Origin of the sequence: Methylophilus sp. UBA6697, assembly GCF_002454655.1 — a bacterium.
In the GTDB taxonomy this organism is placed as follows: Bacteria; Pseudomonadota; Gammaproteobacteria; order Burkholderiales; family Methylophilaceae; genus Methylophilus.
Window position 1 is genome coordinate 1 of the sequence record NZ_DKJH01000032.1, and the last position, 57,671, is coordinate 57,671.

The window sequence follows — 57,671 nt, forward strand, 5'->3', positions numbered from 1 at the left end:
GGTGTCTTCCTCTTTGGTTACTTTCTGGGGGACAAGCACCAGAAAGTGACTCGCCATCAAGGCGAAAAAGTAAGTTACACGAGCCTGCAACAGTAAAAACTGAGAAGAATAATGCTTCTCCATAATCCTAAAATCAGCCACCCAAGCAATTCACGTATAATCCCCACCATGGCCTTCAAACACATCACTTCCCGCGATAATCCCGTTTTCAAACAGCTACGCAAACTGCTCGATCAGTCTCGCGAGCGCAGGAAAACAGCGTCAACACTGCTCGAGGGCGTGCATTTAATCGAGGCATACTGCCAGACCTATGGTGAGCCGCGTTTGCTGATTATCCCGGAAGGGCATAGTACGGTGGAGGCGACTGGTTTGATTCAGCAGTTGTCTGATGTGGATACCATGCTGCTGCCGACCTTGATGTTTGCTGAACTGGCGCCGGTGGCGTCTAGCAGTGGGGTGATGGCGCTGGTGGATATTCCTGAACCCGCGCTGCCTGAAAAGGTTGATTTTGCCTTATTGATTGAAGATATTCAGGATCCAGGTAATTTGGGCAGTATATTACGCACCGCAGCTGCGGCCGGGGTGCAGGTGGCTTACCTGAGCAAGGGCTGTACCGATGCCTGGTCGCCTAAGGCTTTACGCGGCGGGCAGGGTGCACAGTTTGTGTTGCCGGTGGTGGAAGGCGTGGATGCTGTTGAGGTGGTGCACAGTTTTGATGGCCACACGCTGGCGCTGACCATGCAGGGTGAGAGTCTGTATGAGCAAGCCTTGCGTGAGCGGGTGTTGTTTGCGGTGGGTAATGAAGGCGCGGGGATTTCTGCCGCCTTGCAATCCGCCGTTAACACCTGTATCACCATTCCGATGGCGCATCAGGGAACATTGGCGCTGGAATCACTGAATGCCGCAGCCGCGACTGCGGTGGCGCTGTTTGAGTGTCAGCGCCAACGCTTGCTGGGGGATTAACTGTTTTTAGTGCGTGACCTCGTGGTCATCGTCTTCGTCAAATAAGGCCAGCGCTTCCTGCTCGTCGACCACGTAGTGCTTGTTGCAGAAGTCACATTGAATCTGCACGCTGCCTTGTTCTTCAATGATACTGCGTACTTCGGCCATGCCCAGCATTTGCAGCATATTGGTGACGCTGGTTTGTGAGCAACTACAAAATGCTTGTACTTCACGGCCGCTGAACAAGCGCACATCTTCTTCTGCAAACAGGCGCTGCAGCAGAGTGACCGTGTCCAGGTCTAATAACTCCTGTTCGGTGACCGTGCCTGCCAGGTGCTGCACACGGTTCCAGCAATCGAGGTCACTTTCTTGTTGCTGCGGCAATTTTTGCAGTAGCAGGCCTGAGGCGCGCTCGCCATCTGAGGCCAACCATAAACGGGTATCGATTTGCTGCGAGCGCAACATGTAGTTCTCCAGCATGCTGGCGATATTGTCACCTTCTAGCGGCACAATACCTTGATAGGGTTCACCCTCTTCTGGCATCAGCGTAATCACTAATTGCCCTTGTTTGAGCCAGGCGGTCAAGTTGTCGCCATGCAGTTCGGCGCCGACTTTGGCCGTGGCACGGATATTCAGCCCTGAGGTACATTCCACCACCAGTAATTGCAGCGCGCCCTGGCTTTGCAATTGCAAAATCAGTTTGCCCTGCATTTTGAGCGTCGCAGTGAGCAGCACGCTGGCGGCAGTGAATTCGCCTATGGCTTTTTTCAGGGCGGGCGGTAATGACTGGTGCTCAAGCGCGGTCGACAGGCTTTGGTCAAGCTGCACACAGTTGCCACGCACGGCAGACTGCTCAAAAATAAACGGGTGTAATTGGTCTTGGTTACGATCTTGGTTCATGCCGGCATTTTACCATTTGCAGGCAAAACTGATTGTTAAGCGCTGGTAATTTTTGGCAACTGCCAGTGCGTTATCGCCCATTGCCATAGATTTGCCAGGGATAGTGAATGTGCATTTTCCGGCAAGGCTTGTTGCAGAAAGGTGAGTGCGGCGACCAGTGTGTCCACGAGATTGTCTTCAGGTAATGCCGTGGCCAATGTCTGTTTACTCAATTTTTGTCCGTCGGCATTTAATACCAATGGAAGATGGGCGTAGATTGGCGTGGGGTAGCCGAGCAATTGTTGCAGGTAAATTTGCCGCGTTGTGGAATTGAGTAAATCAGCGCCACGTACGACATGCGTCACGCCTTGCAAGGCGTCATCTATCACCACCGCCAATTGATAGCTAAACAGTCCATCAGCGCGCTTAACGACAAAATCACCAATGTCTCTCGCCATATGGTGTTGCTGGTGGCCCTGAATGAGGTCCTGAAAGCTGATGGTCTGGGCATCCGTTTGAATGCGCCAGGCCGCGGCCGCACCTGGTTTGGTTGGATGCTGCAAACAGGTGCCGGGATAAATGGCCCCTTCTATGCCGAGCAGCGTGCTGGAATCGGTAATCTCTTTGCGTGAGCAGGTGCAGGGATAGGCCAGGCTGCGCTGGCGCAGTTGCTGCAATGCCGTTTGGTAATATTCACTGCGTTGGCTTTGATAAACAATCTCGTCATCCCACACAAAGCCGTAGTGTTGCAGGGTATGAATAATCGCTTCACTGGCACCCGCCACGTGCCTGGTTTGATCAACGTCCTCAATGCGCAACAGCCATTGCCCGCCACGACTTTTAGCATCGCAATAGCTGGCAATCGCGGCCACTAGTGAACCAAAGTGCAGTGGTCCGGTGGGCGAGGGGGCAAAACGGCCAACCACCATGTTGATTACTGTGCAGCGTAGGGCGGAATATGCCAGGCCACCAGCTGTGCGCCGCGCAGTTGCAAATGGCAGGCCATGCGTTCTATACCCTGGCTGGAGACGTCAAAAGTATAAGTGCGCTGCAATTGCATGCGGCCATTGCCATCCCGGGCAAAGCTCACGCGCGAGCAGGCAACGGTTTCGTCTAAAAACTGCAAATGGCAACGCTCTGCCAGTTGACGTCCAATCTTTAAAGCCGCCTCGCGTTTGGCGACAGAGTCCATCCAAAACCATGCACCCGCAATTAAAATGGCTAATAAAGCCCATTCAGCCATTGTTGTTCTCCCGTAAAGCGATCATATGTTTCAGTGTATGATGTTTCAAGTTCATATTCCTATATCAGTGCAACCTGTCATGAGTTCAAGTCGCGAAGCAGACGCTATTCAAGCCTATTATAATTTATTGCATGGCAAGGGGGCGGATGCCGCCATTATGGCGCAGCGCGATGCCTTGCTGGCAGAGTTAAGCCCTTTGCTGGCAGATCAGGAGTGTACCAGCACGGCCTATCGCCAGGCGGTTGATGATTGCCTGAACGATAAACCGGCACAACGCTGGCCTGAGTTACTCACCATTATCCGTGAGTTTTACCCATTCTGGCGCGGGGATGTGAAAGCCGTGATGCAATATGCAGAGTCGGTTGGCTTTGAGTTGCACCCTATCGGCTGGCAGCCGGCCGTGATCGATTTACAGTCAGTCTGGCCAGCGTTGCAGTCTGAAAAATTTGAGACTTCAGAGCTGTGGGCGCTCAATGGCTATGTCAAAGCGCTCAAGTCCATGGAGCACAAGCAGGAAATGGATATTGAACTGCGCACGCGGATGGCGAAACTCATGTTGTTACGCCTGCGAGAAGCCCCTTTGTCTGAAAAGAATGCCTTTCGTATCACTGCTGATGCAACCTTACCGTTGTTTAACCTCAAAAATACCCGTCACCTGTTTTTAAATGCTGTGCGCGAGTTTTATTATTTTTGGGCGGCGCATCCTGATGCGGTTGAAATGCTCAAACAGTTGCAGCCACCAGAAATTATGTAAAATTGCACCAAAAATGTGCAATGCACTTTTGTCGGTTCTGTTTTGGTGCAATTTCGCGTAGTCCTCAAAGTAAGTGCCTTTAAAATCAATCACATAAAAATGGTCTGATATTTGCTTTAGCCATGCGCATTAAATTGGTGCGCATTTTAATAGTGCGTATTCAATATAAGGCGTGCCATCAGGCAAAACGCCAACTTTCACCACTATTAGTCGGAGAGCGAAATGGAAGCATTAGTGTCAGCGAATGACGTCTTGTTTGTATTGCTTGGAGCCATTATGGTGCTGGCAATGCATGCCGGATTTGCCTTTTTGGAGGTCGGCACTGTACGTCAAAAAAACCAGGTCAATGCCCTGGTCAAAATCATGGTGGATTTTTGTGTGTCTACCATCGCCTATTTTTTCATTGGTTACAGCATTGCCTATGGCATCAATTTTTTCAGCGGCGCCGATGTATTGGCCGCGAAAAGTGGCTATGACCTGGTTAAATTCTTTTTCCTGTTAACCTTTGCCGCGGCTATCCCGGCGATTGTCTCTGGCGGCATTGCCGAACGCGCCAAATTCAATCCGCAAATGGCCGCCACCTTTCTCATCGTCGGTTTTGTCTACCCGTTTTTTGAGGGCATCGCCTGGAATAACCACTTCGGCTTTCAAGACTGGTTAAAAGCCAGTTTTGGCGCAGGCTTTCATGACTTTGCCGGTTCAGTCGTGGTGCATGCCATGGGCGGCTGGATTGCACTGGCGGCGGTTATCCTGCTCGGTGCGCGTAATGGGCGCTATACCAAAGACGGCCGCTTGCATGCTTACCCACCATCAAACATCCCTTTTCTCGCTTTAGGTGCCTGGATACTTACGGTTGGCTGGTTTGGTTTTAACGTCATGTCTGCGCAGTCCATACAAAACATCTCAGGTCTGGTGGCCGTCAATTCGCTGATGGCCCTGGTTGGCGGCACGCTGGCCGCCCTGGTGCTAGGTAAAAATGACCCCGGTTTCGTACATAACGGACCTCTGGCGGGGTTGGTGGCCGTGTGTGCTGGCTCTGACGTGATGCATCCGCTAGGCGCATTAGTCACCGGCGCCGTTGCCGGCACATTGTTTGTGTGGGCATTTACCATGACTCAAAACCGCCTGAAGATTGATGATGTACTGGGTGTCTGGCCGCTGCACGGCCTATGCGGCGCCTGGGGCGGTTTGGCGGCCGGTATTTTTGGCTGTTCTGCTTTAGGCGGCATGGGCGGTGTCAGCTTTATCAGTCAACTTATCGGCACACTCACAGGCGTCGTCATTGCACTGGTCGGCGGTGCCATTGTGTATGGCCTGATCAAAAAAACGGTAGGTATTCGACTGGATGCCGAGTCGGAATTTGACGGCGCAGATTTGAGTATTCATAAGATTCCGTCAGTGTCGGGTGATTAACCTTTTATATGGTGTGACGACATAAATCGCTCAGTCTATGAGCATTTTTAAATAAAAAGGCCCTGAACCAATGTTCGGGGCCTTTTTGCTATCTGGTGTTTGCTTTAAGTTTAAATATCCTCCATGACCAAGCGTGCTGCGATGTTTTTTTGTAGCACTGCTTCATATCAGTCACCCGTTAAGTGGTGACTACACAGCAACATCCCCACTTCTACAACGCATGTTGATTTTAGATAAAACAAGGACTGTCGCGGTTGTCTGGCATATATATTGCGAATTAATCACTTGTCAATGAATGATTTGGCTGAGATGTTTTAACGATAAAGCATCCGTGGGCCAATTTGTCGTTGATTGACCTCAAAGAGAATGAAATTTCAGCATGTTTTAACTGTTAATTTACAAACAGTATGTTTGTACTGAGGCAAAAAATGCGCATGAATAAACATTACTTTTTTAAAAGAAATTTCAATTGCAAATCAAAACTAAATAATAAAGCGCAGGTGACATGGTGGACGACCAAGAATACGAAAAACTCAAAATAACGGCTTATCAAATTATCAAAGAGTCAAAAAATGTAGATCAAATCAAGCAGGCGTTAGCGTTTATCTTGCCAACAGCGCATCAGATGGCCATAGACGAAACAGCCAAGGTGTTGGGCTTTTCCAACAATTGGGTTTCACAGTTGCGCTCACGGTTTTTACATGGAAAACCCTTAAAACATGCATCTCGCGGCGGGCGGCATCATGTGGTGATGAGTGCTGAGAAAGAGGTTCAGTTTGTTACACGGTTTAGAGAAAAGTATCCATTAAACAATGAGATAGATGCGAAGGTTTTAAAACAAGAACTTGAGCAATACCTGACGAAAAAGATTTCAACGTCGTATGTGTATAGCTTTATACGACGTAATAAAGCCCTGTTGAAACCGGAAGAAAATTAATCATGCTTTTGAGACATTCTTTTTGATTTGTAAATCGTTTTAAAAAATGCTTGGCACGTGAATTGCCATCTCCCTTATCAAATTTAAGGCAATTGGAAAAATTGCAATCGTCGGTTTTATAAAACGTAATAAGGGAAGAGCATGTTAGTCAAGAAGAGGCGTTCAATCGCATTCAAGCAGTTAATTACCAGTGCAACCATTTTTAATTTTATCGCTACAAGCAGTGCATTCGCCGAGGTGCAAGAACCAGAAACCAATATTAATGAAGCCACAAGTAAGCAGTCAGTCGAATTAAATAGCGAGAGTATTGAAGAAGACAATACGAGTGCAGAATCAGATAGCGAGTTGGGCGCGGTGGTTGTGAAACGCAAAAAGATCAAAACCGTTTTACCAAAGCGACCTAGCTCGTCAGTCTACGGTACTGAAACAACCGTATTGGATACTACACGCTCTGTGTCTCAGATTTCAGCAGAACAACTGGAGCGAGACCCGATCAAAACCGCGGATGATTTGGTGAAGTATGCACCAGGGATCACCAGAAACGGTGGGCAGAATGTGTCTATTGCGCCGTTAATCCGCGGTCAAAACTCAGAAATATTCCAGGATGGCCAGCGTACTTACAATGTCCGTCATCCGTTCAACCTGAATGCATTTGAGTCGGTCGATATTGTCGCAGGGCCGCCTTCACAAGTATTTGGCCCTAGCTCGCGCAGTGGCGGTTATGCAAATTACATCAGCAAAAAACCTGATTTTGACAAGCAACGTAGCCAAATCAATGTTCAACTCGGTACTTTGATCCCCAGTGGTGATTCTTACTTTTCCGGCAAAGTGACATATGACACGACTGGTCCGATCAATGACAGGGTCGCTTACCGCGTCAGTATTACGCCACAACGATCGAATGATTATTACAAAAATGTCAGCAACGACTTTAATTCAGTCTATGGTGCTTTAGCTTTCAAGCCTACGGACAACGTCCGTATTGATTGGAACGCCAGTTACGATGACTATTATGACTTCAATGTGACGCATGGCTGGAACCGTGCGACACAAGATTTAATCGATAGCGGTAAGTATTATGCAGGCCGAGCCACACCGATTATTAGCAAGGTGGTGGGCGGGGTGACGCAATACTACTCACCCGTTTACGCCAATGGCAGCTATAACTCACAGGTCGTCGGCTGGCAGCAACGTACACGAAATGCGCAAGGCCAGTTTATCGCCGGGGCAGCAGTCGCCGCGCCATTCACGACCTCTGGGCAAGCAGGCACGGTACGCGGCTGGGTATATGATCCAACGCTTGCCGGTAATGGCCTTACTTCAGTCTCCAGAAATGACTTCTCAAACCCGGATGATGAAAACACCGCCAAACGTGGTACCTCACAATTAAAGATCGCCATAGACCTCAATCCGAACTGGTCTATTGTCAATAGTAGCTTCTTCCAGTATTCAAAAGACACCACCAACTCCATCGGGAGTTTCCTGGCGCAATTTGAAGACAAGATCTTTGATAACCGCTTTGAGTTGCGGGGAAAAACCAACTTCAACTTGTTTGGTTTAGACATCCAGGACAACAGCAATACCGGTTTTTCGATTCGTCATGAGCGCTTTAAAACACTGGCAGCGAATAACAGTTTTACCGTCGCACCTTATGACTTAACTGCACCACTGTCACTTAAAACACCAGCCGGTTTATATGGTTTGCCTGTGACGGGTGATTCTGGCTCCTGGATTGGTACGGCAGGTGTGCCTCAACTGTCTAGTTATTTTGGCTATTTGAACTTGCCAAGAATGTATCCGGCTGGTGATGGCTTGTATGCCGAAGTAGGGGGCTCTCCTGCCAGTGGTGGTGCGGTGTATACCGGTGAAGGCAGTTGGACCAGCAGCTCCTTTTTTACACAGCAAAATATCGCCATTAATCAGCGGGTCGGATTTAACTTAGGCTTAAACACTACCCATATTAATGCCAAGATCAAGAATCCTTTGGTGGTCGCGGCAGGGCAAGAACGTAGTGATGAACAAAACTTCTGGCTACCTAGCGTGCAAGCTTCTGCCTATTTCAAGCCGCTGGATAACACCACCATTTATTACACCTATGATCACTCCTATGCATTAAATACCGGTGGTTTTGCCGATGTGCTGACATGGGCGCCTTCTGGCAATACCCTGAATCCTTTGGCTTTTCACAGCTTAAGCGAGTTGCGTGAAGTTGGGATTAAGTCTGAGCCTATTCCTAACAAATTATTCATCTCGTTGGCCGGCTATCGCCAGACACGTGACCTGAGTCCGGATACCACAGGCAAAATGACTTACCTGGAAGTGAAAGGCTTGGAATCTGCCATACGTTTCCAGGCGACTGATCGTTTGAGTTCGGGTGCAAACCTATCAGTGATTAATGCCAAATATAGCAATATCTCCTACCCTTCAGGCTTCTTCTCGCCAGTCGGGTTTGTGGCTGACAATGCGACCGTGTTTGCCGATGGCAACTCGTTAACGAGAGCGACGGCCCCAGGCTCTATCACTGCGCCTGCCATTCCCAAATACTCTGTGAATGCATTTTTGGATTATCGCCTGCCTTCTGGCTTAGGCGCTGAGCTTGCAGGCTGGTGGACCAGTAGCTGGTATACCAATATTGCACGCACAGTCAAAGTGCCGAATGAATATAACCTGAATCTGACGGTATATTACCGCCAGCCTAAATGGGATGGTTCTATCCGCTTCTTGAATATCACCAATCAAAAGAATTATGTGACGGGTTTAACTGGCGGCACTTCCGAGTTTATTACCCCAACAGCCCCCTTCGCGATTCAGGCGACCTATGCATACCGTTTTTAAGGTTGCGCCAAGGTCAATATTGATTGTGAATGATTCATTAGTTTAGTAAGAGGAATACAAATGGCAGTCAAAATTTTATGGTATCTCACTGCTCCCGATGGTCCCGTGCCATGGGAGGCCGATGGTCGCTGGAACACTGGGTTCGAGCACTTACAGCAGTTGGCAAGCACCATTGATAAATTAGGGTTTTACGGGGCATTGCTTGCCACCGGGCAGGATGAGGTGCATACCTTAACGGCCTCGATGCTGGCGACCACCAAACGCATGAAGTTCGTCGCTGCTGTGCATCCTGGCCTGATCGCCCCCGCCAAACTGGCTCAAATTGCGCAGACCATAGATCGCTTCTCTGGTGGTCGCCTGATTTACAACGTCATTAATGGTAATGACAGTGTGTTGCCATCACTGGGTTTTCATATCAAACATGATGAACGCTACCAATTCAGTTATGAGTACTGGGATGCTTTCAGCAAAGTGTATGCGGGCGATAGTAGTGGCTATGACGGCAAATATATCAAAATTGCGCCCAAGCCATCGCCCTTGGTCACGCCTAACCGCGGCCAGCTCAGCCAGCACTTGCCTAGCATTCCGCTATGGGGAGCTGGCACCTCAGCACCAGGGGTAGAGCAGGCAGCCAAATTGCTGGATGTCTATCTCAGCTTTGCCGATAAACCGCCTGCCTTAGGCGAGAAATTTAAACGCGTAGGCGCTGAGGCAGAAAAACATGGCCGGAAACTCACTTTTGGTACCCGGTTGCAAATTATCGTACGCGAAACCGAAGAGGAGGCCTGGGAGTATGCACAGTATTTAGTCGACCGCACCTCAGTGCAATATGCAAAAGACTGCATCATCAGGCAGTTGCCGCCGGGCGAAACTTTTGAAACCTTCAAGAGTGACAATCCTCAGGTACAAAAAAATATTGAGGCGGTCAGGGCGGGTTATCTGCCAAAGGCCAAAGATTACGAAATCTATCCTAATGTGTGGACTGGGCCTGCCTTGCACGGCTTTAACATCGTTGCGCCGTTGTCGGGCACGACCCTCGTCGGCAGTGCAAAAAATGTGGCGGCCAGAATTAAAGAGTTTGAAGCGAATGGGACACACGCTTTTATCTTATCTGGTTGGCCATTGATCGAAGAGGCGCATCGTGTCGCCGATTTGTTGTTCCCGCTTTTAGATTTAGATCATGGCTTTGAGGTGCCGCTGTTATCACCGGTGCGTCGATCAAGCTACCCATTGCGAGGTGATCGCACTGGCGATGCTGAAGTGAACCAGCAGGAGGCAGCATAATGGCCAGCGAATTATCAAGAAGAGGTTTTTTGATTCAAGGCGCGGCATTGGGCGGCAGCTTACTCCTGGGGGGCGGCTTGCTTTCTGGTTGCCAGGACGATAAAGCGGCCACCGGCCACCGTGCATCTGTACAGTCCACCACCCCTCAATATGGTGGCAGGCTACGCATGGGCATTATTGATGGCAGCAAGGCCGGCGATTTAGATGCACACAAGCCGACCACGGCAAGTGCCATTATTCGTGGTTTCGCGCTCTACAGCAAGTTGTGGGAGTGGAGCGAGCACATGACACCGGATCTGGCTTTGGCCGAAGAGGTTGAAGTCAATGATGATGCGACATTGTGGACCATTCGTCTGAAAAAAGACCTGGAGTTTCATCACGGTAAAACCATCACGGCAGATGATTTGATTTTCTCAACCCGGCGGTTGTCTGACCCTGAGCTCGCCTCACCATACCTCGGTTATGTGAAATGGATTGACAGGGACAACCTGGTCAAGCTGGATGAGCGCACTGTGCAGATTCCAATCAGAGGGGGCACTGGCTTATTGTCATTGCCAGATGCTTGGGTGAACTTCGGCGGCATTGTCCCGGTTGACTATCATCCGGTGACCAATCCGGTGGGCGCCGGTCCCTTTAGGCTCAAAGAGTTTGTACCGGGACAGCGTTCTGTCTTTACGCGATTCGAGAATTTCTATAAGTCTGGACAGCCTTATCCGGATGAGTTGGAAATCATTGATTTTAAAGATGAATATGCACGTATTTCCGCACTATTAAGTGGCCAGATTGATATGGCCAATGGCGTGGCGCCTGAGCAAATAACAGCCTTGAAGCGTCATGAGGCGATTCAGGTCATTACCAATCAAACGCATGGCTTCCAATCCATAGACTTGAATCTCAGCCTGCCGCCATTTCAGGATGATCGTGTCCGCCAGGCATTTAGACTCATGATTGATCGCCAGGAAGTCATTGATCGTGCTCTTGCTGGTCAAGGGCGGATCGCCAATGACCTTTACGCGCCTTTAGATCCCACTTTTAATAGCGCGATCCCGCAGCGTCAATACGATCCAGAGCAGGCGCGGTCACTGATCAAGCAGGCGGGCTATGAAGGCTTAACGGTAGAGTTAACGGTGGGGCCGGGGCTCTCTGCGGTTGTGGGCGGTTCCCCGGTGGCACAAGTGTTTGCCGCGCAAGCGAAGAAAATCGGGGTCAATATTAAGGTGAATCAGGTCGATGCGGCTACTTTTGGCGGACCAAAGCGTGCAGATTGGCAGCTCAGTTGCAATAGCAAACTTGGCGGTAGTTTTCTGCACACCGCGGCCACCGTCGACAGCTTTCTTTCCAGCGCCAATAAAACACACTTTGCCGATGAACGGTTTGATGCGCTCTTCAGGCAGGCGATTTCCACCAAAGACCTTGAGAAGCGTACGCCATTGGTGCATGAAGCCCAGCAAATCCAGCATGAGAAAGGTGGGCTCATTATTTGGTCCTATGTGAATACGCTGGATTTGGCCGCTAAACATGTGGGCGGTCTGACGCCTGAACGCTCACATTTTCCCACCTGGCGTTTTGATAAGTTATGGCTGAATCAATCGGTGTAAATCACGCTATGCAAAATTTAGAGCTCAAAGATTTTTCATCTGTCACACCTGCGCGGATCTCGTTGCCTGCAAAAGCTGGCCCCATCGCCCTGGGGCTGGCTGAGGCAGCAGAACACACCGGCCCGCCGCCCAGCCATGTGCGCAAAAAAAGCATTGTTTCTGCCAACTTGTTAAAGTGGATCGTCAAGCGCACTCTTTCAAGCATTCTGGGTTTGTTTGCAATCTCCATCCTCGTATTCGTGGCCACACAGGCGCTCCCTTCTGACCCTGCGCGCGTCATTCTCGGGCCAGAAGCTTCTGAAGAGGCGATTCAAACACTGCATCATCAATTAGGGCTGGATCAATCGTTGGCTGCGCAATACGGCCACTGGATAAAACCAGCGCTGTTGGGCGATTTCGGCATTTCAATCGACTCCAAGATGCCTGTGGTCGACCTGATTGCAGGCAAGGTGAAAAATACCCTGATTTTATTAGGCCTCACGTTGCTGGTATTAATCCCGGCTGCATTCACGCTCGGTATCTATCTCGCCTTACATAAAGATGCCTTATTGGACCGCCTTACAATCTCGTTTCTTATCTTTGTGAAAGCCGTGCCCAGTTTTGCTATCGCTTATGGCCTGGTGATGTTGCTTTCAACCCTGGTGTTCAATCTGTTTCCGGCCGTTTCCTTAATTCAAGCCAATCAGCCCCTCTGGAGTCAGTTGCAGTTTATGGTGTTGCCTATGTTGACGCTGGTCTTATCCAGCCTGCCTTATCTGGTGCGCTTGATCAGAGGTTCTCTCATTGAAGTACTGCAGTCAGACTTTATTATTTCTGCTCATTTAAGAGGCCTCGATAAAAAACAGATCATCTGGAAATATGCCATTCCCAATGCAGTGATTCCTGCCATTCAAGCCATTGCCTTAATCTCTAGTGTGCTATTGGGAGGCGCGTTGGTCGTCGAGGTGGTGTTTGCCTACCCAGGCATTGGCAGTGCTTTAAATGCTGCGGTGGATATTCGGGATATTCCCGTGATCCAGGCTGTGGTTATATTTTTAGCCTCGGGCGTGATGGCCATCAATCTGCTGGCTGATGTGGTGACCGTGCTATTAACCCCCAAGCTCAGAACCGCTTGAGTTCATGACAATCGAGTCCTTTTAAGAGCCCCACCATGCGCGCAATCAAACAGTTTTTCGCCACCAGTAACAGTCAAATTAATTTGGGGCTGTTCCTCACTACATTGATTTTATTGTTATCCATCGTGGGGCCATGGCTGTCGCCTTACCAAGCCCAGGAAATGGTGGGAGCAAGATATAGCTTGCCGCAAACTGGTGTCCTGTTGGGGACTGACTACCTGGGGCAGGATGTCCTGTCCAGGGTTTTGCATGGCGGCATCTCGATTGTCTGGATGTCGCTGGCCTCTTCCTTATTGGGCCTGTTTCTCGGCGTGATATTAGGGTTGATTGCTGGCTTTTTCAAACACAGGATCGACCAGGTCATTATTTGGGTCGCCGATATTTTCCTGGCGTTCCCGCATTTGATTCTGGTGTTGCTAGTGGTTTCGATGCTAGGCCGTGATAAATGGTTAATTGCCATTACTGTCGCCATTGCGTTTGTTCCTGGTGTGATTCGGCTCACCAGGGGGCTTGCTTTATCGATTTCAAAACATGAGTACATCGAAGTCGCAGAAATGATGGGTTACCCGTACCACCAAATCCTACTGCGGGAAATTTTGCCCAATATTTTAACGCCACTATTAATTCATCTGGGCACCATGCTGTCATGGTCAGTTGCATTGCTCTCCGGACTGAGTTTTCTGGGCTATGGCGTTGCACCGCCTGAGGCCGACTGGGGGCTGATGGTGAATGAAAATAAAGGCGGGCTGCAGATTCAACCCTTCTCTATTTTGATCCCGATATTATTCATCGCACTTTTTGCATTGGGGGCTAATTTGCTGGCTGAAGGCTTCGGTAGAAAGTTCTCAAGAATTAGTGAGTCAAACAAACATGCATAGTCGTCTACAGCTGCAGTCCACCCCTAGTGTGGCCATCGAGGTTAACAACCTCGGTGTGAGTTTAATCGATGGCACTACCATTGTCTCCGAGATCAGTTTTTCTGTGCTTGAAGGGCAAATACTTGCCTTGGTCGGGGAGTCAGGCTCGGGCAAAACCACGATTGCAACCGCCTTGCTGGCGCATACCCGCCAGGGGGCAAAGATCTCACAGGGGGAGGTGAACGTCGCCGGGCTGGATATCTTGAAACTGGACGAAAATGCTTTACGCCGGGTGAGGGGCAAGCAGGTCAGTTATGTCCCACAAAATCCATCCACAGCCTTAAATCCGTTAATCACGATCAAAACGCATTTAGAGGATGTGCTTAAAACGCATGCGCCGACATTGGCCGCCGCGCAGCAACAGGCGAGAATCATCAATACTTTAAAAGACGTAGAGCTCTCGCACGGCGATGCATTTTTGAATCGCTATCCACACCAGCTTTCTGGGGGACAGCAACAACGGGTGTTGTTAGCGCTGTCCTTCATTACCAAGCCCAGTGTGATTGTACTGGATGAGCCCACGACGGCGCTCGATGTGACGACTCAGGCCAAAGTGTTGCTGACAGTGAAAAAACTATGCCAAAGTTATGGTGTTGCCGCGATTTATGTGTCGCATGATTTGGCTGTGGTTAAAAAAATCGCAGACCATGTCATTGTTTTATATGGTGGTCGCATTGCGGAAAAAGCGACCGCTGCTGCCATGTTCTCGCATCCATGGCATCCTTATAGCCAGGGCTTAATCAGTGCAATCCCTGATATTCACCTGCGGTCGATTCCCGTGCCCATTGTTGGTAATGCACCTTCTCTTCAGTCCCGGGCCAAGGGCTGCGTATTTGAACCCAGATGCAAGCTGGCGACATTGGCATGTAAAACCATCGTTCCCCCGTTAGACAAGATCGATATTGGTGATGATCATGTCGTGGCTTGTCACAACCTCTCGAGGCAAACGGATCCGTTCAGCTTTAACCATCACACCGCAGCGCTTAAATCACGAGTGATTCAGTTGGGTACGCAACCGCCACTTTTAGAGGTTAAGCATTTATTTGCCAGCTACGATGGCAAGCAGGTGTTAAAAGACGTTTCATTCCATTTGAAAAAAGGCGAGTGCCTCGCGCTGGTCGGTGAGTCTGGGTCAGGTAAAACTACTATTTCTAGAGCAATCGCCGGGCTTAACGCCAATGCGGCTGGCGGCTTGTATTTCAAAGGCCAGTCGCTTGCACTTGCCGCAAGAAGCCGCTCTGCAGCGATTAGTCATCAGATTCAGTACATTTTCCAAAATCCTTATCAGTCACTGAATCCCAGGCAAACGGTGAGGCAAACCCTGTTAAATACGGTGCGCCATTACTTTCCAGACAAGCTAAAAGACAGTGATGAAATCATTACCGCTGCACTGATACGCGTAGCACTGGACCCTGGCTTAGCCGACCGGTTTCCCAAGGAGTTATCTGGTGGTGAGTTGCAACGGGTATCGATTGCAAGAGCGCTGGTATGTGAGCCCAGTTTACTGATTTGTGACGAGATCACGTCTGCCCTGGATGTTTCAGTGCAGGCGGCGATTCTAGAGCTGATCAAGTCATTGCAAAGGAATGGATTATCCATTGTTTTTGTGACCCATAACCTGGGCATTGTGCGTTCGATTGCAGACCGCGTACTGGTCCTGAAAAATGGCGCCGTGGTGGAGTCTGGTGAAGTTGATACTTTGCTTGACCAGCCACAGCAGCCCTATACCCAAGAGTTAATCAACGATTCACCGTCTATCGTTGATCTTTAATATCAATCTTTAATCATCAAAATAAGACATTGAAAGAGAGCGTTTAATGCCGGTAGAGTTTGTTGGCGGGCTGTTCCCCAGAAATCAGTTAGCCCCCGTGGCCGCGAATAGAGGGAAAATTGACCTTGAGTATTTACGTGATCTCGCGAGAGCGCATGAACAGGCAGATTTTGATCGTGTACTCATCGCTAATGGCGGCGGCGATCCTTTATTTTTAGCAGCGTATGCCGCAGCACACACTGAAAAGCTGGGCTTTATGCTGGCTCATCGTCCTGGCTTAGTCCCGCCCACACTGGCGGCCAGGACATTTGCCACCTTGGACCACACCACGGGTGGCAGAATCCGGCTGCATACGGTCACCGGTCATGCGCCCGAGCCTGAGCACGGGGAGCATCTAGTAGATAAGGCCGCACGTTATGAACGTGCGGGAGAGTACCTGGAGATTGTGAAGCGTACCTGGACCTCTGAACAGCCTTTTGATTTTGATGGTAAATACTTTCAGATTAAAGGCGGCTTCTCGCCAATTAAACCGGTGCAACAGCCATATATCCCAATTTCATTAGGCGGGTCTTCAGACGGGGCATATGAAGTCGCTGTTCAGCATACGGATTTGTATGCGCTATGGGCTGAGCCGCTGCAAGATATTGATGCGCGGATCAATAAGCTGAAAGCATATGCCAGCAAAGCGGGGGTCGCCGCCCCTCGGGTAAGTATGTCGGTGCGCCTGATTATTGGCGCGACAGAAGCATTGGCCTGGGAAAAAGCCAATCATATTGTGGCTTCATTAAAGCAACATTACCAACCTAATCCTTTCACCAGTGCCCGTGGCAATAGCGGCGGCGCCGAGCGCCAGCTTGCCATTGCACAAAAAGGTGATGTACATGATAAAGCCCTGTTTATGGCGACCTCTACGGCCATCGGTGGTGGTACAGATTCGACATCCCTCGTCGGCACGCCAGACACAATTATTGAATCGCTCTTGGCCTATTACGATCTGGGGGTGACGACTTTCCTCAATCGTGGCTATGACCCGTTGTATGACGCGATTGATTATGGCCGTTACATTATTCCTGCCGTCAGAGAAGAGGTGCGCAAGCGGGAAGCAGCCAAACAGGCTGCAGCGAAAGTGGTTGGTTTATAAGCAACGCGAACAGGATAGAAAAATAAACATGAGTGATACTTTATATTTCACGCGTTTACCTTTGCATGGGGACACGCAATATTTGCCAGGAGATCCGAGAAATCGCGGTGACTGGCATAGAACGCCGGGTGAGGGCACAGGTGCCGTGTCTGAGTTTGATGTTGAAGATGATTTTAGCTATATCGATTATTTATCGCAGATTGCACGTGCGGCTGAAATCAACCGCTTTGATGGCGTGCTGATGGTGAATGCACCTGGTGGTGAGGAACCGTGGACAGTGTGTTCACTGCTGGCAAGAGAAACGCGCCGCTTGAAATTTGTGTCAGCCTTTCAGCCATATCATTTTTCACCCTGGGCGGCGGTGCAAATGGCGGCTACCTACCAACGTGCCAGCCGCAATAGATTGGTGTGGAATATTATCAATGGCGGTTCTGAAGTGGTGCAAAAACAAGTGGGGGATAACACCCCACATGATGATCGTTATGAACGGGCAGATGAGTTCTTGCAAGTGGTGAAAGGCTATTGGAATAATGAGTCATTCCATTTTAGCGGCAAGTATTATTCAGCCGATGGCGGTGGCAGAAAGGGCGCGCACAAAAAAGCGGCTTTACCGCTGATCTGCACCGCCGGTTCGTCTATTCCGGCCCGTGAGTTTGGCGCTAAGCATGCAGACTATTATTTGATGCGTGCTGAAACCCCAGCTGAAATTTCTGCCCTGATTGCGGATGTCAAAAATAGAGCTAAACAATATGGCCGTGAAGAGATCCGTTTTGGGTTATCTATTGATGTGATTGCAAGAGCCACAGAAGAGGAAGCTTTTGCAGAGGCTAGAAGATTCTTTGATGACGGGATTCAAACCAAAGCTGCCAAGTCGGTGGCTGCTCATGCCGGACTGCGCTCAGCAAGGCGTTTGAGTCATGAGTATGACTATTTGAGTGAAGAAGAAAAGCGCTTTGAGGATTTCTTTATTCATCCCAATGTGTGGTCTGGTTTTGGCTACATCGGCATTCCGCCTGGCTGCGCGATTGTCGGTAGCTATCAAAATGTGGCGAAACGCATACAGGAGTATCAAGACCTTGGGATTTCAATGTTTTTTCTGGCAGGCTATCCGCATCTGGAAGAAACCTATAGATTGGGCGAGCATGTGTTGCCATTGTTAAAGCGCAGGCAGCAGGGGGCTGAAGATTGAGCGATCTGTCCCGTCTCAGGAGTCGCTATATTTTTAAGGGTAATCAGCGGCCCTGGTGATACTGACTGATTGCATACGCGCCTGAACCAACAAAAAGGCCTGCCACTTTTGATGACAGGCCTTTTGTTTGCAGCGTCTTGGGGCTGTGAGTGATATTTGTGATACCAATCACAACCTACTGCAAAACGATGTACATTCACGCGTTTGGCTACAAATGATCAGAGTAGTAGCGCCAGCGAGAGAAATTTCAATATTGCACTTAACGCACCAGATCCTTGCTTTTTGGCTGGTTGCGCATCGACGATGACCACTTCATCTGCTGGTGCAGCGGGCTGACTGCTTTGATACGCCAGACCGTATAAATATTTACCTTTCTGCTGCAAAGTGGCTGGTGGCGGTTGGCTGGCGGCAGACGCTTGTGCGATGACCTGCGGCTCATTTTTACCGGCGGCCACCGACATTTCTAATAACGCCAGGTTATTTTGGGCTTTGAGGTACTGGCCATCAGCGGCGATTGCGTCATGCAGGGCCTTTTCGGCATTGGCATAATCCTGTTTCTGCATATAGGCAAAGCCGAGGTTGTTATAATTTTTGGCGCTCGGTTCAACGCTGACCAGTTGTTCCAGCGCTGCAATCGCTTCATCGGTGCGATTGTGGCGCATGAGCAGGGCACTCAAGTGTTGCAGGCTGGCAATATGTTGCGGCTCCAGGTGCAACGCTTTTTGATAGGCGACCACCGCCATGTCGGTATTGTTGAGTCGTTCGTAATTCAAGCCTATCTGGTCGTAGTCAGCGGCTGAGCTGGCGGAGACCAGTTCGATATTTGTCGTGGGCTTGATTTGGAACGAGGCCTGTTTTTCATCACGGATCTGGTGGGTGCATCCCAGTGCCAGCAGTGAAGAGAAAATTACTATATAGGTTAAATGCATCGCAGCTTCCTCCTTACATGCTAGGGGCCAAGATGGATCGCGCTGAATATTTCCATGATTGCGGGACCCGCCAGAATAAAAAGCAAGGTTGGCAGCATAAAGAAAGCCACAGGGAACAGTAACTTGACTGGAATCTTTGCCGCTCTTTCTTCTGCGCGTTGCTTTCTTTTTAAGCGCAACTCTTCAGAGCTGACCTTGAGTGACTCACTGACACTGGTGCCATAGCGCTCGGCCTGAATAATCATGGAGGCAAAACTGTTGATGTCTTCAATGCCGACACGCAAGACAAAATGCCTGAGTGCGCGCTCACGGCTTTTACCGGAGCGTACTTCTAGCAAAATCAGCTCCATTTCATCGTGCAGGATTTTTGATTTTATTTTTATTTCATGTGACACGCGAGTGAGTGCCTGATCAAAACTGAGGCCTGCATCCATACAGATCACCAGCAAGTCCAGCGCATCTGGAAACGCGCCCAGAATCTCTTCTTTGCGCTGGCTGATGACAAAATCCAGGTATATTTTTGGCAGCACCAGGCCCATGGCCGCGCCTGAAAACAGGATGACGGCCAGGCTGAGTGAGTTGTCACGTGACAGTTGCTCTTTAAACAGCAGGTAAAACAAGAGCGGGATGGCAAAAGTCAGTATGGTCTTGATGCCGAAGAACAAACTTGGCGCATATTCGCCGCGCCAGCCGGCCTGCAAGAACTGCACTTTGAGCGGCGAAGTTTCCCAACCATCTTTAGGCAAGGTGAGTTTGGCAAACGGTTCGACCAGCTTGACCACTTTAAAGGCGAACTCCTCATCCGCGTCTGATTTGAGTTGCGCGCTTTGTTGCGTGGTTTGTAGCGACTTTAACCTTCGCGCATATTTGTCATGCGAGAACAGCGAAAACATAAACATTGCCAGGGCAAAAACTGCAACGAAGACACAGATGTAAACAATAATTTCGTTCATGATAGACCGCCAATCACACTTTGATTTGAATAATCTTGCGCATACATAAACCTGCAAATATCATCAAGACAAAACCGATTTTCAATAATGTCAGTCCCACTTCTGTACCGAACAAGAGCTTGGCGTAATAAGGCGTAATGGCGCTCATTAACGGCACAATCATCACCGGCATCAGCCACATGACCCAGGCCGAGGTCCTGCCTTCGGCACTGAGTGTGTCGATGTCACGCATTAACTGGAATCGGTCACGGATAATCTTGCTCATAGAGGTCAATACATGGGCAAGGTTGCCGCCTGATTCGCGCTGAATCAGAATGGCAATCACAAAAAACTTGAGGTCGGTAATGGGTACGCGCCGACTGAGGTTTAACATCGCCTCGCTTAGTGGCACACCAAGATTGGTTTCCTCAAGGGAGATGCGGAATTCTCCGGCCAGTGGTTCGGCGAACTCGTCACTGACAATCTTGAAGGCACTTTGGAAGGAGTGGCCTGCTTTCAGCGAGCGCGCCATGGAGTCGATGGCATCCGGCAGTTGTTGCTCAACCTGTTTGAGTCGTTTGCTGCGCTCTATGTAGATATGCATTAAAGGTAGCAAGCTCGCACCGGCACCCAATAGTGTGCACCACATCCAGTTAACGCCAAGCAGCAGACCGATTAAAAAGCCTGACACAAAGAACAGGAAAATATAACGGGTAAACTGTTCGACTGACCATAGCTTGCCAGATTGCATCAACAGGATATCCAGCTCCCGGATATCAAAGAACCAGCCTATCATTTTGATCAGTTGGCTTTGGCTGTCTTGAATGCGGCTACGCAAGATGCTGATTTCATGGCGGTAAACATTGTCGCTGGCGACGCCTTTGAGGCGGCTGGCAAGCTTTCTGGCTTCTGCGCTATGTTTTTCTTTCCATACCAGCAGAATCGCTTCAAAAAATAGAAAGCAGGCGAAGAAGCCAAGCACTGCAAATAACATGAGTTGTGTATTGATTTTCATATGCTACACCTCATACCTGACTGTCGGGTCGAAGTCGGACTCTAACAGTGCAGCCCCATAGGATTTAAGCCGTTGCATAAAGGTAGGGACAACGCCGGTGGCATAAAAATAGCCCCTGACTTTGCCTTGTTCATCGACGCCGGTTTGCCTGAAGCCATAAATCTCCTGCATGGCAATCGTTTCACCTTCCATGCCGGTGATTTCCTGGATACTGACGATTTTGCGGGTGCCATCCACCAGGCGGGAGACCTGGATAATCACATTGATCGCGGCCGCGATTTGTTGCCGGGTCGCCAGCAAGGTTAAATTGGCACCTGCCATGCCCACCATGTTTTCCATCCTGGCCAGGGCATCGCGCGGGCTGTTGGCATGGATAGTGGCAAACGAGCCTTCATGGCCGGTATTCATTGCCTGCAACATATCCAGCGCTTCGGCACCGCGCACTTCGCCCAAAATGATCCGGTCTGGCCGCATGCGCAAGGCATTGCGTACCAGGGCGGTTTGCGTCACTTCGCCCTTGTTTTCAATATTGGGTGGCCGGGTTTCCAGCCTCACCACGTGCGGTTGTTGCATTCTTAATTCGGCGGCGTCCTCAATGGTGACAATACGTTCTTCTTTGGGGATAAAGCCTGAAACCAGATTCAGCATGGTGGTTTTGCCGCTGCCGGTACCACCCGAAATCACCGCATTCATTTTGGATTTTGAGAAGGCGCTGATCAAGTTCGCCATTTGTGGCGTCATGGTTTTGAGTTTGATCAGATCGTCGGTGAGCAGCGGGCTCACCGAAAAGCGGCGAATTGACATCACTGGGCCATCCAGCGCCAGCGGCGGGATAATGGCGTTTACTCGCGAGCCGTCAGCAAGGCGGGCATCCACCATCGGGCTGGATTCGTCGACCCGCCTGCCGACCTGGCTGACAATGCGTTCAATGATGTTGAGCAAGTGCTGGTTATCCTGGAATTGCACCTGCGTTAATTCCAGCATGCCTTTGCGTTCTATATAGACCTGGTTGTAGCCATTGACCAAAATGTCCGAGATTGCCGGGTCGCTCAGCAGCGGTTCCAATGGCCCCAGGCCAAACATTTCATATTGAATATCCCTGGCCAGTGAACCTCTTTCAGCCGTGTTGAGGGCAATGCTTTGTTCGTCGACGATGACGCTGACCAGTTCATTGATCTGTTTTTTAATTTGCTCATCCGACAAGGTCGCCAGTTTTTCCAGGTTGATGCGATCGAGAATCTGGGTATGTATCTGCCTTTTCAGCGCAGAATATCCGCTGGCATCCTGGCCGCCCTCAACCAGCGAATGATGGTGAGTGTTAAAGCTGCTATTGGTAGATTGCAATTTTTCACGAAGGGACATGATGCAGCCTCCGGCTATTTAAAAAGGTTAGAAAAAAATCCGGCACAGGCTACTTTTTCACCGGTGAACTTTTCAGCCAGTTGTTTAAGTTTTTTTGCCATGTCTGATTTTGGATTCAGTTTGTAAACGGCCTCGCCCTGATTAATGCAGTGATTCACCAGGGCATATTCGTTGGGCAAGGTATCACTGACTTTTAAGCCCAGCGCTTGCTCAAAATCTGAAATTTTTAACTTGTCATTCTTGTCGTAGCGATTGACCAGGAAATAGATTTTTTCCTTGGCGTAGCCCAGGGAACTGAAAATCCGGTACAAATAATTGGCATCGCGGATATAGGGCAGCACTAACTGCACCACTGGCAGTATCTGATGGCTCAGGTCCATCGCCTTGACCGTCAATGCATCAATGTGGCGGCCCAAATCCAGGATGATCAAATCGTAATAATTACCCGCTACCTCAATGATCTTTTCCAGATGCTCAGGTTTGACATCTGAGGCATGCGCAGGATTGTCCGATGCTGCCAGCACTTTCAGGCGTGGCGTGATTTCAATCAGTGAGGAATCAAGAAAGGCATAATCCAGCCGGTGAATTTGCTGGCAAAGTTCGGCCAGGGAGGCGCTGGCTTGTTCATCTGACAAATACATGCAGGCGTCACCAAAATAAGGGTTGGCATCAATCAGCAAGACGCGCTTGTTGGTATATTCGGCTATGACGTAAGCCAGATTTGTCGCTACGAAAGTCGCGCCGGCACCGCCTTTGCAGGAGATCACGCTAATGACTTTGGTTGAGACGCCCCGTGTGGCGCGTGACCTGGCCATATAACGTTCCAGTGCTGCAATCAGGCTTTGCTCAGACAGTGGCAGCGCCAGCACTTCAGAAAAACCGGCCCGAATCCCTTTGAGTAGCATTTCTGAGGTGACCTCCTCAGATAACAACATGAAGGTCATCTGGCTGTATTGTGTTTTGTAGCGCTCAATCAGATCAAACTCGGCGACATCTGACTGGCTGACATCAATCATCAGCACGTCGGGGCGCTCGGTGGCGATTTTCTGGTTGGCGCTCACCAGATTGGTTTGATAGGCAACACATTCAAAGCCCCGCTGGTAAAGCGTCTGGAAGGCAGACAGGCTTTGAATGACTTGGTTGTTTTCACTTATTATTAGTATTTTCATATCAACACCTAACTACACTTAGCGTTATATTGACTATCCAGGCTTTCTCTGGGGAGCGTGGTGGTAAAGCTGGGCATGGTTACGTTAAAACCAAACACTGCCGAGGTGTAAACGGCCTGGCTCAGGGCCACGGTAATGGTCTTGCAATCGGCCACCGTGCAGCCGCCAGGTAAGTAAGTCACGACTACATTGCTGCTGCTGACAAAGGGCAGGCGGCTGGTGACTTGTGTTTTGATGGCATTGCTATTCTGGGCACAGACCGTGCCCAGGCGGGCGGCCGCGCGCGTGGCCTGCGAGGCCGCATCGTAGTAGTGCAGCACCTTACCCAGTTCGACAATCGAAAACAGCAGCAGAAACAGAAATCCCGAGACCAGTACAAACTCGATGGCATAGACCCCTTGTTGTGATTTGCGTGTGTTCATGTCAATTGATTACAGCTCGTACTGACTGTATCCAGTTGTGGTTGATAAAACGTGCTGGAGATATTGCCCAGCGCCAGTGAGCCGGAAAACAGCTTGGTGATATAAGAAAGACTCATGCTGTTGATGCCCACTTTGACCATGGTCACGCTGCCGACCATCAGGTATTGCACTTGCACTTTGCTGGTGGATAGTCCTGAGACCGAGGCTTTTGAACAACTGGTGAGCGAACCACAGACGGCCAGGTTTTTGCTCTCGGTGATGACCGTTTTGTAAGCCAGGACCTCGGGGTCGGTGGTAGAGGCGCAATTCATCGGCCGTGTATGCCCGGCCAGGTATTTGCCCGCGTCACGCACATTTTTGACCAGCTCGTTATACTGGAACATGGTTTTTGCCAGGTCTACACCGGCCAGCATGACAATAATCAGGAAAGGCAGCACCACTGCCAACTCGATGGCTGCGATTCCGGAATGTGTTGTGCGATTGTTCATGATCACTCCACCAAGGCAGCCACTTTTGGCCCCAGCACTGAACCCCCGCCCACCAGGCCGCCAGATTTGCTGCAAGGCGTGACAGAAGTGCTGGCATTGCCCAGGTATTCAAGATACATATTGAAATTGGCCCCACTGGTGGTCGGCATCGGGTGTAGCAAAAAGATACAGACAAATGACTTGAGCTTCATGGTGGTGCAATCCACCACGGGCGCGATGGCTACGCGCCGGTTAGTGCCATAGGCTTTCAGGTCTGTGCTTGGCATATAGGCAAACGCGTTGCTGATTGATATTCCCGAAATATCACTGTAGGGCGTATTGTTCGGCACAGCGTTTGGTGAAAAATCAGCTGCATAACGATTGGTTTGGGCCGGGTTGTAATAGCCCTTGCCGCTGGTATCCGGAAAATATCCGGAAGAGGCTGTATTTTTCTTTTTAATACCAAAGCGGGTATTGAAATCATCCCGCAAAGAGGCTTTGTACCCTGGCGTGCCGATATATTGATCTGCGGAGGCTTTTACCGAACAGTCGGTAGACTGTTGGCCACTTAGCGTATCCGCCAGTTCATTGGCACCGCCACCGCCACTGGTGAAGTCTACCCAGCGGAAATGGCCGGACAGCGTGGTATCTTTATTACCGTTATTCGGCGAAGCCACGCCCGCCAGCCAGTCTCCGGGATTTTTACCTGCCACATCCGGCTGGCAAATGCCGATCGGAATCGCACAGGCCGTTTGTGAGGGCAGGGTAGTGGCGGTGGCTACCGCAGTCAGTGCCTGAGTGGCATTCACACTGCCGCCTATGCGGTTCAATAGTGGCGTAATCCAGTTGCTGATACCGCTGCGCGTAATGCTGCAGCGCAGGTATTTGCCATTGACGCCATTGGATGTGCTCGGAAAGGTAATGGTTACCTCGCCAGTGGCAATCGCATTTTTCTGAAAATAGGCACGGTTATTCTGCGCCACGGTCAGCCCGGCACCGGAGGCCCTGGTTTGCTCATTGCTCAAGCCATCAAACTGTGCCGCGCCAGCCAGCGCACAGGCATCTGCTGCATTTTGCAGTTCAGATTTAGTCACATATAGTTTGCCTAAATCCGCGCCCAGGCCACCCATTACCAGCAGCAATGGTAAAAACAGCAATACCATGAGCGCAATCGAACCTGACTGCTTACTTTGTTTGCAATGTCTGGTCATTAACATATCGATCTCCATAGGCAGGCAATGATGCGGATACGCTGCCTGGGTACGCCTACTGGTTGCCTGTGCCGTTATTCGACCCCGTGCCACCCACCCCGAAATTAAATACACTGGGTTGCGGCACCGGTTTGGAGAACGACTTCTGGTAACTATTAATCGAGTCACGCGCGGCACGGCCATCCAGCCCATTGACGGGATCCGGATTATTGGCGGCAGCCGGGTGTATGATCTGCGCCTGCAAGGTATTGCGGACGCTTTCGCCAAACTCGCGTTCATATCGTGGCATGGTGCTTTGACATGCTGACACACCGACGGCCACTCCCAACAACACATATAGATTTAGCGGTTTCATTTTGGCATCCTATTTAAGATCGTATCCAGTCGCATTGTCTGCGCTTGGTTCATCAGTTTTTTTTGCAGGTTGTTTTTCGTCAGCGTTGGTCTTGGCTGGCGCATCTCCGTCCGGTTTACCTTCCAGTTTGCCGCCCAGGAAAAACTCTTTGCGGCTAGGATCTGTATGGCGGCCGGTAGGCAGGTCAATGTCTGCCGGGTTCACCGGTTTCACCAGGTGCGGTGTGACCACAAATACCAGTTCGGTTTTATCGTTCTGAAAGTCCGAGCTTCTGAATAACGCGCCAATGATCGGAATCTCCCCCAGAATCGGGAAAGCCTTGATATTGGCCGTCGTATTGTTTTTGATTAAGCCACCAATAGCGAAGCTTTGTCCGTCAAACAGTTGCACAGTGGTCGAGGCTTTTCTGGTGGTGAAGGCCGGTAAAATGGCCGTACCGCTAAACCCGGTAGCAGTCACGCCTATGCCTTCACGATTGAGCTCAGAGACCTCTGGCGCCACGCGTAAATTGATGCGTCCGCCCGCCAGTACGGTAGGGGTAAATTTCACGCCCACGCCAAACTCTTTTTCTTCCAGTGTAATGGTGTTGCCCGCGCCGGCATTTTGCGCCACCGGGATGAAAATGCGGCCACCGGCCAGAAAACTACCTTCCTGGCCACTAATGGCCATAATGGTTGGCTCAGCCAGCACTTTGATTAAGCCATCGCGTTTTTCAGCATCCAGGGTGAAATTTTTGTTGGCTGACTTAAAGCCGCCAATCGAGCCGCCAGTGGCGCTGCCCGATGTCGACAGGAAATTACCCAACAGGGTGTAAGTCCAACTGCCAGAGGTTTTACTGAGGGCGATACTGGCGCCCAGTTTATCCAGCAGGGTTTTAGACACCTCGGCCACTTTCACCTCCAGCATGACCTGTTGCTGGGCTGAGACCGAGAGCATGTTCACAATACGTGGGTTCACAAACTCTTGTAGTAGCGGATTATTCAGCTGCTGCTGTGATTGTTGCTGTTGTTGCATCTGCATCTGCATTTGCATCTGTGCGTTGTCGCCACTGGCAAATACCGGCATGGTTCTTCTTCTGACAAAGGTCTGTGCAATATCAATCACCCGGTTGGCCGTCAGCGCATCCTCCACCGAGCCCCAGACGATGAGCGAATCTGCGGCGGCAGTGACCTTGATGTTTTTTTCCTCTGGCAGCAGTTCTGATAATGTTTGCAGCAATCCTTCTGCATCCATATTGACGACCACATCGACAAAGGTACATTTGCCACTCTTGCCTTTGATGATCATATTGGTCGTACCTATATTCACCCCAAGCAGATACAGGGTTTTTAATGACACCAGCTTGGTTTGCAGCACACTCGCATCACCCACACTGCGCGTCGCCAGCGGCTCCGGCAGGCTCATTAAGGTAGACTTGCCCAGCGGCAGGTGCATGGTGGTGGGATGGGCAATCTCGCCGTCACAGTTGGCATCGCCATTGCCAATGTAATCATTGGTTTCAATGACTGCCGCTTTGGTTTTTTCAGCAGAAATCAACAGGGAAGGCAACGTGGCAGTGATGAACGCCGCGGCCAGGAGAGACAACTTCAACGCATATTTTGACTTGTGATCAAATGCGATATGCGTTCTCTTCAATGAGAAGAAATCCATGATCGACCCCCTCTGAAAACCTAAGGTTTTCAATATTGTTTGAGTTATTGTTCACTTACTTTTTGAGTTAAAAACACTCAAGTGACTCAGTCGTCCCTGTGAATACCTTGGTACATTTCTTAGTCACTACTATTGGCGCCGCTGCCGCAACAATCATTTTTTTCGCCCTGGGTTTGCTGATCACTGGCATCATCGGTCCTGTATTTTTAGGGACCAAAGATAACAAGGCTTCTTTGGTGATACCCTGGGTGGCGACGTCGCCGGGGTCGGCCTGATTGCGTAATACCAGGGAGAGGTTGCCGACACTGCGTGCCAGGTCAATCATTTCTGCCTGCTCCGGGGTGACTTCGAGGGTGACGGCATTGACGACTTTGGGTTTGTCGGCATTGGCATTGACGTCATCGCCCACGGCCAGCACGAGGATGTGCTTGAGGACGATCTTGGAAATATTGTCTTCGTCGCCGTTGCGTTCGGCCTGATTGGTATTGACGATCATGTCAACGTAATTGCCTGGTAGCGCGAAACCAGCCACGCCCACCACTTCGTTGACTTTGACAGTGATTGCGCGCTTGCCTTCGGCAATCACGGCAGATAAGCCGCCTTTAGAGCCAACCGGCGCCAGTTTGGATTCCAGCACGGGCTCGCCATTTTGCAGGCTATATTTGACCACCCGACCATCAAGCTTCTCGACCTCGCCAAAGAAGCCCTCGGGTAAACTGGTTTTGGGCCAATCGATGCGTTTCAGCATGCCCACATTGATTTTTTCACCCATATTGAGTGGGCTGACCATCACCACTACTTTTTCAGTTTGCATCGAACGTGTTTGCAACCATTTGGAAGCCGCTACAACCGCTCCAATCGCTGCTAACAAGGCAAACAACAGCATCGTCATTGCACGCATATTCATTTTTATTCTCTTTTTCGAAAAAAACTTGCAAATGAAATGGTCACGAATGCCAGATTACATATGTTGTGTGTACACCCCCATCAAAGTACCTATCGCAATCGCCAGTGCATAAGGCATTCTGCCTACACTGTTGATGCCATCTGTCCCATCCTCCATACCTAGCTGGATATGCGTATGGTGTAACCTGAAAAACAGAATTGCATTCACATTTCTGATGAGTTGCATGCCCCGTTTTTGCATTAACACCACTCCCATCGCCAATACTCCACCAACTAGATAGATACACACCGCAACTGGCATCCATGCCGCCGAACCTAAAATGCCACCGACCACCATGGCCAGCTTGACATCGCCTGCTGCCATGCCTTTCAGCAAATAAAGTGGCATAAAACACATGAACGCTAAGCCCACGCCTTGTAACCATTGCACACCGCCTGGCCCGCTGGCATTTAATAGCCACAATCCCAAGCTGCTTATCAGGCCAAATACAATCAGTGTGTTATACACTTTGCGAAATCTAAGGTCGGTGTAACAGGCGTAGATCAATACCCCGGCCAGTAACCATAATCCAAGTGCTGCGTAAGTCGTCATGTTCAGAAACAAAAAAACCTCTCACCGTTGGGGTAAGAGGTTTTAATGGATATCATAGGCTGAACCCGATACGCTACATTGTTTCTAGGTGGTGATACCGTTCACAATGGCCTGTAGCTTGGTGGTCAGAGTGGTACCCATCCCAGAAAAAACGGCAGCCAATACACCGACCAGTGCCGCAGCAATAATGACATACTCGATGGCGACAACGCCATCTTCATCCTTCATAAATTTAACGATTGCGCTCATCATCATCTCCCGAAAAGATATTTTTTTGTCACATGAAATACAAGTTTAATTGCGTATTTCATGACTGTATTTTACGTATTGTTTTTAGGTTTCCAAGTACCCGTTTGGGCTATCGTGAAAATAATTACCTAGGTAACTATTAACGAAAATACAATGATTACAGTATCTAACTTGCAAAATTAAAAGCAATAGATACCCATTAAAACACCTGGTATTTAACTAACATTTACTATGTTTGGCGTAAATGTAATTGTTGATGCCATTAAATTGTGATAATGATTTTCATTAACGGCGGTCGGGAGGGGTTGTTATGACATATGGCGGTCAAGCGTCGCGCGAAAAATGCAGCTTATTCTCAGGCATGTGAGGGGGTGCTGTATCGCAATAGTAGCGACTTAAATACAATTTTTGCGCGGCTAATGACGATGCATTATTCAAGTAATACATCGGTTAAGTGAATGTTTGCTCAAGAGCCAGGCCTGGCAGGCGGCGACACGGTCAGTGCCGCTTCCCGCCGGGCAAGCTTAGTCTAGTGTCGGGCTTCTATATCTGGCTAGCCAATGTGCATAAGGCGCAGGCAATACCCAGGCGGCATCGTCTTTACCCAATTGCTTGGCGGCGAAATAGGGCCAGTGCGGGTTTTCCAGATGCGCGCGGCCTATCATGGCTAAGTCCAATTCTTGTTTGCGGATAGCGTTATCTGCCAATGATGGTGCGCCGAAGCCCCAGGCGGATGAAACCGGGATGCCCGCTTCATTGCGCACGCGTTGTGCAATCGGGCCTAAAAACGCCGGGCCCCAGGGAATATTGGTTTCAGGAATGGTGAAACCAACACTCACGCTCAGCATATCGAGCCCGCGTTCACGCCAGGCTTTGACTAGCTGAATCGATTCACTCAGTGTTTCCTCATCTTTGCCATCATATTCAATGACGCCGAACCTGGCGGTGAGTGGCAGGTTTTCCGGCCACACTGCGCGGATGGCCTCCAGCGTTTCGATGGTAAAACGTGAGCGGTTTTCAAAGCTGCCGCCATAAATATCGGTACGCTGGTTAGAGTGTGCAGAGGTAAAACTTTGTCCCAGGTAGCCGTGGGCAAAGTGGATTTCCAGCCACTCGAAGCCTGCATCAAGCGCGCGTTTTGCCGCAGCGACAAAATCCTGCTTGACGCGCTGGATGTCATCAATCGACATGGCGTTGGGCACACGTGGTAAATCACCCCCAAAAGCAATGGCAGAAGGCGCAATGGTTTGCCAGGCCCGTGGGTCGGTTTCTGCAATATGGTCATCGCCTTCCCACGGTTTGTTGGCACTGGCTTTACGCCCGGCATGGGCAATCTGGATGCCGGGGACTGCGCCTGCTGCCTTGATAGAGGCGGCAATTTCACGCAGTTGTGCTGTTTGCGTATCGTTCCATAATCCCAGGCAGCCAGGGGTGATGCGGCCTTCTGGCGCGACGCCGGTGGCTTCGACAATTACCAGTCCGCTGCCACCGCGTGCCAGTGTGGCGTAGTGGGCTTTGTGCCAGTCATTGGCAACGCCGTCTTCTGCCATATATTGGCACATCGGTGGAATCGCAATGCGGTTTCTGAGGGTGACGTCTTTTAATTGATAGCTAGAAAATAAATCGGCCATGATGATCCTTTTACTAAGTTTTCCTATTGATTAATTGTCGACAGATGCCAGTGTTGAATTGGCGTTATTTGAAAGGAGCTGCATTTCTATGATTGCCAATGCCAGCCCTACGCATACGATGCAACCGGCAATCCAGCCAATGGCGGTCAGCCCCAGGCCATGCGTAATCACCAATCCACCCACCCATGCGCCTGCGGCATTACCGATATTGAAGGCGCCAATATTCATGGCCGAGGCCAGGGTGGGTGCGCCGTTGGCCTTTTCCAGAATTTTGATCTGCAATGAAGGCACCGCTGCAAAACCGGCAATGCCAAGCAGTCCGACCAGCGCGACGACTGCTATTTGCTGATGGGCAAAGAAGGAGAACGAGACCAGGATGGCAATGATGAACATCAATGCCCCTATCAGGGTTTTATCCAGGTGGATATCGGCGAGTTTGGCGCCGATGATATTGCCGATAACCATGCCCACACCAAACAGTAAAAATACGGGTGAAATGGCGGCGGGTGAAAAATGTGCGACATCGGTCAGTATTGGCGCGACGTAGGTGAGCACCGCGAACAGGCCCGTATCTACAATAATGGTCAGCAGCAGTCCGGCAATCACTTGCGGTTGCAACAAGGTACTGATTTCAGCACGAACATTCACTTTTTCCGCATGATGATCACTGGGTACCAGCCAATAGAGCGCGGCCAGCGCAATCGGGCCTATCATGGTCACCGCCCAAAAGGTGGATCGCCAGCCCAGCATCTGGCCTAACCAGGTCCCCGCAGGCACGCCAATGACATTGGCGACCGTCAGGCCGGTAAACATTAATGCAATCGCCAGTGCGCGTTTGTCTTTAGGCACCAGGCTGGTGGCGACCACCGCGCCTATGCCAAAAAAAGTACCGTGTGCAAACGAAGTCACCACGCGCGCGATCATGAGGGTGGTGTAGTCAGGCGCTACCGCGCAGATTAAATTACCCAGCGTGAAAATGGCCATGAGCCATAGCAACGAGCTTTTGCGTGAAAACTTGGCCATCAGGATAGACATGATAGGCGCGCCCACTGCTACGCCCAGCGCATAGCCGCTAATCAATAAGCCAGCCATCGGGATGCTGACGTGCAGGTCGCGGCTGACTTCTGGCAACAAACCCATGATGACAAACTCAGTGGTGCCGATGCCAAAGGCACCGGCCATCAGGGCGTATAAGGCGAGGGGGATGCCTTGTGAAGATGGTTCTTTTTTCATCGCAGCTTAAACACTTTTATTAAATTCCATAGTTCGAATATAATCGAACTATGGAATAATATCAAGCGTTGTGATAAATTTTACATATGCGGCAAATTAAACATCCCAATATGGATCAGGTGGAGCTCACAGACATTATGTATGCGCTGTCAGACCCGACACGCCTGGAGATTGTCGGCCGACTGGCCAATGCAGGCCGTAAACTGACCTGTGGTGAACTGGACTTGAATCGTCCCAAATCCAGCATGTCGCATCATTTCAAGATTCTGCGCGCCGCCGGACTGGTGGAAACACTGATTGAAGGCACTGAGCATATGAATGCGCTCAGGGTACAGGAGATTGAGCAGAAGTTTCCTGGCGTGCTGCAATCGGTGCTGCGCGCACTTGCTTAATTGCAAGAGATTAATGCTCAAGGATATGAGCATGCGCTTTTAGTAGCGCTTCATCGCTCAATACAAATTCTTGACTGTTTGCCAGTCTTTCGATCACCAGATCAATAAAGCAGCGCACCCTGGCCGGTTGCGCAGTACGGCTACCGTAATAAATATACAAGCCCAGGTTATCCACGATATGTTCCAGTAACAAGGGCACCAGGCGCCCTTGGCGAATATAGCTTGCAGCCGTGGGTACGGCCAGTTGACCAATCACTTCACCGGCCAACACGGCCCTGAGTTCGAAGCCTTCATCATTGGTGCAAAAGGCCGGGCGTACATGTTGCTCAATAATATTTTCGCCGACCTTCACGTGCCAGGGAACCACGCGACCATCGCTGGGGCGGCGAAATGCGCTGCAACGATGTGTTTCCAATTGGCTGAGCGTATGCGGAATGCCGTATTTTCGCAAGTAGCTTGGCGCTGCACAGATGGCGAGTTGCATGGGAAAAAGCCTGCGCATGACCAAGCCATCTTGCGGCGGGTTGCCCAGGCGAAATCCGACATCGACACGATCGTCGACCCAATTGCCGATGCGGTCATCCAACTGTATGTCGGGTTGTACTTCGGGATACAAGCGAGAGTATTCATCTAACACCGGGCCAAGTACTGATAGTAAAACCGTACGCGGTCCGACGATACGCAACGGGCCTGCGAGTCCTTCCCTGGTTTGGCGTGTGGATTCCAGGGCTTGTTCCAACCCGATTAATGAGGGTTTTGCCGATTCATATAGCCGTTGTCCTTCTTCGGTGAGTGACATGCTACGTGTGGTGCGATGAAACAGCCTGACACCAAGGTGTGCCTCCAGCTGGCCTAGGGCCTTACTGGCTGCCTGCGGGGTAATCTGCTGCGCAGCGGCCGCTTTACTGAGACTTCCTAGTTCGACAGTCCGCACAAAGGTGGTCATTGATCGTAAGGTATCCAGGGCCATGAGGGATTGCTCTTTCTGCTATTTACATTATTTAGTTGTAAATAATTAAACTAATAATGCGCTAGTTTAATGCATATCCGGCGCGTAAAGTGCGACTCATCACATGGATAGATGAAAGGAACGCGCGTGGATCATTTTACTTATTACAATCCAACCAAAGTCGAGTTTGGTGTCGGTAAAGAGTCCCTGATTGGTCAGCACCTGGCCGAAGCCAGGGTCAAAAAAGTATTACTCTGTTATGGCAGTGACCGTATCAAACGTGATGGCTTGTTTGATGTGGTGACCAAAAGCCTGGCCGAGAAGAACATTCAATTTGTGCTGTGTGGTGGCATTGTCAGCAACCCCGTCATCTCTAAAGTACGTGAAGCGATCAGCCTGGCGCGCCTGCATCAGGTCGATGCCATTTTAAGTGTGGGTGGCGGTTCGGTGCTGGATAGTGCCAAAGCGATTGCCGCGGGCGTGCCTTATACAGGCGACGTTTGGGATTTGTTTATCGGTAAAGCCAGCATTGATAGCGCGTTGCCCGTGTTTGATATTTTGACGCTGGCGGCCACCGGCAGTGAAATGAATAGTGGTGCCGTTATCACCAATGAAGACACCAAAGAAAAATTTGCGATTCAATCACCACTGACATTCCCCAAAGTGTCTATCGTAAATCCTGCACTCATGAAAACCGTGTCGCGCGATTACCTGGTGTACTCCGCTGCAGATATTATTGCGCACGCAATTGAGGGCTATTTTACGGCTGTCGACCAGCCTCGGTTTCACTCACGGTTGGTCGAGGCCATCATCAATACCGTGATTGAAAACACGGAAATTCTGCTGGTGAATCCGGATAACTATGCAGCCAGGGCCGAGTTTGCATGGGCATCGACACAGGCGTTGAATGGTTTGATTTATTCCGGGACGGCTGGTTACAGTTATCCCAACCACATGATTGAGCATGCACTGTCTGCCTTGTTCAATGTGCCGCATGGCGCGGGGCTGTCTGTGGTGATACCAGCCTGGATGAAGTGGTACCAGGACCGCAATCCTTTGCAGTTTGAGCGCTTTGCGCAAAATATCTTTGGTTTGAAAACCGCCGAGCAAGGGATTGCTGCGCTGGAAAACTGGTTTAACAAAATCGGTACGCCAACACGCTTAGCACAACTGGGCATTACCGAGGCCCACTTGCCAGCCACTATAGACATCGTACTCACCAATGCCAAGTGGTTTGGTCTCGCCGATATTTACACCAAAGACGTGGCGACCACCATTTTGAAAAGCGCACTTTAATCACACGCATAAGAAAGGCACAACATGCAAACACGTACATTAGGAAATAGTGGCCTGGAAGTCTCCGCGCTAGGTTTAGGTTGTATGGGCCTGAGTTTTGGATACGGTGCCGCTGTCGATAAGAAAGACGGCATTGCGTTGATCCGGGCGGCTTACAGAAAAGGCGTTAACTTTTTTGATACCGCCGAGGTATATGGTCCTTTTGACAATGAAGAGCTGCTTGGCGAGGCGCTGGCGCCATTTAAAAATGAGGTAGTCATCGCCACCAAATTTGGTTTCAAAATTGAAGATGGCAAACAAGTGGGATTGGATAGCCGCCCGGAAACTATCAGAAAAGTGGCCGAAGCCTCTTTAAAACGTCTCAAGATTGATGCGATTGATTTGTTTTATCAGCATCGGGTGGATGACACAGTGCCGATTGAGGAGGTTGCAGGGGCGGTGAAAGACTTGATTCAGCAAGGTAAAGTGAAACATTTTGGCCTGTCTGAGGCGGGCGTGAATACCATACGTCGGGCGCATGCCGTACAGCCGGTTGCTGCCTTGCAGAGTGAGTATTCCTTATTCTGGCGCGAACCGGAAAAAGAGATTATGCCGACCCTGGAGGAACTTGGGATTGGTTTTGTGCCTTTTAGTCCGTTGGGGAAAGGATTTCTCACCGGCAAAATTAATGAACGTACCCAGTTTAGCGAGGGTGATTTCCGCAATGTGGTGCCGCGATTCTCAAAAGAAAATCGTAAAGCTAATATTTTGGTGGTTGAGTTGCTGTCTTATCTGGCCGAATTGAAAAATGTTACCCCTGCGCAGATTGCCCTGGCCTGGTTATTGGCACAAAAGCCCTGGATAGTACCGATTCCGGGCACTACTAAAACACATCGACTGAATGAGAATATTGGTTCAGTCGATGTCGAGTTGAGTAGCGATGAACTGCAAAGAATCAATGAAGTGGTCTCTGCCATGCAGTTTAAAGGCGAGCGCTATCCTGAGCATTTGCAAAAACTAGTCGGCCGATAATCTTTTATACATGGCAATACTGCGTTGGCGCAGTCCTGTAAGCGGGGCGTTTAATACACATCCCGCACATATCGCTTGTCCTGCGCCATCTTTGATACGTAGTCTGCAGCCGCTTCGGCACTCATCTTGCCATGGGTCTGGATAATCGTTTTCAAGGCAGCATCGACATCTTTTGCCATGCGGCTGGCATCGCCACAGACGCAGAAATGCGCACCTTGTTGCAGCCATTGCCATAACATTTCGCCTTGTTCCAGCATACGGTGTTGCACGTAGATTTTCTCTGATTGGTCGCGAGAGAAAGCCGTATCCAGTCGGTGTAACACGCCTGCTTGTTGCAGGGCTTGCAGTTCTTCGTGGTAATAAAAGTCTGTAGCAGCGTGTTGTTCGCCAAAGAACAGCCAGTTTTTACCTTGCGCGCCTGTGGCCTGGCGTTCCTGTAAAAAGGCGATAAATGGTGCAATGCCGGTGCCTGGGCCGACCATAATCAACGGCGCATCCGGATTTTTTGGCGGGCGGAAGTGGGTCGAGCGTTGCAGAAAAATAGGCACGCTGATTTCGCCAGCGCGGTCGGCCATAAAGGTTGAACACACCCCGCCACGCGTCTTATCTTTACCGTAACGCACGGTAGAAACCGTCAGGTGTACCTGGTTGGGGTAGGTTTTTGGACTGGACGAAATAGAGTAAAGGCGTGGTTGCAGGCGTTTTAAGACGCTGAGCCATTCGCCCGCCTCGACCTTGATCGGATACGCCAGCAGCAAGTCTATGATCTGTTTACCCCACAGCCAGTCTTTAAGTGCTTTGTCATCGGCCATTAGTGCTGCCAGTGCGGCACTGTGACTGCGCTCTTGCACAAACTTGAGCATGTCAGGGGTGATGCGGGCAATCTCATAGTGGTGTGAGAGGGCATCGACTAACGCTATTTCGCCGTGATCTTTCACGGTCACCATGGTAGAGGGTGACAGTTTGAGCACACTCAGCATATCGCCCACCAGTTCCGGGCAGTTGGTCGGCCAGACGCCGAGTGCATCCCCCGCTTCGTAGCTGAATCCGCTATTGCTGAGGTCAAAACCAAATTGGCGGATCTCTTTCTCTGCACCTTCGGCATTCAGTCGCTGGTTGATGATCAATGGGGCTTGCAACGGTTGCTGGCGCGTATAGCCTGAGGACGTTGCCACCGCCGTTTCTGCAAGTGCTTCATCGGTATCGCCTGCCAGTGCCATGGCGGGTTGAGTCATGCTGGCGGCATGATTAGCCAAAGCGGAAACCACTTTGCCCAGCCATTCGTTGGCGGCTTGCTCAAAGTCCGGCTCACAATCTACACGTGGCGTCAGGCACTGCGCGCCCAAGGCTTCCAGGCGTGCATCAAGCTTGCGGCCAAAGCCACAAAACTGGTCATAATTGGAATCACCGAACGCCAGCACGGAAAAACGGGTTTTTTCCAGCGTGGGTGCGGTATCCGCCTGAAGGGCGTTCCAGAAATGGCTGCCGTTATCAGGCGGGTCACCATCGCCAAATGTACTGGTGAGCAGGAGCACCTGGCTGTTCGTGGCCAGGTCTGCCACAGTTATGCTGTCCAGTTGTTTTACTGTGGCTTGCAGCCCGCTGGCGTTGATACGCTCAGCACATTTTTCGGCAAAGCCTTCAGCATTGCCGGTTTGTGAGGCCCACAGAATCATCACCGCTGGGGCGGCTGGTGTGGTCGAAAAATCCGGCAGGCCTGTAGGCAGGTTGCTGTTGTCAGGCAGCCAGCTACGTGCAAACAGCCCCGCCAGGATGCCGTTGATCAGCACATGTTTGGCCGGCGCCAGCGGGGCGCCTTCTGGCAGCGTGGGCACGCCACCCAGCTGGCGCGACTCTTCGGTACGCAAGCCGGTGATAAAGCCTTGCAAGTAGAGTTGTTCGTGCGCATCCAGAATAATGTCCGCTTGCTTATCAAGCCCCAGCAACCTGGCTAAAGCATCGATATCTTTCATAGGGAGTTCCTTGTGATTCTTGACCGAGTCACCTGCGTCGGTGATGGTGATGAGTGCATCTTCTTCCGCAGGCGGCGTCGCCGCGGCGACGCGTGTCATCGCCACGGCGCAGAATTTGAATTCGGGTTGTTGTGAGATGGCGTCTATCGCATCACTGGTGACGGCATTAATGGTCAGGTCGTCGCCGAATACATCATTCCAGTGAAAAGGCGCAAAGCAGTTGCCAGCACGCACGCGATCCGTCACTACGGCAGGTAATACAGCACGGCCACGCCGCGAGCGAATTTCGACCGCGTCTTTATCTTGTATACCCAGCGCGGCTGCATCTTCTGGATGCAGTTCTACAAACGGGCCCGGGTTGAGTTTGTTTAAGGTAGGAATTTTGCCGGTTTTGGTCATGGTGTGCCATTGGTGCTGCAGGCGACCGGTGTTCAGCACAAATGGATAGTCCGGATCGGGTAACTCTGCCGGATCCATGTGCGGACGGGCAAAAAACACGCCTTTGCCACTGGCAGTTGCAAAGGCAATACGCGGCTGGCTACCATCTTCACGGATAGTCAGTTTCTGGCTGATGCCATTATTAAGATAGCGAATCGGATGGCGATCTTCTGTGCTGTCTGGCGCGCATGGCCATTGCAGGGATTGCTGGCGTAATTTTTCATGGCTGACACCGCGGATGTCATAGCCGGTTTTCAGGTTAGAGGCCTGGGTGATTTCCGCAAATACTTCAGCGGCTGACTGGTAGCTGAAGCCTTCACTAAAGCCCATTTCGCAAGCCACTTTGGCAATGATCTGCCAGTCTGCCATGGCTTCACCCGGCGGGTTCACCGCATGCTGCATCAGCGTCATATTGCGTTCTGAGTTAATCATCACGCCTTCTGCCTCGGCCCACAAGGCACCCGGCAGCAAAATGTCGGCATAGCGATTGGTTTCAGTATCGAGAAACGCATCCTGGGCAATCACCAGCTCGGCCTTTTCTAGTCCGGCGATGACGTTTTTGCGGTTGGCCATGCTGGCGACCGGGTTGGTACAAATCACCCAGCAGGCTTTGATGTCGCCGGCCATCATTTGCTCAAACATGGCGACGGTGCCGCCACCCAGGCGTGTATGCAGTGTACCTTCCGGCACTTTCCACAGCTGTTCGATGAATTGTCTATCCTGCTCGACTAAGACTGAGCGCTGGCCTGGTAGCCCCGGACCCATATAGCCCATTTCACGGCCACCCATGGCATTCGGTTGCCCGGTCAGTGAGAACGGGCCGCTGCCTGGGCGGCAAATCGCGCCGGTCGCCAGGTGCAGGTTACAAATGGCATTGGTGTTCCAGGTGCCATGGGTGCTTTGATTGAGGCCCATGGTCCAGCAACTGATCCAGTTTTTGCTGCCGCCTATCCACTCAGCCGCCTGGCGGATGGCGTGTTCATTAATACCTGTGATTTCGGCCACTTTTTCTGGCGAATAGGCTTTGAGAAAGTCGGGCATGACCTCCCAGCCTTCGGTAAACTCGGCAATAAACGCGGTATCGGTATGGCCGTTTTTGACCAGCAAGTGCAATAAACCATTGAGTAAAGCGAGATCAGTGCCGGGCTTGATCTGCATAAACAAACTTGCTTTATCTGCGGTGGTATTGCGACGTGGATCAACCACGATCAATTTGGCACCGGCTTTGACTCTATCCATCATGCGCAGGAATAAAATCGGGTGGCAATCGGCCATATTGGCGCCAATGACGAAGAACAGGTCGGTTTGGTCAAAGTCCTGGTAGGAACCTGGCGGGCCATCTGCACCCAGCGATAATTTATAGCCACTGCCTGCGCTGGCCATACACAGGCGTGAGTTAGACTCAATGTTGTTGCTACCGAGATAACCCTTCACCAGTTTGTTGGCGAGGTATTGGGACTCAATCGACATCTGGCCGGAGACATACAAGGCAATCGCATCCGGGCCATGTTCGTCCAGAATAGCACGCAGGCGGCGTGCGGTTTCCTTGATGGCTTCGTCCATGCCGGTACGCACAGACTCTTGCCCGCGTGCCGGACGTACATAGGCATAGTCCAGCCGACCAGATTCAGCTATGGCCTGGATGCAGGTATTGCCCTTGGTGCACAGGCGGCCAAAGTTGGTCGGATGCTGCTTGTCGCCATAGACCTTGATCACGCGCTGATTCTTTGTGACGCCCTGATCTTCGACCTCCATGACAATGCCGCACCCGACACCACAGTAGGGGCAGACTGATTTTACCTGCGTGACCATCGTGCCTAATCCCGATGCAACCTAGACCTGCACCCAGATTGCGCCATCTCGCACTTCAACCGCGTAGGTGTTCAGGCGCACACTGTCATCTTCTACGCAGACTCCAGTACGCAACTGGTAGTGATGTTTGTAGATCGGTGAGGCGACGACACGCTCGCCGCCTAAGTCGCCGACGATGCCGCGTGACAGCACGTTGGCATCGCTGTGCGGGTCATGATTGTCGATGGCGTACAGCAGGTTATCCTGCAGGCGAAAAATCGCGATCTGGCGATCCTCTACCAAGGCACATACGCCCATATTGGGCCAGATGTCTTCCAGTGCACACACCGGGTGCCACGCGCCTGCATTGTCTGGGATTTGATTGATTGCATCATCCAATGACGCTGCTTGTTGTAATTGACTCATGGGGTACTCCGTTGATTACTCTGTGGTCGCGAGGATAGGAATCACCTTCGCTTGTTTCTTTTCTTCTACCGTCGCAGGGCGCATCTGGTCGCGTTCCTTGACGAAGACAATATTGTTGTCGCCAGCCACGCTGTTCACAAAACTGCGGAAGCGTTTGCGCACTTCAGGGTCATTGACGGCGGTTTTCCATTCGTCCTGGTAGTTATCTACCACGTGTTGCATTTGCGCTTCCAGTTCGGCGCCCAGGCCCAAGGAATCATTGATCACCACGTCTCTGAGGTAGTCCAGGCCACCTTCCAGGTTGTCGCGCCAGGTGCTGGTGCGTTGCAGGCGATCAGCGGTGCGGATGTAGAACATCAGGAAGCGGTCTATCATGCGGATGGCTTCTTCTTTACTGAGGTCGCTGGCGATCAGTTCAGCGTGGCGTGGTTTCATGCCGCCGTTACCGCATACATACAGGTTCCAGCCATTTTCGGTGGCGATTAAACCCACATCTTTGCCTTGGGCTTCGGCGCATTCACGCGTACAACCCGAGACGCCGAACTTGATTTTGTGCGGCGCGCGCAGACCTTTGTAGCGGTTTTCCAGTTGCACGGCCAGGCCAACACTGTCGTCCACGCCATAGCGGCACCAGGTCGAGCCAACGCAACTTTTCACTGTGCGCAGTGACTTGCCGTAGGCATGCCCAGATTCGAAACCGGCGGCAATCAACTCTTCCCAGATATTCGGTAATTGTTCGACGCGGGCACCGAACATATCGACACGGGCACCACCGGTGACCTTGGTATATAAGTTGTATTTCTTGGCAATCTGGCCGATGGCGATCAGGCCATCAGGGGTGACTTCACCGCCTGGCATACGTGGCACGACAGAGTAGCTGCCATCTTTCTGGATATTGCCCAGGAAGTAGTCGTTCGAGTCTTGCAGCGAAGCCAGGTCTTTCTTCAGGATAAAATCGTTCCAGCAAGAGGCGAGGATGCTGGCAGCGGTTGGTTTGCATATATCGCAACCCATGCCTTTACCATGCTTGTGCAACAATTCGCCGAAGGTCTTGATTTGCTCCACGCGCACCAGGTGGTACAGCTCCTGGCGTGAGTACGGGAAGTGTTCGCACAGGTGATTGTTGACCGTCATGCCCAGCTTGACCATCTGCGCTTTCATCACTTGCGTCACCAAAGGCACGCAACCACCGCAGGCAGTCCCCGCTTTGGTGCAAGACTTGATTTCGCCTATGCTGCAAGCACCCGCGGCCACTGCTTCACCAATAGCACCTTTGCTGACGTTGTTGCAAGAGCACAGCACCGCGCTGTCTGGCAGGGCATCTACGCCCAGGCCAGGTTTTTCTTTGCCATCACTGGCAGGCAAAATCAGGAATTCCGGGTTTTCCGGCAAGGCCATGGCATTGACCGTCATCTGTTGCAGCGTGCCGTATTCATCGGCATTACCAATCAGCACCGCGCCCAGCAGTTTCTTGCCATCTTCGCTGACGACGATTTTTTTGTAGATATTGCGCACTTCATCGGTGTACTGGTAGCTGCGGCAACCATGCGTCTTGCCATGCGCATCACCGACGCTGGCCACATCGACACCCATCAGCTTGAGTTTGGTGCTCATATCCGCGCCCTGGAAAGTGGACGTCGTTTCACCTGACAAATGCGCGCAAGCTGTGCGGGCCATGTCGTAGCCGGGTGCGACCAGGCCATACATTTCATCGTTCCAGCTGGCACATTCGCCGATGGCGTAAATATCGTGGTCGCTGGAGCGGGAGAAATCGTCGATAGCGATACCGCCACGTGCGCCTATGGCCAGCCCGGAGTCGCGTGCCAGTTCGTCGCGCGGACGGATACCGGCGGAGAAGACGATCATGTCGGTTTCCAGCCAGGTTTCATCAAAGAACACCATGCGGTGACGCGCTGTCGCGCCATCCACAATGGCTGTGGTATTACGGCTGGTATGTACGTGCACACCCAGCTCCTCAATCTTGCTGCGCAGCACTTTGCCGCCAGCCTCATCCACTTGCACGGCCATCAGGCGCGGCGCGAATTCCACCACGTGGGTGTCCAGGCCCATATCGCGCAAGGCTTTGGCGCATTCCAGACCGAGCAGGCCGCCGCCGACCACCACGCCACTCTTGGCGGATTTACCTGCGGCCGTCATGGCCTCCAGGTCTTCAATGGTGCGGTAAACAAAGCAGTTTTCGCGATCACGACCAGCGACAGACGGCACGAACGGGAAAGAGCCAGTCGCCAATACCAGCTTGTCATATGACAGGACGGTGTTATCGCTTAGCGTGATGGTATGCTGGTGGCGGTCAATCTGGCTGACGCGCGCGTTCAGGCGCAGTTCCAGGCCTGGGCGGTCATAAAAGCCAGGTTCGACTAATGATAAATCTTCAGCGGTGCTGCCTGAGAAAAAACTGGACAGGTGCACACGATCATAAGCCGGGCGTGGTTCTTCGCCTAATACGGTGACTTGCAGGTTGGCGGCTGCCAGGTCCGGGTGGCGTTTCACCAGTTCCTGCATAAAATAATGTCCCACCATGCCGTTGCCGACAACTACTACGCGGGTAAGTTGATTCATCGTGTGTTCCCCATCAGATGCAAGCATGACGATGGCAGTTGTTTTTCCATAGGCATGCGTTGCGATTTACTAAACTTAAAAACGAAAAAAGGCGCCCACAGCTTATCTAGCGACCACCTTTGGCAGCATTTAAATAAGCTATGGACGCCGTTGTCCATAAAGGGATTTCCTGACTGCGAAAATGCCCTTATTGCAAATACTCATCGTTAATAAACGAGATTTATTGCCAAATAAGCAATTGGCATGCCAGGAGGCGGGGAAGGTGTCACTGCAAGCGATTGAATTTCTTTAAGTGACTGTTATATAGCGGTTTATATCTTCCCTGATGTGCGTTTTATGCATTCGGTAGAGATCAGGGCAGTGGGGTGGAATAAGTATGATGCACGATAATGATGCATATCAGGGGGATTGCACCAGAATCGATCTCAAGGGGCGATCTAGATCAATTTCGACTGTGTGATGACATGGTTTCCTTATCAGGCGTGTACTTTTCCATGCAATTTAACCAGGCGTTTAAGCTCCGGCACGCATGAACCACAACTGGTCCCGCATTTGAGTTTATTCTGCAAGGTCGGCAGATCTGCACCCATTTCCAGCGTTTCCATGATTTCGTTTTCCGATACATCCAGGCAGTTGCAGATGATCTTGCCGCGGCTATGCTGGCCCGCAGGCGGTGCACTGAGTGGCGCCAGGGCCCAGCGTCGCAGTTCGTCTGTCAGGGTACCCTGGCTCATGACTTCGCGCAGCCAGTCCGCGGCCAGTGTTTCGCCAATCAGTCGCACGCCAGTGACCTGGTTATGCTGCACCAATATATGCTTGCTAATGCCACGTTTGGCATCGTTATAAGTCAGCATGGGCGCATCTTCTGCCATATCCAGCAGGGCATCCAGTTCGGCAATCAGTGCCGCGTCTGGCGCTGCATGGTGTGAGGCGCGCAACATTACCATACCGGCATCGCGGCCATATAGGCCGCAACTGGCGTAGTCAAACGACTTCAGTAGCTTGCGTACTTTGCTAATGAGTTGCGCATCGTCGCAATTGCGCATCACCACCATTTGCCAGGGCAGGTCCAGCTTCTCAATTTTGACTGCAGTGTGCTTGAGCTCTGGCTGCTTGGAAAATTTATCAACAGCGGGTGGCATCAATGCATTGACGCCCAGACCGTGCATAAACTGGCTGCTCCAGTGCATGGGCATAAAAATCTGCGCCGGTTGCACTTCGTCAGAAGCCTGCACACGTACCACCAGGCTGTCACGCTTGTTGCTGACTTTAACGATATCGCCATGCTTGAATGCGCGGCGCTGCATATCGTCTGCATGCATCCAGATCACAGGCTGCTCTTCATGGTTAAACAGTTGCGGCACGATGCCGGTGCGGCTCATGCCATGCCACTGGTCACGCAGGCGGCCAGTCAGCAGATGGAAAGGATGGCGCGCATCCGGCTTATCTGCGGTGCCTTTGTAGACGGCACTCATAAAGTGCGCCTTACCGTCAGGTTTCTGGAATACGCCGTCGGTATATAAACGCGCTTCGCCCTGGGTGGCGCCAGATTTAAACGGCCATTGTTGCGGACCTTGCGTTTCCAGGATGTGGTAGCTCAGGCCGGTAATGTCGAGGTCACGGCCACGTGTGCTTTCACGGTGCTCGTTAAAAATGGTTTCAGTATCCAGGTAGTTAAACAGCGCCTGGCTTTTGCCTAGTTTTAGCTCCAGTCGCTGGGCAAAGTCGACCACGGCTTCCCAGTCATGCCGTGCTTCGCCTGGTTTGGGTGCAGCAGGACGCACACGCGTAATGCGGCGCTCGGAGTTGGTCACGGTGCCTTCCTTTTCACCCCAGGTGGTGGCAGGTAAAAACACATCGGCGTACTGGTTGCTGTCGGTGTTGTTAAATGCATCTTGCAATACCACCAGCTCGGCGTTTTGCAGTGCAGCCAGCACATTATTCAAATCCGGCATGGAGTGGGCCGGGTTGGTGCAGGCAATCCAGATCGCTTTGATTTCACCACTTTTGACCGCGTCGAACATCTCTACGGCAGTTTTGCCCGGGGTCGCTGGTACCTCAGGCACGCCCCATAATCGGGCGACTTCTGCACGATGCTCGGCATTGCCCAGGTCACGGTGACCAGACAATAAATTAGCCATGCCGCCCACTTCGCGGCCACCCATGGCATTGGGCTGGCCGGTAAGTGAGAACGGGCCAGCACCTGGTTTGCCGATCTGGCCAGTAGCCAGGTGCAGGTTAATCAGGGCGGCATTTTTTTCTGTGCCGTGGATGGACTGGTTGAGCCCCATGCAGTACATGGACAGGGTAGGGCCAGCGCCAAACCATTTGGCGGCCTGGATAATATCTTTTTCGCTGATGCCGCAAATATCCGCCACCATTTTCGGCGTGTATTCTCGTACGGTTTCCTTCAGCGCTTCAAAACCTTCGGTATGCTCGCGGATATATTGCATATCCAGCAAGCCTTCCCACAGCATGACATGCAGCAGGCCGTTGAATAATGCAACGTCGGTGCCGGGCAAAATCGCCAGATGCAAGTCTGCCAGTTGTGCAGTGTCGGTGCGGCGTGGGTCCACCACGACAATTTTCATGTCCGGGTTATTCGCCTTGGCATCTTCAATGCGGCGGAACACAATCGGGTGCGCAAACGCCGTATTGGACCCGGCGATAAACAGGCATTGTGTATGGTCAATATCTTCATAACAGGCCGGAGGCGCATCGGCGCCCAGCGTGACTTTATAACCGGCGACGGCTGAACTCATACACAAGCGCGAGTTGGTATCGACGTTGTTGGTACCTATCAGGCCTTTGGCCAGCTTGTTGAACACATAATAATCTTCGGTGAGTAACTGGCCGGAGATATAAAACGCCACCGCATCCGGGCCGTGGGTGTGAATGATGTCGGCAAAGCGGTCGACAACGTGATCGAGTGCGCTATCCCAGCTTACTTTTTCTCTGGCGTCATCGCGAGACAAACGCATTTCCGGATACAAGGCACGTGCATCCAGCTTGGTCGTCAGGTGTAGCGTCGAGCCTTTGGTACACAAGCGGCCAAAGTTGGCCGGATGCTCGGGGTCGCCTTTGACGTCGACAATCTGTTTGCCTTCCGTGGTAATAATGACGCCACAGCCCACCCCGCAATAGCAGCAAGTGCTGCGTGTTTCACGCCGCTGCGGATAAAACTGTACTGGCTCCGCGGTCAACGTGCTGTGTGTGTTCTGGAGTTGTTGCTGTTGCGTCATAAATTGCCTGTGCTACTAAAAACTACTTACTTAATTGCAGATAGACGTCGCCGTCTTCTACTTTCACTGCATAGCAGGCGGTGTGGCCGACATCAGGTTCTTCTGCCTTGCCATCGACCAGGCTGATTTTCCAGCTATGTAATGGGCAGGCGACTTTGTTACCATAGACGATGCCTTGCGACAATGGGCCGCCCTTGTGTGGGCAGCTGTTATTCAGTGCAAACACACGGTCATCTTCAGTGCGGAACACACCAATATCCACTTCGCCATGGCGCACAACGCGTGCACCCAGGGCAGGAATGTCGTTAACCGGGCAAATTTTTGTCCAACTCATTATTTCCTCTTTTCCAATTGGAGTCTGGTTTTCACAGCGCAAAGGCTTAAGAGACCAGTAACAAATAAATCAATAACAGGTTAATACACAGTGAAATCACGGCCAGCCATTGCCATTTGACCAGGCGTGCACGGGCGATCAGCGGCGTGCGCGGGATGACAATCGGTTTCAGTTCGCCATGTTCCAGTGCCAGTAGCATTTCTTCCGCCGTCTCAAAACGGTCAGCCGGTTTTCTGGCAATAGCCTTGAGAATAATGTTTTCCAGCCAGGCCGGGATCTCCGGGCGGTAGCGGCTAGGGCGGATAGGCTCGCCAAAACGTGGTGACTGGAATGGCTCGATCTCGCCATAAGGATATTTGCGGGTCAGCAAGTGATACAGCGTGACACCAGCGGCATAAATATCTGCCTGGCGGTCAGCGACTTTGCCATCAAACAGTTCAGGCGACATAAAACTTGGTGTGCCGGGATTCTCCATTTGCTCGGGCATTGGTAACGTGCTGCTCAGTGCCACCCCCAGATCGAGGATGCGCAGGCGCTTGTCACTACCAATATGAATATTGGCTGGTTTGATATCGCGGTGCACGATATTCAAACGGTGCAGCATGCTCAGGCCGCGCAATAAATCCTGGCCGATATTGGCAACGCCATTCATGGTGAAATGATGCCCGGCCTCAAGGCGTTGCTGCAGCGTCGCGCCTTCGTGCCAGGTCATGACGTAATACAGCGCACTGCGTTGTTCGCGTGTCAGCGGCAGTATTTGTGGCACGCATTGTGATACCACGCGTTTGGCCAGCCATTCTTCGTTGAGCAGGGCTTCACAGCTGGTTTTATCGTCTGCCCTGGCTGGTTGCAGTGTTTTTAGCACAAACAGTTGGCCTGCCGCATTTTTGACCTGATACAGCAGGCTGACGCGTGAATCATGGATGATTTGCGTGATGGTAAAGCCATCCAGCTGGTCGCCAATCGCCAGCTTGCGCGGCACGGGCAGGCTCAGGGCATCGGCCAGCATATCGGTCAGGTGATCCTGGCCGACCTGGTCAATGCGCACCACCACGGCAGAAGCATTGTCTTGCCCACTTTGTTCCAGCGCCTGGCTGGTCAGGTGTTCTGCCATCAGTTGTGGTGTGTGATATAGCATCAACACTTTATGTATATCGGCATCGCCGAGGGCGGCCCAGACGCCATCACTGACAATGGCATAGACATCGCCAGTTTGCAGCAAGCCTTCGGCGTAATCGACGCTGAGCTGATCATCCAGCCCCACTGCACGCTTGAGCACGTGGCGCATGTCTGGTCTGTCCCAGACATGGTCAGTGGTCAGGCATTGCAGCGATTGCTCTCGCAAGCGGTAGATACGTGTATCACCGACATGCGCCAGCACATAGCGTTGCCCGCGCAATACAAGTAACGATAAGGTCGTTGCCATGCCTGCCATCTGGCTATGCTTGCGCGCCTGTGACAGCACCCAGCGATTGGCGGCCTGAATCACCTTGTCCAGTGCATGCTGTATGGTCCAGGTGTCAGGCGTGGCATAGTAGTCAGCCGACAGTGTGCGCACCGTCATTTCAGCCGCTTCAGCGCCACCGGCGCCACCACTAATGCCATCCGCCACGGCCAGCAAGGCGCCCTTGATCCCCAGTTGGGCGTCGGCAGGGGTGACCAGGCCAATATAGTCCTCATTACGAGGTCTGGGCCCGGTGACACTGCTTTCGCCTACACTGAAGTTCAATTTCATCTTGGTATCCGTGGATGGTTGCGCAAATAGGTTTAAATTTTTGCACTGGTGACGGTGGCGGCACCCCAGGTGGTACGCCAGCGGTTTTTCACGCTAGAGAGTCCAACCAGTGCCACAATCGCCAGGCCTGCAAAAATGGTCAGGCCAATCTGGTAGCTGCCTGTGATTTGTTTAGAATATCCCAGGCTGGAGGCCAGGTAAAAACCACCCACCCCGCCAGCCATGCCAACCAGGCCAGTCATCACGCCGATTTCCTTGCGGAAACGTTGTGGCACCAGTTGAAACACGGCGCCGTTGCCCATGCCCAGGGATGCCATGGCTAACACCACTACCGCCAGGCCAGCGGCTTGTGTTTGCATGCCAAAGCTTAAAATGAACAGGAAAATGGCAGCCAACACATACATGGTGCTCAAGGAACGGATGCCACCGATACGGTCAGCCAGCAAACCGCCGAATGGACGTACCAGCGAACCGGCAAACACACAAGCCGCAGTAAAGTAACCGGCATGCACAGGGTCCAGGCCATACTGGTCGTGGAAGTAAATGGTCAGTGAAGAAGCCATGCCAACAAAACCACCAAAGGTCACGCTGTAGAAAAACATAAACCACCAGGCATCTTTGTCTTTTAACACCGCCAGGTATTGTGACAGTGACTTGGCCGCAGGCGCATCTGGCGCATCTTTAGCAAACACGGAATACACGACCAGCGCGAGCAGTAACGGAATCAGTGCCAGGCCAAACACGTTGCTCCAGCCAAATGCCACGGCGAGGCCTGGTGCAAACAGGGCGGCCAAGGCCGTGCCTGAGTTACCGGCACCAGCAATGCCCAGAGCCGTGCCCTGATGCTCTGGCGGATACCAGCGTGAAGCCAATGGCAAGGCCACGGCAAAGGCGGCCCCGGCAAAGCCGAGGAACATGCCCAGCAGCAAGGCTTGCTGATAAGTGTGGATGCCATGCAACCAGGCGGTGAGCAGCGCGGCAATCACAATCACCTGGCCAATCAGGCCGGCTTTTTTCGGCTTGAGCTGATCAACTAATACGCCCATGACGATGCGCAGGATAGCGCCGGTGAGTACTGGTGTCGCCACCATCAGGCCTTTTTGTGCCGGGTTTAACTGCAGGTCAGCAGCGATTTGCACCGCCAATGGCCCCAGCATGACCCACACCATAAAGCTCAGGTCAAAATAAAAGAAGGCTGAAAATAATGTCGGTTTATGGCCGACTTCCCAAAAGCTTTTTTGCATGTTGTTTCTCCCGGGCGTGTGTTAACGATTGTCGCACGCCACATATTAATTAAACAGTAATCGTATCGAATTCTTTGTGTTCATCACGCTTGTTGACGCGCTCTGCCCACGGGTCAACAGACCCTTGTAATGCATACAGCAAGCGCTCGTAGGCAGCAGTACGGCCTTCGGCATCTTCCAGAATGCGTTTTTTCACATAGTCGAGGCCGACGCGCTCAATCCAGTGCACGGTACGATCCAGATAACGCGCTTCTTCGCGGTAGATCTGGATAAATGCCCCCGAGTACTCAATGACCTCTTCGGCAGTTTTGACCTTGCACAAGAAATGCGCCACTTCGGTTTTAATGCCGCCGTTACCACCGACATAAATTTCCCAGCCGGAGTCGACGCCAATGACGCCGACATCTTTGATGCCTGATTCGGCGCAGTTACGCGGACAACCAGACACGGCGAATTTCACCTTATGCGGTGCCCACATATGGTCGAAGGCTTTCTCGATATCGATGCCGAGTTGCGTGGAGTTCTGTGTACCAAATCGGCAGAACTCAGAGCCAACACAGGTTTTCACCGTACGGATAGATTTGCCGTAAGCGTAGCCGGATGGCATATCCAGATCGGCCCACATATTGGTCAGGTCTTCTTTTTTCACGCCGAGCAAGTCAATCCGCTGGCCGCCAGTGACTTTCACCATCGGCACCTTGTACTTGTCAGCGACATCAGCAATTTTGCGTAACTGGTCTGATGACGTCACGCCGCCATACATGCGCGGAATAACCGAGTAAGTACCGTCTTTCTGGATATTGGCGTGTACGCGCTCGTTAATAAAGCGTGATTGCGGATCATCCTTGGCTTCATGTGGCCAGGTGGAAATCAGGTAGTAGTTCATTGCCGGACGGCAAGTCGCACAACCGTTAGGCGTTTTCCAGCCCATGCCTTTCATGGCGCTCGGGATGCTCAGGTATTTATGTTTGCGGATTTCATCACGCACTTCTTCGTGGTTAAAGTCAGTACATCCGCATACCGCTTTGCTTGTAGAAGGCGGTGCATAACCACCGCCCAGCGTAGAAGCCAGAATCTGTTCGACCAGACCGGTACAACTGCCGCAGCTGGAACCGGCTTTGGTTTGTTTCTTCACGTCGTCTATGGTGAACAGGCCTTTTTCCTGGATCGCCTTGACGATAGTACCTTTACAGACACCGTTGCAACCACACACTTCCATTTCGTTGGTCATGGTGGAGACTTTGTCCTGACCCTGGTGGCCGGTATTGCCCAGACTGTCCTGCCCGAACATGAGGTGATCACGAATTTCGTGTATCGGCTTCCTGTCGCGCAGCAGCTGGAAATACCAGGCCCCATCCGTCGTATCGCCATACAGCACGGCACCGATGATTGTGTCATCTTTGATCACGAGTTTTTTGTAAACCCCGCCGACCGCGTCGTGCAGCAAAATTTCTTCGGCATCGTCACTGCCCATGAAATCACCGGCCGAAAACAAATCAATGCCGGTCACTTTCAGTTTTGTCGAAGTGACCGAGCCTTTGTATAGACCGATGCCGAAGTTGGCCAAATGTGTGGCGCACACTTTGGCCATTTCAAATAAAGGCGCCACCAGGCCGTAGGCAATGCCACGGTGGCTCACACATTCACCCACGGCATAAACGCGTGGGTCATAGGTTTGCATGGTGTCATTGACGACAATGCCGCGGTTGCAATGGATACCTGCCGACTCCGCCAGGGCATAGTTGGGGCGGATACCTACCGCCATCACCACCAAATCAGCCGGGATTTCCTGGCTATCTGTAAAGCGCACTGCAACGACGCGGCCATCTTTTCCTATCAGTTGCTCAGTGTTTTTTTGCAGTAAAAAGTTGAGGCCGCGCGCTTCTAGCGATTTTTGCAGCATCTTGCCGGAAACTTTGTCCAGCTGACGTTCGAGCAACCACTCGTTTTTATGTACCACGGTGACGTCCATGCCTTGTACTTTCAGGCCGTTTGCCGCTTCCAGGCCCAGCAAGCCACCACCGATCACCACGGCATGCTTGTGCGTCTTGGCCGCGGCAATCATATCATTGGTGTCTTTGATATCGCGGTAGCCCAGCACACCGTCGAGATCCGCGCCAGGAATCGGCAAAATGAATGGTTTGGAACCCGTCGCCAGCAATAAACGGTCATAGGCCACCGTGGTGCCATTGTCGGCAGTGACGGTACGCGCTTTACGGTCAATCTTGTTGATACGGGCGCTGGTGTGCAAAGCAATATCATTTTCCGCATACCACTCGCGTGTATTCAGGATAATGTCATCAATGGTCTGCTCATTGGCCAGCACCGGCGACAGCATGATGCGGTTATAGTTAGGGTAGGGCTCATCGCCAAACACCGTAATGTCATACATGTCTGGCGCAATTTTGAGCAGCTCTTCCACTGCCCGCATGCCGGCCATGCCGTTACCAACGACCACCAGTTTCTGTTTTATCATCAACATCGCTCCTTTTATAGTTATGCTGCATTGGCTACGCTAAGCCAGGTTTGCACGTTTTCTTGCCAGTCTTGTTCTTGCTGGCTGTTTCTTGCTAATTTCACTACTTCGCCGACGACAATAATCGCCGGGCTTTTCAGGCCTTCGGTGTGGGCCAGGTAGGGAATGGCCTGTAATGACGAAGTCACAGCCCGTTGGTGATGACGGGTGCCGTTTTCTACCACCATGCAAGGCATGTCGGCGGACATGCCTGCATTGATTAAGCCACGGGTGATTTCAGGCAAGTGCTGCATGCCCATATAAATCACCAGTGTGGTATTGGTTTCTACCAGCGCTTGCCAGGGCAGCGGTTCGCCGTCCTGGGTATGGCCGGTGATCAGGGTCACGCCGTGGTTGAAACCACGGTGCGTCACCGGTACTTCCATGCTGGCACAAGCGCCCAGGCCACTGGTCATGCCCGGGATAATTTCGTAAGGAATATTCGCTGCGCGTAATGCCAGCATTTCTTCGCCGCCACGCCCAAACACAAACGGGTCGCCGCCTTTCAGGCGAACGACCACTTGTCCTTGCTCGGCCAGGGCAACCAGCATGCGGTTGATAAAGTGCTGCGGAGTAGACTTGCAGCCGCCGCGTTTGCCTACTGGCACGATGCGTGCCTGCGGGCAATGCGCGAGCAGGGCCGGATTGACCAGGTCATCGACCAGCACCACCTCAGCTTGCTGCAAAGCCTTGACGGCTTTGAGCGTAATGAGGTCTGGGTCGCCGGGTCCGGCGCCGACTAAATAAACTTTTGCGGCTGAAGTCATAGGCAATTCCTTATCGAGTTAAAACGTATACATGGCAGTCAGCCATAATTTTTCGGTGTCGCGGACACGGCCACGGATGGCCGCAGCGTTGTTGCTGGCCAAGTTGGGCAATAAAGCATAGTGGTCGTCCTCACTAAACTTGCCGTATTCCAGTTTGGTCATCCAGTTTTTGTCCACATTCCAGGTCACGGCCGCGTTCCATTCAGTACCATAACGGCTGCCATTGCGGCTGCTTCCGCCACCAGTAGTATAAAAATCCTTGTCTGAGTCAATCAGGTGGTAGTCAGCAAAAAATACAAAGTCGCCATAGCGGTAAGTTGCCGTAACAAAGGTATCTTTAATGCCTTCAAGCGGCGTTGCCAAGAATTTGTCTACCCAGCCCTGAAAGAGGTGGTTAGTACCCAGCGGGGTCTGGAAGGCATACTTGCCGTTATTGCTGGACAGCAATTCCTGATCAAGGCGCATATTGAAGTTATCGATACCAAAGCCGCCGCCCAGTTTGTAGTAGTGGGCATCAATGCGTGAGTCACCGCCACTGTAATCTGTTTGCTTGGCGTATTCTGCGGTGTAGTGTGCTCGATAATTCGGGGTGAACGGGTGTGTACCATCCAGGCGAACACCGATAATTTTGTTGCCCTGGTCTGCATTCTGGTTGGCAGCGCCTCCTTTGCCTGCTGCATTGGCCGCAGCCGTAGTGCCATTACCAAACCAGGCACGCCCCATGCCTAAATCCTGAAAACCATCCAGGTAGGCATAGCCCACCAAAAATTCAGTGGGTGAAATGCGGTAACGGGCGTTGACGATATCCAATGCGCCATCAGAGCGGTATTTGGTGGTGATTTGTTCTACACCCTCAAAGTGCGCCAGGAAAATTTCTGTGTCAGGAATGGTTTTGTTGAAAATGGATACGCCATCAAATACCTGCATCACCTGGCGGAAAGCGATATCACCAATAAAACGTACGTTGTCGAGGTTTACCTGCTGACGACCAGCACGCACGCGGGTGTTTTTAATGCCGGTCCACTCGACAAACAATTGGTTGACACCCGTGTAGTCAGGGTCGACAACCTTGGCATATTCGATATTGTTTGATTGGTTAGAAACGCTGTTAATCAAGGTGTTGTTGGTGCTATCGTTAAAGTTATCAGCCAGTTTGGACACATTGATCAACTGGGCAGCAAAGCTAAAGTTATGGTAGGGCGCAGTTTGCCAGCCGATCAGGCTGCGCAGGGTTAACGCATTAGCAGCTTTCAGCTCTTTATTGGCTGTGGGGTTTGCCGCGTTGTTAGGATATGTGCCTGGTTGTAAACCATCCTGGTCCACATATTCATAACGCAGTCTAAAGCTGGTCATATTCTTGCCAGTTTTAATCGCATCCATAAAAGTGTATTCAGGGATGATCTCTTCTTCAGCCATCGCCTGCATGCTAAAAGCCGCCAGCAATAGCGCGACTGAAACTTGACGTAAGCGTGGGTGTGAGTTAGCGTTCATGTGTTGCTCCTTTTTCTATGTGGGGTAACCATACTTCGATGAGGTATGCAGTGCTGGCGGGTGACCGCCCGTCAGCACTACTTATATCTATGCCGCCTTTTTAGCGTGGCGCTCATACAAAAACTTCAATACTTCGCTACGCAGATGCGTATACGCCGGGTCTTCTACCAGCTCCAGACGTTTACGCGGACGTGGCAAATCGACTTCCAGAATTTCGCCTATGGTCGCTGCCGGGCCGTTGGTCATCATGACGATGCGGTCTGACAGCAACACGGCTTCGTCTACATCGTGCGTGACCATCACGGCAGTGCAACCGGAACGTGCCATAATGCCCATCAGCTCGTCTTGCAAACCAGCACGGGTGAGGGCGTCCAGCGCGCCGAATGGCTCGTCCAGCAGCAATACCTTAGGCTCCATGGCCAGTGCGCGCGCAATGCCGACGCGTTGCTTCATGCCACCGGAAATCTCGTTCGGGCGTTTTTCAATGGCGTGGCTTAAACCCACCAGTTCCAGCGCTGCACGGGTGCGCTCAGCCAGTTGTGCCGGGCCTTCTTTATCGCCAAATACGCGTTCTACAGCCAGGTAAACATTTTCAAAACAGGTCAGCCATGGCAGCAGAGAGTGGTTTTGGAACACCACGGCACGCTCAGGGCCAGGCTTGGAGATTTCACGGCCGGCACAAAACAGGTAGCCTTCACTGGGTTGCAGCAACCCGGCAATCAGGTTGAGTACCGTAGATTTGCCACAGCCTGAGTGGCCGATGATGGAGATAAACTCACCTTCGCGGATATTCAGGTTGATATCTTTCAGCGCCTGAAAACTGCCTTTTTTGGTGTGAAACGTCATGTTGACGTTTTCAATCAGGACATAACGGTCTTGCATTACATTGGTCGTCATAATAAGAATCCTTTTCCTGCGGGTTATTCGTAGCTGTAGCGTTTTGCCACTAGCACCAGCAATTGTTCGAGTAACAAACCGACAATGCCAACAATAAAAATGGCGATGATGATGTGTTCTACATTGAGGTTGTTCCACTCATCCCATACCCAGAAGCCGATACCCATGCCGCCAGTCAGCATTTCTGCCGCCACAATCACCAGCCAGGCTGCGCCAATTGATAAGCGGACACCGGTCATCATGTAAGGCATGACATAAGGCAGCAGAATTTTGGTCACGACTTTCCATTCGGACAGGTTGAGCACTTTGGCCACATTCATATAGTCTTGCGGTACTTTGCTCACACCGACGGCGGTGTTGATAATCATCGGCCACACGGCGGTAATGAAGATCACCCAGATCGCCGCAGGGTTGGCGGCCTTGAATACCAGCAGGCCAATGGGCAGCCAGGCCAGCGGTGACACCGGTTTGAGCAGGCTGATAATCGGTGCCGCCATTCTGGACATAAAGGCATAGCGGCCAATCACAAAGCCCATCGGGATACCGACAATCGCTGCCAGGCCAAAACCCGTTGCCACACGTTGCAGTGAGCTCAGAATGTTCCAGCCTATGCCCATGTCATTCGGATTGTTGATATAAAACGGGTCGCTGAACAGCTCGACAGCCGATTGCCAGGTTTTGACCGGGCCTGGCAAGCCTTGTGTCAGCGCGGCTACCGTGGCCCAGATGGCTGCGAATACCATCAAGCCAATCACAGGCGGCAACAGCCATTCAAATCCTCGTTTAGCCGTTGCCACCCATGCCCCGCGCTTGGGCGCGGTGGCTTTTGCAGCTGTGGTTGAGAGAGGGGTAACCACAGCAACAACTGGTTGCGCAGGTGCTGTGGTGACAGCTTCCTCGCTTTTTTGCATGATGTTTTCTTTCTTCAAGCTGACGACATTCATGGTGACTCTCCTTTAAAGATTAGGCTTTCACCTTGAAGCTGCTGGCATAGGCTTTCGGGTCCTTGCCATCCCAGACCACGCCATCGATCAGCTTGCTGCTGCGCATGGCATCTGGCACCGCAATGCCCAGTGATTTGGCTGCTTCGGTATAAATGTCGATACGGTTGACCTTTTTCGCGATGCCCAGGTAGTCAGGGTCAGACTTCAACAAGCCCCAGCGTTTGTGCTGTGTCAGGAACCACATGCCATCAGACAGGTAAGGGAAGTTGACCTTGCCGTCATTGAAGAATTTCATGTAGTTCGGGTCTTCCCATTTTTTGCCGATACCATTGTCGTAGTGGCCGAGGAAGCGACCTTCAATCACCTCTTCTGGCGCATTGACGTAGGCTTTGCCTGCAATCAGTTTGGCCACTTCCGGGCGGTTTTTAGTCGCATCGATATAGCGGCAGGCTTCCAGAATCGCTTTGGTCAGTGCCAGTGCGGTATTCGGGTTTTTGGCCGCAAACTCAGTGGTGGTGCCGAGTACTTTTTCCGGGTGATCGGCCCAGATGTCCTGGGTGGTGGCGACGGTAAAACCAATCTTGTCGTAGATGGCGCGTGCGTTCCATGGCTCGCCTACGCAGTAGCCGTCCATATTGCCGATGCGCATGTTGGCGACCATTTGTGGCGGAGGCACCACAATGGTTTTCACGTCTTGCATCGGATTGATGCCATAACTGGCCAGCCAGTAATACAACCACATGGCGTGTGTGCCGGTCGGGAAGGTCTGGGCAAAAGTAAAGTCGCGGTTTTCGTTATCTAGCAGGCGCTTGAGCGTCCCGCCACTGGTCACGCCTTTTTCTTTCAGCTGGTTAGCCAGTGTGATGCCCTGACCGTTGTGGTTCAGCGTCATCAAAATGTTCATGTCTTTTTGCTGGCCGCCGATACCTAGTTGCACACCGTAGATCAGGCCGTATAACACGTGCGCTGCATGCAACTCACCGTTCACCATTTTGTCGCGTACACCCGCCCATGAGGCTTCTTTGGAGGGGACAATTTTGATGCCGTATTTTTTATCGAAGCCCATTTGTGAGGCGACAATAATCGGCGCACAGTCCGTCAGCGGAATAAAGCCTACTTTCACCTCAGTGATTTCAGGGGCATCTGAGCCTGCTGCCCAAGCCTGGCTGCGAATCGCAGAGGGCACCATGTTCATCATGGCAGCCGCGCCAAATGCACCTGCCAGGGTATTCATGAAAAAGTGACGGCGCTGCTGGTCTACTTGCTCGGTGGTGGATACTTCGGTGACCGTTGAAGTGGGTGTCACATTATTTTTGTCAGAACTGCTCATTGCTGCTCCTTAATCATCAATCAATTGGGAAAGTTAAAAAACAAAAAGGCGTCCTGAATGCAGACTGTTTTTTTGTCTACACTCAGGACGCCTTTGTCCTTTTACTGCACAAGTCATTCGACTTGTTTACTGCCCAGCCACGCTACATCCCAGGCTGGTATCACACGAGATTTTC

Annotated in this window: 47 protein-coding genes; 15 read left to right on the forward strand and 32 right to left on the reverse strand. The window is 51.6% G+C overall.

The window, feature by feature from the left end; all coding sequences use genetic code 11:
• Positions 1 to 168 precede the first annotated feature (168 nt).
• On the forward strand, positions 169 to 963 hold the full coding sequence (locus B3355_RS09375; protein WP_292783053.1) for a TrmH family RNA methyltransferase: 795 nt from the start codon (positions 169 to 171) through the stop codon (positions 961 to 963).
• A 6-nt stretch (positions 964 to 969) separates the two neighbouring features.
• Here the strand turns inward: B3355_RS09375 and hslO are convergent, their stop codons facing one another.
• From hslO to B3355_RS09390, 3 genes are read right to left on the reverse strand one after another with little or no spacing between them, the layout of a single operon-like run.
• Complete coding sequence (gene hslO / locus B3355_RS09380) at positions 970 to 1,842, reverse strand: Hsp33 family molecular chaperone HslO (RefSeq protein ID WP_024929277.1); 873 nt, start codon at positions 1,840 to 1,842, stop codon at positions 970 to 972.
• A gap of 35 nt (positions 1,843 to 1,877) precedes the next feature.
• Positions 1,878 to 2,750, reverse strand: coding sequence for a tRNA glutamyl-Q(34) synthetase GluQRS (gluQRS, locus tag B3355_RS09385; RefSeq protein WP_292783059.1), 873 nt, complete (start codon positions 2,748 to 2,750; stop codon positions 1,878 to 1,880).
• Between the two features lie 5 nt (positions 2,751 to 2,755).
• Positions 2,756 to 3,064, reverse strand: coding sequence for a DUF3301 domain-containing protein (locus B3355_RS09390; RefSeq protein ID WP_292783062.1), 309 nt, complete (start codon positions 3,062 to 3,064; stop codon positions 2,756 to 2,758).
• A 79-nt stretch (positions 3,065 to 3,143) separates the two neighbouring features.
• On the opposite strand from B3355_RS09390, the gene B3355_RS09395 reads away from it, so the two are divergent.
• The 11 genes from B3355_RS09395 (at position 3,144) to B3355_RS09445 (ending at position 18,018) form a co-directional block, all read left to right on the forward strand.
• Entirely contained in the window at positions 3,144 to 3,818 is a 675-nt protein-coding gene (locus B3355_RS09395; RefSeq protein WP_024929274.1) for a hypothetical protein, read from the forward strand.
• A gap of 222 nt (positions 3,819 to 4,040) precedes the next feature.
• Positions 4,041 to 5,231 carry an ammonium transporter gene (locus B3355_RS09400; RefSeq protein ID WP_024929273.1) on the forward strand — a complete coding sequence of 397 codons (1,191 nt, stop codon included), beginning with the start codon at positions 4,041 to 4,043 and terminating at the stop codon, positions 5,229 to 5,231.
• 505 nt (positions 5,232 to 5,736) lie between these two features.
• Positions 5,737 to 6,168: a hypothetical protein gene (locus B3355_RS09405; protein WP_047517100.1), complete on the forward strand. Its 432-nt coding sequence runs from the start codon at positions 5,737 to 5,739 to the stop codon at positions 6,166 to 6,168.
• A 141-nt stretch (positions 6,169 to 6,309) separates the two neighbouring features.
• A complete protein-coding gene (locus B3355_RS09410; RefSeq protein ID WP_081979335.1) occupies positions 6,310 to 9,003 on the forward strand; it encodes a TonB-dependent receptor in 2,694 nt (897 codons plus the stop codon).
• Positions 9,004 to 9,063: 60 nt separating this feature from the next.
• Entirely contained in the window at positions 9,064 to 10,287 is a 1,224-nt protein-coding gene (locus B3355_RS09415) for an LLM class flavin-dependent oxidoreductase (RefSeq protein WP_292783072.1), read from the forward strand.
• Positions 10,287 to 11,885: an ABC transporter substrate-binding protein gene (locus B3355_RS09420; RefSeq protein ID WP_292783075.1), complete on the forward strand. Its 1,599-nt coding sequence runs from the start codon at positions 10,287 to 10,289 to the stop codon at positions 11,883 to 11,885. Before B3355_RS09415 ends, B3355_RS09420 begins: the two co-directional genes overlap by 1 nt.
• An 8-nt stretch (positions 11,886 to 11,893) precedes the next feature.
• A complete protein-coding gene (locus tag B3355_RS09425; RefSeq protein WP_161792009.1) occupies positions 11,894 to 13,000 on the forward strand; it encodes an ABC transporter permease in 1,107 nt (368 codons plus the stop codon).
• Between the two features lie 35 nt (positions 13,001 to 13,035).
• Positions 13,036 to 13,878, forward strand: coding sequence for an ABC transporter permease (locus tag B3355_RS09430; protein ID WP_292783082.1), 843 nt, complete (start codon positions 13,036 to 13,038; stop codon positions 13,876 to 13,878).
• On the forward strand, positions 13,871 to 15,688 hold the full coding sequence (locus tag B3355_RS09435; RefSeq protein WP_292783085.1) for an ABC transporter ATP-binding protein: 1,818 nt from the start codon (positions 13,871 to 13,873) through the stop codon (positions 15,686 to 15,688). Before B3355_RS09430 ends, B3355_RS09435 begins: the two co-directional genes overlap by 8 nt.
• A gap of 46 nt (positions 15,689 to 15,734) precedes the next feature.
• Complete coding sequence (locus B3355_RS09440) at positions 15,735 to 16,829, forward strand: LLM class flavin-dependent oxidoreductase (RefSeq protein WP_292783087.1); 1,095 nt, start codon at positions 15,735 to 15,737, stop codon at positions 16,827 to 16,829.
• Positions 16,830 to 16,857: 28 nt separating this feature from the next.
• Positions 16,858 to 18,018, forward strand: a complete 1,161-nt coding sequence (locus B3355_RS09445) for an LLM class flavin-dependent oxidoreductase (RefSeq protein ID WP_292783090.1) — start codon at positions 16,858 to 16,860, stop codon at positions 18,016 to 18,018.
• 218 nt (positions 18,019 to 18,236) lie between these two features.
• Here B3355_RS09445 and B3355_RS09450 read toward each other — a convergent pair whose 3' ends face one another.
• From B3355_RS09450 to B3355_RS09520, 15 genes are all read right to left on the reverse strand, one after another.
• Complete coding sequence (locus B3355_RS09450; protein ID WP_292783093.1) at positions 18,237 to 18,947, reverse strand: tetratricopeptide repeat protein; 711 nt, start codon at positions 18,945 to 18,947, stop codon at positions 18,237 to 18,239.
• A 20-nt stretch (positions 18,948 to 18,967) separates the two neighbouring features.
• Positions 18,968 to 19,900 carry a type II secretion system F family protein gene (locus B3355_RS09455; protein WP_024929271.1) on the reverse strand — a complete coding sequence of 311 codons (933 nt, stop codon included), beginning with the start codon at positions 19,898 to 19,900 and terminating at the stop codon, positions 18,968 to 18,970.
• 13 nt (positions 19,901 to 19,913) lie between these two features.
• Entirely contained in the window at positions 19,914 to 20,894 is a 981-nt protein-coding gene (locus B3355_RS09460) for a type II secretion system F family protein (RefSeq protein WP_232411484.1), read from the reverse strand.
• Positions 20,895 to 20,897: 3 nt separating this feature from the next.
• On the reverse strand, positions 20,898 to 22,256 hold the full coding sequence (locus B3355_RS09465) for a CpaF family protein (protein ID WP_019882941.1): 1,359 nt from the start codon (positions 22,254 to 22,256) through the stop codon (positions 20,898 to 20,900).
• A gap of 14 nt (positions 22,257 to 22,270) precedes the next feature.
• Positions 22,271 to 23,425: an AAA family ATPase gene (locus tag B3355_RS09470; protein ID WP_047517121.1), complete on the reverse strand. Its 1,155-nt coding sequence runs from the start codon at positions 23,423 to 23,425 to the stop codon at positions 22,271 to 22,273.
• A gap of 8 nt (positions 23,426 to 23,433) precedes the next feature.
• Complete coding sequence (locus B3355_RS09475; protein WP_024929268.1) at positions 23,434 to 23,847, reverse strand: TadE/TadG family type IV pilus assembly protein; 414 nt, start codon at positions 23,845 to 23,847, stop codon at positions 23,434 to 23,436.
• Positions 23,844 to 24,335 (reverse strand): TadE family protein, encoded by a 492-nt coding sequence (locus B3355_RS09480; protein WP_019882937.1) that lies wholly within the window; start codon positions 24,333 to 24,335, stop codon positions 23,844 to 23,846. Before B3355_RS09480 ends, B3355_RS09475 begins: the two co-directional genes overlap by 4 nt.
• Positions 24,336 to 24,337: 2 nt before the next feature.
• On the reverse strand, positions 24,338 to 25,531 hold the full coding sequence (locus tag B3355_RS09485; protein WP_292783103.1) for a pilus assembly protein TadG-related protein: 1,194 nt from the start codon (positions 25,529 to 25,531) through the stop codon (positions 24,338 to 24,340).
• A gap of 49 nt (positions 25,532 to 25,580) precedes the next feature.
• Positions 25,581 to 25,880, reverse strand: a complete 300-nt coding sequence (locus B3355_RS09490; protein ID WP_292783106.1) for a hypothetical protein — start codon at positions 25,878 to 25,880, stop codon at positions 25,581 to 25,583.
• A gap of 9 nt (positions 25,881 to 25,889) precedes the next feature.
• Positions 25,890 to 27,530, reverse strand: coding sequence for a type II and III secretion system protein family protein (locus B3355_RS09495; protein ID WP_292783109.1), 1,641 nt, complete (start codon positions 27,528 to 27,530; stop codon positions 25,890 to 25,892).
• A gap of 67 nt (positions 27,531 to 27,597) precedes the next feature.
• The gene (gene cpaB / locus B3355_RS09500) at positions 27,598 to 28,437 is read right to left on the reverse strand and encodes a Flp pilus assembly protein CpaB (RefSeq protein WP_292783112.1); all 840 of its coding nucleotides are present in this window, start codon (positions 28,435 to 28,437) and stop codon (positions 27,598 to 27,600) included.
• A 54-nt stretch (positions 28,438 to 28,491) separates the two neighbouring features.
• The gene (locus tag B3355_RS09505; RefSeq protein WP_024929265.1) at positions 28,492 to 29,028 is read right to left on the reverse strand and encodes an A24 family peptidase; all 537 of its coding nucleotides are present in this window, start codon (positions 29,026 to 29,028) and stop codon (positions 28,492 to 28,494) included.
• 84 nt (positions 29,029 to 29,112) lie between these two features.
• Entirely contained in the window at positions 29,113 to 29,277 is a 165-nt protein-coding gene (locus B3355_RS09510) for a Flp family type IVb pilin (protein WP_019882931.1), read from the reverse strand.
• A gap of 524 nt (positions 29,278 to 29,801) precedes the next feature.
• Positions 29,802 to 30,908 (reverse strand): NADH:flavin oxidoreductase/NADH oxidase, encoded by a 1,107-nt coding sequence (locus B3355_RS09515; RefSeq protein WP_292783115.1) that lies wholly within the window; start codon positions 30,906 to 30,908, stop codon positions 29,802 to 29,804.
• A 30-nt stretch (positions 30,909 to 30,938) separates the two neighbouring features.
• Positions 30,939 to 32,141, reverse strand: a complete 1,203-nt coding sequence (locus B3355_RS09520) for an MFS transporter (RefSeq protein ID WP_292783117.1) — start codon at positions 32,139 to 32,141, stop codon at positions 30,939 to 30,941.
• Between the two features lie 86 nt (positions 32,142 to 32,227).
• Between B3355_RS09520 and B3355_RS09525 the strand changes: the two genes are divergently transcribed.
• Positions 32,228 to 32,533, forward strand: a complete 306-nt coding sequence (locus B3355_RS09525) for an ArsR/SmtB family transcription factor (RefSeq protein WP_292783119.1) — start codon at positions 32,228 to 32,230, stop codon at positions 32,531 to 32,533.
• A 10-nt stretch (positions 32,534 to 32,543) separates the two neighbouring features.
• Here the strand turns inward: B3355_RS09525 and B3355_RS09530 are convergent, their stop codons facing one another.
• Complete coding sequence (locus B3355_RS09530) at positions 32,544 to 33,503, reverse strand: LysR family transcriptional regulator (protein ID WP_024929262.1); 960 nt, start codon at positions 33,501 to 33,503, stop codon at positions 32,544 to 32,546.
• 126 nt (positions 33,504 to 33,629) lie between these two features.
• Between B3355_RS09530 and B3355_RS09535 the strand changes: the two genes are divergently transcribed.
• Together B3355_RS09535 and B3355_RS09540 are read left to right on the forward strand one after the other, a co-directional pair.
• Complete coding sequence (locus tag B3355_RS09535; RefSeq protein ID WP_292783121.1) at positions 33,630 to 34,778, forward strand: iron-containing alcohol dehydrogenase; 1,149 nt, start codon at positions 33,630 to 33,632, stop codon at positions 34,776 to 34,778.
• Positions 34,779 to 34,802: 24 nt separating this feature from the next.
• Positions 34,803 to 35,789, forward strand: a complete 987-nt coding sequence (locus B3355_RS09540) for an aldo/keto reductase (protein ID WP_292783123.1) — start codon at positions 34,803 to 34,805, stop codon at positions 35,787 to 35,789.
• A 50-nt stretch (positions 35,790 to 35,839) separates the two neighbouring features.
• On the opposite strand, the gene B3355_RS09545 is transcribed toward B3355_RS09540, so the two are convergent.
• The 13 genes from B3355_RS09545 to B3355_RS09605 all read right to left on the reverse strand — a co-directional run bounded on the left by B3355_RS09545 (position 35,840) and on the right by B3355_RS09605 (position 57,496).
• A complete protein-coding gene (locus tag B3355_RS09545) occupies positions 35,840 to 40,012 on the reverse strand; it encodes a bifunctional nitrate reductase/sulfite reductase flavoprotein subunit alpha (protein ID WP_292783125.1) in 4,173 nt (1,390 codons plus the stop codon).
• A 21-nt stretch (positions 40,013 to 40,033) separates the two neighbouring features.
• Complete coding sequence (gene nirD, locus B3355_RS09550; RefSeq protein ID WP_292783126.1) at positions 40,034 to 40,417, reverse strand: nitrite reductase small subunit NirD; 384 nt, start codon at positions 40,415 to 40,417, stop codon at positions 40,034 to 40,036.
• Positions 40,418 to 40,432: 15 nt separating this feature from the next.
• Positions 40,433 to 42,997: a nitrite reductase large subunit NirB gene (gene nirB, locus B3355_RS09555; RefSeq protein ID WP_292783128.1), complete on the reverse strand. Its 2,565-nt coding sequence runs from the start codon at positions 42,995 to 42,997 to the stop codon at positions 40,433 to 40,435.
• A gap of 476 nt (positions 42,998 to 43,473) precedes the next feature.
• Entirely contained in the window at positions 43,474 to 46,239 is a 2,766-nt protein-coding gene (locus B3355_RS09560; RefSeq protein WP_292783130.1) for a nitrate reductase, read from the reverse strand.
• 22 nt (positions 46,240 to 46,261) lie between these two features.
• A complete protein-coding gene (gene nirD, locus B3355_RS09565; RefSeq protein ID WP_292783132.1) occupies positions 46,262 to 46,573 on the reverse strand; it encodes a nitrite reductase small subunit NirD in 312 nt (103 codons plus the stop codon).
• 46 nt (positions 46,574 to 46,619) lie between these two features.
• Positions 46,620 to 48,308 carry a bifunctional protein-serine/threonine kinase/phosphatase gene (locus B3355_RS09570; RefSeq protein ID WP_292783134.1) on the reverse strand — a complete coding sequence of 563 codons (1,689 nt, stop codon included), beginning with the start codon at positions 48,306 to 48,308 and terminating at the stop codon, positions 46,620 to 46,622.
• A 32-nt stretch (positions 48,309 to 48,340) separates the two neighbouring features.
• A complete protein-coding gene (locus B3355_RS09575; RefSeq protein ID WP_019882914.1) occupies positions 48,341 to 49,552 on the reverse strand; it encodes a nitrate/nitrite transporter in 1,212 nt (403 codons plus the stop codon).
• A 49-nt stretch (positions 49,553 to 49,601) separates the two neighbouring features.
• The gene (gene nirB / locus B3355_RS09580) at positions 49,602 to 52,028 is read right to left on the reverse strand and encodes a nitrite reductase large subunit NirB (protein WP_292783136.1); all 2,427 of its coding nucleotides are present in this window, start codon (positions 52,026 to 52,028) and stop codon (positions 49,602 to 49,604) included.
• Positions 52,029 to 52,048: 20 nt separating this feature from the next.
• Positions 52,049 to 52,834, reverse strand: coding sequence for a uroporphyrinogen-III C-methyltransferase (cobA, locus tag B3355_RS09585; protein WP_019882911.1), 786 nt, complete (start codon positions 52,832 to 52,834; stop codon positions 52,049 to 52,051).
• An 18-nt stretch (positions 52,835 to 52,852) separates the two neighbouring features.
• Positions 52,853 to 54,325, reverse strand: a complete 1,473-nt coding sequence (locus B3355_RS09590) for a hypothetical protein (RefSeq protein ID WP_292783140.1) — start codon at positions 54,323 to 54,325, stop codon at positions 52,853 to 52,855.
• An 87-nt stretch (positions 54,326 to 54,412) separates the two neighbouring features.
• Positions 54,413 to 55,222 carry an ABC transporter ATP-binding protein gene (locus tag B3355_RS09595; RefSeq protein WP_292783142.1) on the reverse strand — a complete coding sequence of 270 codons (810 nt, stop codon included), beginning with the start codon at positions 55,220 to 55,222 and terminating at the stop codon, positions 54,413 to 54,415.
• Positions 55,223 to 55,245: 23 nt separating this feature from the next.
• The gene (gene ntrB / locus B3355_RS09600) at positions 55,246 to 56,166 is read right to left on the reverse strand and encodes a nitrate ABC transporter permease (protein ID WP_019882908.1); all 921 of its coding nucleotides are present in this window, start codon (positions 56,164 to 56,166) and stop codon (positions 55,246 to 55,248) included.
• A gap of 19 nt (positions 56,167 to 56,185) precedes the next feature.
• Positions 56,186 to 57,496, reverse strand: a complete 1,311-nt coding sequence (locus B3355_RS09605; protein ID WP_292783145.1) for a CmpA/NrtA family ABC transporter substrate-binding protein — start codon at positions 57,494 to 57,496, stop codon at positions 56,186 to 56,188.
• Positions 57,497 to 57,671 lie beyond the last annotated feature (175 nt).

Excerpts from the sequence above, each read along its gene's own strand:
- B3355_RS09410 (WP_081979335.1), top strand. The coding sequence starts at position 6,310 with ATGTTAGTCAAGAAGAGGCGTTCAATCGCATTCAAGCAGTTAATTACC.
- nirD (WP_292783126.1), bottom strand. The coding sequence starts at position 40,417 with ATGAGTCAATTACAACAAGCAGCGTCATTGGATGATGCAATCAATCAA.
- B3355_RS09525 (WP_292783119.1), top strand. The coding sequence starts at position 32,228 with ATGCGGCAAATTAAACATCCCAATATGGATCAGGTGGAGCTCACAGAC.
- B3355_RS09480 (WP_019882937.1), bottom strand. The coding sequence starts at position 24,335 with ATGAACAATCGCACAACACATTCCGGAATCGCAGCCATCGAGTTGGCA.
- B3355_RS09570 (WP_292783134.1), bottom strand. The coding sequence starts at position 48,308 with ATGAAATTGAACTTCAGTGTAGGCGAAAGCAGTGTCACCGGGCCCAGA.
- B3355_RS09415 (WP_292783072.1), top strand. The coding sequence starts at position 9,064 with ATGGCAGTCAAAATTTTATGGTATCTCACTGCTCCCGATGGTCCCGTG.
- B3355_RS09505 (WP_024929265.1), bottom strand. The coding sequence starts at position 29,028 with ATGACGACTTACGCAGCACTTGGATTATGGTTACTGGCCGGGGTATTG.
- B3355_RS09405 (WP_047517100.1), top strand. The coding sequence starts at position 5,737 with ATGGTGGACGACCAAGAATACGAAAAACTCAAAATAACGGCTTATCAA.
- cobA (WP_019882911.1), bottom strand. The coding sequence starts at position 52,834 with ATGACTTCAGCCGCAAAAGTTTATTTAGTCGGCGCCGGACCCGGCGAC.
- B3355_RS09450 (WP_292783093.1), bottom strand. The coding sequence starts at position 18,947 with ATGCATTTAACCTATATAGTAATTTTCTCTTCACTGCTGGCACTGGGA.
- B3355_RS09475 (WP_024929268.1), bottom strand. The coding sequence starts at position 23,847 with ATGAACACACGCAAATCACAACAAGGGGTCTATGCCATCGAGTTTGTA.
- B3355_RS09605 (WP_292783145.1), bottom strand. The coding sequence starts at position 57,496 with ATGAGCAGTTCTGACAAAAATAATGTGACACCCACTTCAACGGTCACC.
- gluQRS (WP_292783059.1), bottom strand. The coding sequence starts at position 2,750 with ATGGTGGTTGGCCGTTTTGCCCCCTCGCCCACCGGACCACTGCACTTT.
- nirB (WP_292783128.1), bottom strand. The coding sequence starts at position 42,997 with ATGAATCAACTTACCCGCGTAGTAGTTGTCGGCAACGGCATGGTGGGA.
- B3355_RS09530 (WP_024929262.1), bottom strand. The coding sequence starts at position 33,503 with ATGGCCCTGGATACCTTACGATCAATGACCACCTTTGTGCGGACTGTC.
- B3355_RS09440 (WP_292783087.1), top strand. The coding sequence starts at position 15,735 with ATGCCGGTAGAGTTTGTTGGCGGGCTGTTCCCCAGAAATCAGTTAGCC.
- B3355_RS09510 (WP_019882931.1), bottom strand. The coding sequence starts at position 29,277 with ATGAGCGCAATCGTTAAATTTATGAAGGATGAAGATGGCGTTGTCGCC.
- B3355_RS09470 (WP_047517121.1), bottom strand. The coding sequence starts at position 23,425 with ATGAAAATACTAATAATAAGTGAAAACAACCAAGTCATTCAAAGCCTG.
- cpaB (WP_292783112.1), bottom strand. The coding sequence starts at position 28,437 with ATGAATATGCGTGCAATGACGATGCTGTTGTTTGCCTTGTTAGCAGCG.
- ntrB (WP_019882908.1), bottom strand. The coding sequence starts at position 56,166 with ATGAATGTCGTCAGCTTGAAGAAAGAAAACATCATGCAAAAAAGCGAG.
- B3355_RS09495 (WP_292783109.1), bottom strand. The coding sequence starts at position 27,530 with ATGGATTTCTTCTCATTGAAGAGAACGCATATCGCATTTGATCACAAG.
- nirD (WP_292783132.1), bottom strand. The coding sequence starts at position 46,573 with ATGAGTTGGACAAAAATTTGCCCGGTTAACGACATTCCTGCCCTGGGT.
- B3355_RS09465 (WP_019882941.1), bottom strand. The coding sequence starts at position 22,256 with ATGTCCCTTCGTGAAAAATTGCAATCTACCAATAGCAGCTTTAACACT.
- B3355_RS09575 (WP_019882914.1), bottom strand. The coding sequence starts at position 49,552 with ATGCAAAAAAGCTTTTGGGAAGTCGGCCATAAACCGACATTATTTTCA.
- B3355_RS09545 (WP_292783125.1), bottom strand. The coding sequence starts at position 40,012 with ATGGTCACGCAGGTAAAATCAGTCTGCCCCTACTGTGGTGTCGGGTGC.
- B3355_RS09460 (WP_232411484.1), bottom strand. The coding sequence starts at position 20,894 with ATGAAAATCAATACACAACTCATGTTATTTGCAGTGCTTGGCTTCTTC.
- B3355_RS09425 (WP_161792009.1), top strand. The coding sequence starts at position 11,894 with ATGCAAAATTTAGAGCTCAAAGATTTTTCATCTGTCACACCTGCGCGG.
- B3355_RS09435 (WP_292783085.1), top strand. The coding sequence starts at position 13,871 with ATGCATAGTCGTCTACAGCTGCAGTCCACCCCTAGTGTGGCCATCGAG.
- hslO (WP_024929277.1), bottom strand. The coding sequence starts at position 1,842 with ATGAACCAAGATCGTAACCAAGACCAATTACACCCGTTTATTTTTGAG.
- B3355_RS09420 (WP_292783075.1), top strand. The coding sequence starts at position 10,287 with ATGGCCAGCGAATTATCAAGAAGAGGTTTTTTGATTCAAGGCGCGGCA.
- B3355_RS09400 (WP_024929273.1), top strand. The coding sequence starts at position 4,041 with ATGGAAGCATTAGTGTCAGCGAATGACGTCTTGTTTGTATTGCTTGGA.
- B3355_RS09515 (WP_292783115.1), bottom strand. The coding sequence starts at position 30,908 with ATGGCCGATTTATTTTCTAGCTATCAATTAAAAGACGTCACCCTCAGA.
- B3355_RS09520 (WP_292783117.1), bottom strand. The coding sequence starts at position 32,141 with ATGAAAAAAGAACCATCTTCACAAGGCATCCCCCTCGCCTTATACGCC.
- B3355_RS09455 (WP_024929271.1), bottom strand. The coding sequence starts at position 19,900 with ATGAACGAAATTATTGTTTACATCTGTGTCTTCGTTGCAGTTTTTGCC.
- B3355_RS09395 (WP_024929274.1), top strand. The coding sequence starts at position 3,144 with ATGAGTTCAAGTCGCGAAGCAGACGCTATTCAAGCCTATTATAATTTA.
- B3355_RS09485 (WP_292783103.1), bottom strand. The coding sequence starts at position 25,531 with ATGTTAATGACCAGACATTGCAAACAAAGTAAGCAGTCAGGTTCGATT.
- B3355_RS09595 (WP_292783142.1), bottom strand. The coding sequence starts at position 55,222 with ATGACGACCAATGTAATGCAAGACCGTTATGTCCTGATTGAAAACGTC.
- B3355_RS09560 (WP_292783130.1), bottom strand. The coding sequence starts at position 46,239 with ATGACGCAACAGCAACAACTCCAGAACACACACAGCACGTTGACCGCG.
- B3355_RS09375 (WP_292783053.1), top strand. The coding sequence starts at position 169 with ATGGCCTTCAAACACATCACTTCCCGCGATAATCCCGTTTTCAAACAG.
- B3355_RS09445 (WP_292783090.1), top strand. The coding sequence starts at position 16,858 with ATGAGTGATACTTTATATTTCACGCGTTTACCTTTGCATGGGGACACG.
- B3355_RS09490 (WP_292783106.1), bottom strand. The coding sequence starts at position 25,880 with ATGAAACCGCTAAATCTATATGTGTTGTTGGGAGTGGCCGTCGGTGTG.
- B3355_RS09540 (WP_292783123.1), top strand. The coding sequence starts at position 34,803 with ATGCAAACACGTACATTAGGAAATAGTGGCCTGGAAGTCTCCGCGCTA.
- B3355_RS09590 (WP_292783140.1), bottom strand. The coding sequence starts at position 54,325 with ATGAACGCTAACTCACACCCACGCTTACGTCAAGTTTCAGTCGCGCTA.
- nirB (WP_292783136.1), bottom strand. The coding sequence starts at position 52,028 with ATGATAAAACAGAAACTGGTGGTCGTTGGTAACGGCATGGCCGGCATG.
- B3355_RS09430 (WP_292783082.1), top strand. The coding sequence starts at position 13,036 with ATGCGCGCAATCAAACAGTTTTTCGCCACCAGTAACAGTCAAATTAAT.
- B3355_RS09390 (WP_292783062.1), bottom strand. The coding sequence starts at position 3,064 with ATGGCTGAATGGGCTTTATTAGCCATTTTAATTGCGGGTGCATGGTTT.